The sequence below is a fragment of the Nitrospira sp. genome (genome assembly GCA_030653545.1).
Classification (GTDB): Bacteria; Nitrospirota; Nitrospiria; order Nitrospirales; family Nitrospiraceae; genus Nitrospira_D.
Genome location: JAURZE010000016.1, coordinates 1 through 56,912 on the forward strand (window position 1 = coordinate 1; position 56,912 = coordinate 56,912).

Sequence of the window (56,912 nt, forward strand, 5' to 3'; positions counted from 1 at the left end):
GCGCCCACTGCGCCAGTTGCTGGCGTTCGGGATCAGTCAGCTGCAGGGACGGGGCAATGCGCATAGGCCAGTCCTCCTCTTGGGGAGGAGTATACCCGTACGGTATAATAAGTAAAGCTATTTATGTATCACTACACTAGCCTATCTCAAGCGCTTCCCCATCGACACCATCAAGATCGACCGGGCCTTCGTCAAGGACCTCGCGTCAGAATCCGAACAGGCTGCGATCGCCATTGCCATCATCGCCATGGCCCATGGGTTGAAGCTTCGCGTGCTGGCCGAAGGGGTCGAAACACAGCCGCAGCTCGACATCCTGCGCGACCAGGGATGCGACGCCATTCAAGGCTACTTCTTCAGCCATCCCCTGCCGGCCGACCGTGTCGAGCAGCTGATCCGCGACCTCCGCGCGAAGAGCGACCACGAGCGGCGCGCCGCCTAGAGCCACGCCGCGCGTGACGTTCTCACGCCTGGCATAAGCCGGCTTGTATTTGAATGCGGCGCGCGATACCCTCGCACCATCGTCTTTCCTTTTCTACACGATGGCCACCTACGCAATCGGCGACATCCAAGGCTGCGCGCGCTCCCTGGAGCGCTTGCTCGAACTCATCCGGTTTGATCCTTCCGTAGACCGCCTCTGGTGCGTCGGCGATCTGGTCAATCGCGGCCCGGGTTCTCTTCGCGCCCTGCGCTACCTCAAACAGCTTGGCCCCTCCGTCCAGGTCGTCCTGGGCAATCACGATTTGTTCCTGCTGGCCGTATCGGAAGGGATCGTCGCCTTGCGGCCGAAAGACACAATCCAAGACATCCTGGCCGCCGACGATCGCGCCGAGCTCATCGATTGGCTCAAGCGACAACCGTTGCACCATCACGAAGGCGCCTATGTCATGGTTCATGCCGGCCTCCTGCCGCAATGGTCGGTCGACGATGCCGGGAGCCTGGCCCGGGAAGTCGAACGCACCCTGGGCGGACCGGAATCGCGATCATTCCTTGAGGCGCTCTTTCACGGACCTACTCCACAGTGGAAGGCGTCATTGACCGGCTATGAACGCTTGGCAGCCATCACACGGGCCCTCACCCGGCTGCGCACCTGCACCCCGGAAGGCGCCTTGTCCGGATTCTCCGGCCCTCCAAGCGATGCCCCTCACGGACACCTTCCCTGGTTCCGCATTCCGAACCGGCGGAGCAGCGATCACACCATTCTCTTCGGCCACTGGGCCGCGCTCGGCTTGCACATTGAGACAAATCTTTTGGGGTTGGACAGCGGCTGTGTGTGGGGCCGGCAATTGACGGCGATTCGACTGGAAGACCGGCAGGTGTTCCAGGTGGAGTATGCAGATGATCGCGGCCGGAGTTGAGCCCTCCCCCGCCAACCCGGATTGGCCGCGCTACTCATCCAGCCCCTTCCCCGCCTATCGATTCGTTCCAGGGACCAATCCCCATCCGCGACGGAGTCCGCAGGGCCATTCGTTTGGCTGTCCCGAGCCGAGGCCAACGCCCTGCAGACCAGACGACTGGTCCCAGTCCAAGGACTATCGCTTTGGAATCGATTTATACAATTTCGCGTACTGGTGGGAATGCCATGAGATCTTTGAAGGGTTCTGGCATGCGGTGGGACGAACGACCGAACAGGGACGGTTCTTCCAAGCGCTGATTCACCTGGCAGCGGCGAATCTGAAACATTTCACCAAGCATGAGGCTGCTGCGAGTCGCCTTCGGGAAAAGAGCCTTCGCCTCATTGCGGGATTACCTGATCGCTATATGGGAATCGACCTCGCAGAGTTCCGAACCAGACTTAAGGATGCAGAGATTCCCGGTTCATCTGATGCGTTGTTGGTCACGTTAGAGTCCGTCCGCGATCGTCCGACCCGGGCGTAGCACACTCGTCATCTTGTGCGCGAACCAATACCCTTGTCACACACCTGCCACAAGCCGGATGAGCGGGACCTCTTCTCCGATTCCAAACGAGACGGGCTTCTTGACCTCCTCCGGATTCACATACGTACAGAACAATCGATCCCACACTGAAAACGTCACGCCGAAATTGGCATGCTGGAGGGCCGGGTCATCGCTATGGTGTATGTGATGATAGCGGGGCGTGACGAAGATCCATTCCATCCAATTCGATCGCCAGGACACATTCATGTGCATCCAGTCGTTGAGCAACATGTGAGAGGACAGCACGACCAACCAGATCCACCAGGGCGCCAGTCCAAACACTGAATACGCAAAGATCCACGGAAGGTTGAACAAGATCTGCTGAGGGAATGACACTCGATACCCCGCCAGCCAGTACATCGTGATCGGCGAATGGTGCCATTTATGGATGCGCCAAACCGCCGTCAGATGCATGAACCGATGCATCCAATACGCGCCGAAGTCGCCGACAAGATAGTAGAGGGAAAAGGTCGCTGCTACCGGTAGCGCCATGATGGCTTCAGGAACAGGCACTCGAAGCGCGGCCCGGGCACTGAGAAACTCGGCAGCGGGCACGAGGATGAACCCGACGAGCGTACAGCCGATGAGGTCGTACGCCATCACTGAACGGTACGAAATCGCCCGGGCCGACGCGATCAGTTCGATCGCCGTCACCCCGACAAGCCTCGCCAAGAAAAGGACGGGTACAAATAGTCCGTGATCAAGAACGAATTGACAAAATTCCCGGCTGAGCAACCACTCGACCCATTCCATCCGGACAGCCCCCTCCAGTCATGAGGGGCCACTGTATCAGACTGACTTCAGCCCGTCCTCCCCCTCTTTCAAGAGAGCACCGCTTCCATCAAACGCCCTGGCCGCTCCACCGGCAGGGTCTCCGCTGTCGGATGTGTGAGGGGAAACGAGTAGACCGTCTTATTCCGCGACGCGCTGAACCACACGAAGCTGCCCGCGATCGTGCCACAGCTCTATCCACGGCGGAGAGTTTTGCCAGGTCCAGAGGAGCAACTGGCGATCGGGGCGCTCGTCCCAGTCTCCGACTCGCCAGGGCATGGGCCAGCCGCCCAGTACCGCATCGATCGCGCGACCCTTTAAATCCAATTGCTCCTGATATGTCGAGGCGCACAACGCCGTGATCGGATGGTCTCTGAACTGCGGACTATAGCCCCATTCCGGCTGCCATTGATTCGCACGCAGCCAGGCTTGAACCGCGGCAGACCCATACCGAAAGATCGCGTCCAGCGGGGGGAAGCATGTGGCCGGTTGCGCATACAGCTTGATCCCGTCCGGGATCGGCGGGAGCGTGGCCTGCCGATTGACGAGGACCAACCCTGTCGCCCGGTCTTCCTGATTGGTATAGACGCTGATACAGCCGGTCAATCCATGCTCTCCGGGCACGGCCAGACAGGCTACCGAAAGCCAGTGGCGGAATCGTGCGTCCCGCAGGGGAACGACTCCCATCCCACCCCAGACCCCGCAGTAGTCGCTTCCGTGACGAGTCAGATGGACGCAGGGCCTTGCGAGTGCGTGCCCTTCTTTCAGGAGTTCGTCAGGAGTCATGCCTCACTCCAATCGAATCGGTCAGCCGCCCTGCCCCCGCACGGGTCAGCAGAATCCGACGACAACGATTCGGCCTCGCGTGGACTGATCGAACGACAGGACTGGCCAGTAATCGGGAGAACTGTATGACCACACTCCGAACAGAAGACTCAGTGATAGGACTCGGCGTCGCTGGGGAACTTCCCGAGTTCGACTTCTTCCTTGAACCGCCGTAGTGCCTGCAGCGCATCGGTCTTCAGATGGGCATACGGCTTGACGAATTTAGGGACGAAATCATCGAAGAGACCAAGCAGATCGTAGAGCACCAGTACTTGCCCGTCACAATGCGGACCGGCTCCGATCCCGATCGTGGGGATCGACAGCTCCGCCGTGATGCTTTTCGCCAGCGGCGCCGGAATGGCTTCCAGGACAATTCCGAATGCGCCGGCCGCTTCCAACGCCTTCGCATCGGCCAACAACTCCTTGGCCCGATCCTTGGCCTTTCCCTGCACCTTATAGCCGCCGTATTGGTTCACCGACTGCGGGGTCATGCCGATATGCCCCATCACGGGAATGCCCACCGCGGTCATCGCCTCGACCCGGCCGGCCATCGCCTGGCCCCCTTCGAGCTTCACCGCATGCGCACCCGCCTGAATCAAACGTCCGGCATTCCGCAACGCATCTTCTTTACTCGTTTGATAGGACATGAAGGGAAGGTCGCCGATCACCAGGGCCTGTTGCGCCGCGCGGGCCACCAGCTTGGTGTGGTACAGCATGTCCTCCATGGTGACGGACAGCGTATTGGCCTGCCCCTGTACGACCACGCCCAGCGAATCTCCGACTAGAATGGCACTGATGCCGGCCTGCTCCACAATACGGGTGAAGAGCGCATCGTACGCGGTCACGACGATGAGCTTCTTCTCCTGGCGCTTGTGTTGTTGAAATTCGGGGATCGTCATCAGCCGAGCTGGGCCTTGGTGATGATGTCTGCGAGGCGGTGGGTCCCCTTGATCGCCATGATATGGACCCCGTCGCAATGTGCGCGCACCGCATTGATGGTGCGCACCGCGATCTCCACGCCCACATCTTCCGCCTTGTCGCCGGCGGCCTTCAATTCATCGATCATCTCCTGCGGGACCGACACGCCGGGAATGTTGGCGTTCATGAATTCGGCCATCTTGTGGTTCCGCAACAACAAAATACCCGCCAGGACTTTCACCTTATAGGGCCGCACGGCTGTCATGAAGCTCGCGAAAAGATCGGGGTTATAGATCGCCTGGGTTTGAAAGAACTGAGCTCCGGCTTTGACCTTCACTTCGAACTTCGCCAGCATCGGCCCGACCGGATCAGCCTCCGGCGTCACGGCTGCGCCGATGGTGAACGCCGTCGAGCCGTCTAACTTATTGCCGGCCATGTCGCGGCCGCTATTGAGGCCCTGCACCAGCTGCATGACTTGCACGGAATCGAGATCGTAGACCGGCTTGGCTTCTTTGTGGTCGCCGACGGTCGGATAGTCGCCGGTCAGACAAAGGATGTTGCGGATGCCGAGCATATGGGCGCCCATGAGGTCGGACTGCATGGCAATCCGGTTCCGGTCGCGACAAGTCAACTGCATGACCGGATCGTGGCCCAATTCATAGAGCAACCGGCAGACCGGCAGCGACCCGGCGCGCACGACGGCCGCCGTATTGTCGGTCACATTGACGCCGTGCACACGCCCGACCAGTTCTTTGGCACTCTCCAGCACCTTCGAGATGTTGGTGCCCTTCGGCGGGTTGTACTCGATCGTCACGGCAAACTGCCCGCTACTCAGGACCTCGCTCAACCGCCGCGGTTCTTTACTCATGCATCTCCCTCACCCTTATCCACTCCCCTACTTCATCCCTTACCTTGTTGTAGGAGAACTGGAGGCTCTTCACTGCGCGCATGCACCAATCTTATCTCCACTCTTCTAGAGATCGAGCGGGGCGCTCCACATTGCGCGCATCCAACGAGGGTCTTCTGAGACCGCGCGTTGGGCGAGCACTGGAGCGTTCCGCTCAGATGTCTTCTCCCCCACCTTTACTCCGGTGTAAGAGGATTGGGGTCTTCTACTGCGCGCATTGAACGAGCACGGCTTTTTGTGCGCGTTCAGCGAGCACAGAAGACTCCAGGCCTCCTACACCATCCCCGCCATTCGCTTCGCTGACTCCACCGTATTCGCAAGCAACATGGCGATCGTCATGGGACCGACGCCACCGGGCACGGGACTGATCCAGCCGGCCTTTTGGCTCACCGGTTCGAAATCGACATCGCCGCAGAGCTTTCCGTCCGTCCACCGATTGGTCCCGACGTCGATCACGACCGCGCCTTCTTTCACCATGTCGGCCGTCACGAATTTGGCTTTCCCGATCGCGACCAGCAAGAGGTCCGCCTCACGGCAGACTGCGGGCAAATCCTTGGTCTTGGAATGGCAAATCGTCACGGTCGCGTTACGCTGCAACAGCATGAGCGCCAACGGCTTTCCCACGATGTTGCTGCGACCCAATACCACCGCGCGCTTGCCTTCAATGCCGACACCGGTAGACTCGAGCATCTTGATCACGCCTTTGGGAGTGCAGGCTTCAAAGACCGGATTCCCTTCAACCAACCGACCGAAGTTATACGGGTGGAATCCATCGGCATCCTTGTCCGGCGAGACCGCTTCAAGCACGACCCGGCTGTCGATGTGCTTGGGAAGCGGGAGCTGCACTAAGATTCCGTGAATCCTGGAATCTGCGTTCATCTTCTCAATCAAAGACAACAGCTCTGCTTGGGTCGTGCTGGCCGGTAACTTGTGGTCGTCGATATAGATGCCTGCCGCATCGCAGGCTTTCTGCTTGCTCTTCACATACTGATGCGACGCGGGGTCATCACCGACCAAAATGGTAGCGAGACCCGGCTTGGTCCCGGTCTTTGCCAGGACTGCCGCGGATTCAATTGTTAGCTGGTCGCGAACTTGCTGCGCCAGTGCCTTCCCGTCAATGAGTCGTGCTCCCACCATTCCCTCCCTGAATTCAAGCGGTTGGCCTTCAAAACCGTAGGCACCTTAGCAGGGCATTTTTATCCAAGTCAACGCTCCAAACCGGTCAGGGGTGAGGCGTGAGGGGGCCGGCGAGACTCCGATGCCCCCTGACCCCTGACTCGTGACCCTTCACTGACGTTCCTTGACAGTCTCTTCGCCCGTTCGCTACGATGCACCTCTGTCTTCACACTGATTAATCAAGCTTGAACATCCGATCATCCACCGACAATTTTCGCGGCCCCCTCTTGAGGGCGACACTGGCATCGTGTGTCCTCCTAGGATCGTCGAATCTCCTCCACGCGGCCCAGATTACCGGATTGGAAGGGCCGAATAGCTTCGTCGGCGACCAACAGGGCAAAGAATTCTTCATCTCCAATGTGCATGGGGAGCCGGACGCGCGGGATAATAACGGCTTCATCACGAAGGTGGATGCTGAGGGGAAAGTCCTCAACCTCAAGTTCATCCAAGGCGGCATCGTCGATGTCATGCTGCATGCCCCCAAAGGCCTGGCCATCGTCGATCAGACTCTGTACGTGGCCGATCTCGATCAGTTGAAGGGATTCGACAAGTCGACTGGCAAGTCCCTCGTCGTCGTCAGCTTTCCCCCGCTGCCCGCAAAGGGCATCGTCTCCTTGACCGATGTGACGGCCGGCCCCAACGGCATGCTCTACGTATCCGACCAATCCAACAACACGATCTACCGGATCGAGCAAGCGGCCGGTCATCGTGTGAGTCTGCTCCTTCACGACGAGCGCCTCGCGGGTCCATCCGGGATTGCCGTCCATCCGCGAACCGGCCATCTCATCGCCGTGAGTTGGGAGAAAGGCAAGATTTTCGACATTACGCCGGACGGCCAGCTCTCCGAACTGGAGTCGAATGGATTTTTCACCGGCCGCTTTCAAAATTTGAGCGGGGTCGATTTCGACCGGTGGGGCAATATGTACGTCTCGGATTTTTCCAGGGGAAAGATTTGGCGCATGACCCGGGACCAACGCTTCCAGGTGATTGCCGAGTATCTCCTCTCCCCGGCCGATATCAGCATCGACCGGGCCAATAATTTGATTCTGGTCCCCTATCACTATGCCCACGCGGCGGAGATCAACGGGCTGGAGGCTCCCTCGGACGGCAAGAGCCGTGACAACCGTCGTACCCTCGCTGACTATGGGTTTGGCGCAGCAGGGCCCCCGCAGCCCTCCAAGGAAGGAGCCGCAACTAAATGAGCCAATGCGCCTACTGCAAGCAACGCAAGGGCAAACGCGTCTGCCCGGGCCTCAGCGGACTCATCTGCAGCCAGTGTTGCGGGGAGCATCGCCTGGTCCGTGTGACCTGTCCTTCCGACTGCGCCTATCTCGATACCGGCAGCGACTACCAGCAAAAGAGGCTCGGCGAGCAATTCATGCCGGTGCGACGGGAATTCTATCGGGAGCTCGGTGAATTCGGCGGGCAACAGGCCATCTCGCTCTTCAATCTCATTGAAGTCATTACGGTGAGTTTCTTCCAGGGACGGCGTGACGGACAGGACGCGGAAGTCGTCGCCGCGATTCAAGGACTGCGCCGGACGCTTAGCCCCCTGCACGTGCCGGCGGCCCCCATGCCCGTCTTTGCCGAACATCTGATTAAAGAATATGACGCGTTTAAGAAGCAAAACCCCAAGCAGATTGCCGACTCATCCAACGCACCGGAAATCCTCGATCGAGCGATCAAATTCGTGTCGGATTTTTCCGGGAGAGATTTTCAATCGCGCCGCTTTCTCGGAGGGCTGATCGGGTATGTCACGGCCTATCATCCCGAGATTGCCTCGAACTTACAAAAGAAACACGAGCCGGGCCACATCGTGCTGCCAGGCCAATCGTTCATGCCTCCGCCGACCGCGGCTGAGTCCCATACCCACGGCCCGGACTGCCAGCATCACCAGCACTAAGCCGTGACCCTGCCGCTTGACTGGAGGCCGCATCGCAGCCGATTGACGATTGCAATGCGCGCGCAATAAATCCTGCAAGCTGGAAGTCCGATCCGTTTGAAATGGACTGGATCTCCACACCGAACTCATTCCCCCGATCCCACCGCACCATCGCTTGATCGATATCGATCGGTTCCGAGAGGCCTGGCAGCCACACGCGAAGCATGACGGCCATGTGCTGAGACAACAGCGCCTCGCCTTCCCGTTTGACTCGAAACCCGCTCAACGAAAGGTCACGCACCGTGCAGCGATGGATGGCGCTGGACGTCAGAATACAGGCATGGCACTCGCGCTCGACTCGCCGGTACATGCGACGTGTTGATGGGTTTTTCACGGAATTCCTCCTCGGTAGACCCCTTCTCGGTTTCGATAGGGTGAGCATACCTTGGACTCACTCCCGGGGAAATCCCACAAAAGGCCCCCACCAAAGGTAGGGTATTAGGCCACATCAACGGCCTTTCTCATATTCTAACGGTGTCGGGAGTCCATGAAGTGGGGCCTGGTGTTGACAGGGAGGAAGTATGAGACTTCGGAATAATGTTTGAGACTCGGTAGTAACGTTTGAGACGGGAACAAGCCTCATCTGGCTATCGGCTGATGAAAGAGGTAGGGGAATATGGAGGGAGAAGACCCGTGTGAAAGTGATCGCGTTGTAAACGCTATATCGGTACAACCTGTTTGCGCACGGGTCGTAGATCCCGCGTAAACTCATGCGTCCTGTCTAGCTCACCTTGTCCGCAAATCAGACGGCAAATGGGCGTTTGCGACCAGCGGGATCCGACCAGTTTGCGACGGTCGCTAAGGCCATCTCCACGCCGGAAAGCGGCCGTTCATGAGAGATGTGCCCGCTTCGCGCTACGCTTGGCTGGAGTGGGTCTGAGTCGTCTTGTATGCGAATCAGCTGTCAGCTTGAGAGGGGGGAGGGTAGGACCTCCTGCAATGCCAACCCAAGTTGATCGAGTGAAAATGCCTTCTGAATAAAGGCCGTGGCGCCCTGGGTCAGCATCTCTTGCTCAACCTCTTCAGTGCTGTGTCCACTAAAAACTACGACCGGTAGGGTGGGGTGCAGTATCCGCAATTGTTGCAGTAAGCTCCGACCGTCTATTCCAGGCATGTTGAGGTCCAACACGACAGCATCAGGAGTTCGCCGGTGACATAACGTCAACCCTGCCCCACCATTATCTGCCAAAATAACTTCATATCCTCTTTCCTCGAGGACGGCAGCTACGAGGCCTTGGTCACGGACATCATCGTCTATGACAAGAATCTTCGTCATACGAGCCTTCATCAGCCGTTTGATTAATCTGGTGTCTCATTGTCTTTCGGGTGCACCCACTCTTCATAGCGCCCCGACCGTCCCAGCTCATCCATACAACCTGGGTCAACTCATCACCGAAGACGGCACGGTCACGACCGAGCAACCCATCTTGTCATTGGAGGAAGCGACGAGCCATCATTTTCTGCTTTCATCATCTGTATCTGCTACTACGCTGCTACCAGGCCAGGTCTTTCTGCGGATATCCACATCGCCGACTTTCAAGATCTGTCAAAGCTGTCTGCCGCCCTTCATAAAGAAGCTGCGGCGATTGATGTTCTCTCTTTTACACCCCGTGGGATCCCGATGATGCCGTCATTCGATTGGAACACCTGATAGCCTTCGGTCGTGGACTTCGGCTAAGAGTCGAGGACTGCCATCGGCTAAGTTCGGAAGTTCGGCGCTGAGATTGCACCGCCGTAAAGCAGTCCTCAGCCCTGTCGCATTAACGGTCAAGCGAGCAAGAAGCCGCCTATCGGCCCGTACGGTTGAGCGTCGGTTAGGCGTCATCGCAGCGACCCTGCCCGTGACCGCCACTACTTCACCAAGGCTTCAAGAAATTTGAATGGCTCCGCAGGCTGGAATTGTGGCGCGGTATTTCCGGTATGGACGGCGCCACTGGTCAGCAAAAGCCGCTTCACCGGCTTGCCGGCGGAAAAATCCATATCGGCCAGCGCCACCCAGAAAACATTGGGACTTCGAGCGGACTCAAAGTAGTACCGCTTGTTCTTGTGGTCCGACACCGTGCGCCATAGTGTCGAAGCGATGTTGGGTTGGCCGGGCGTCGCGATGCCAAGTGGCGTGCTCGTCAAAGAAAGTCGTGAGTGTTTTCATGTCAGCCGCGTTGAAGGCCGCATAACCGCGCCGGATGGTTTCTGATTTTTTCTGCCTGGTTCATGTTCTTGTTCTCCTGGGTTGTGGTTGGTGTGAATGGTTTGGTCGCTGTCATCAAGCGCGTGTGGAGCGACGCCTAACGTTTGAACTAAGCGGCGGCGTTAGCCGTCCGCTTGAGTGATTTGTTATGCATGGCCGTCAGGGCGCTGCGATAAAAACACCCGAGCAAAGAACAACATAAACACTAAATCGTTTAGGCCGTAGATGCTGTAAAAACCCCCGGCGAAAACGTCCGTGGAATAGAGTGGCGCAAGACTATTCTTCGAAAGCCACATAACCCACACAACAACATAGACGAGTTTCTCCACAGCAAAAGCGCCTACCAGCCACTTAATGTTTGAGTTGATGAATGCAGCGCCGAGATAGGCTAGCCCCCACACAACAATCATGAGTAGCCCAAAGTTCGACATTACAACGGGGTCGGCATTGTTAATGGCGACATTGGTGAATGCCCGTGAAAACACAAGAACACCGCCTATATTCATTATCGCGGCCGCGATAAGTCCATTCTTCACCAACTTTCTATTCATACTTTCCCTCCGATGTTGCGCAATGCCTAACAATGTTTAGACAGACTGTATAATCCGGTTAAGGCAGGCTGTTCACTTCTGCTTAAATCGACGGGTAAGCACCGATTGCTCGCCCTAACCCATTGGAGCAGAGCACGTTCTAATCCAATACCGCCTTCAGGTCGTCGCCTTATGCAGTCTGTAGAAAACGGTTCACAGGTCATCGATCGGACTCCTCACCCCATGGCCGCCTTTGTTCAACACGTGCGTGTACATCATGGTGGTGCTGACGTCCTTATGGCCGAGCAGTTCTTGGATTGTCCGGATGTCGTAACCGGTCTCAAGGAGGTGCGTGGCGAACGCATGCCGGATTGTGTGGCACCCGGCATGCTTGACCACACCGTAGCGATCAAAGGTTCCTGGAACCTTGATCGGCTCTTAGATGTAACGATGATCGAAGGACACGCGATTCCGTTCAACATAGAGTCGTCTTGGGTCGACGAACTATGTTTAGGCCGATCCGCATAAGAGCTGGATCTGCTATTATCTGTCCGCATAACACGCCACAACAGTTCGGGAAGAATACTCAATGCCCGTTGTCGTTTCAATGAGTTGCGACAGGGCGACTATGTATCACAGGTTCTTATGCGGATCAGCGTAAGCTCCCCCTCTGATAGCGGTCAGTCGTGTATTTCTGCTTTGGGTCGGAAGCAGCCGTTCAGGACAGCGAGAAAACATCAATCCAGCGCCCGTCATTAACCGAGTCGGGAGGTCTGTCAATATTCAAGAACTCATTTAGGCTTGGGCAGCTCGGTCGGCTGGTTTGGAGCATTTTGAGTGGCTGGTTTCCGTCATAGTTGGTGGCCGCTTTGAGCAGATACGCAGTTGCCACGGGTATGTCTCGGATAGCCAGAGGTCACAACATTATTCCCAAGAGTCTACTGGTCTTCCGTTTTAAGTCTGTGTCCAGTTTCCAACTTTACATGGATCCAAAACGAGTGATGCTCCTCAATTTTCCAGAAAATTGATCCCACCTAGTACACAACATTCCCACCGCTAACACCTGGTCCGGACGAGGCCTCAGCCTCAGGCGAAGCGGAAAAGAACGGGCCCTTCCCGCCTAAAACGGGAAGGGCCCTCTCGATTCATCCGATGATATGGGACGAGGCTTTTTCTATTCGACGATCGTGACGGTCATTTCAATCCGGTCGTTCGGCAGGTCGCGATCGTTTCTCGGCAAGCTCACAATCTTATCGGCCACGCCAATTCCTTTGGTGACTTCACCGAAGACCGTGTACTTGCGATCGAGGAACCGGGAATCCTCGACCACAATGAAAAACTGTGACCCCGCCGTATCAGGGTCGTTCGCGCGCGCCATGGATACAATGCCACGCTTGTGGGGGGTATCGCTGAATTCCTGCTTGACCGTATACCCGGGGCCACCCTGCCCATATGAATCCTTCTTGAGCGAATCCTTGGTATTGGGATCGCCGCCTTGGATCATGAACCCCGGTATGACCCGATGAAAAATTGTGCCGTTATAGAACCCGTCTTTGGCCAGCTTGATAAAATTCTCGACGTGCTTGGGGGCCAGTTCGGGAAACAGTTTCAGCTCAATCTCACCGAATTTCGTTTTGATGATCGCCCGTGGCCCCTTGGGCGCTTCAACTTTTGGAGCCGGCGCTTTATCCACGGCATCACTGACGCCCGTCCCGAATAAGAAGGGAATACACACCGCCAACACGGCACATCCCATCACCCAGCTCAATCTTCTCTGCATCATCGTCCTCCCTTGACCGTAGGGCCCGCTGCGCTGACTATAACGACCATCGCGTCCGGCTTCAAGACTCGATCTGATCAAGCGCGCAACGGGCAGCCATCTGTTCCGCTTCTTTCTTGCTCAGACCCCGTCCGGTACCCGCCACCAGCTCGTTGACCCGCACTTCAACCTCGAAGTGTTTTAAATGATCCGGCCCGGACTCCCGAACAGTCACGTAGTGCGGCAACTGATCGAATTGTTTCTGGCACCATTCCTGGAGTCGCGTTTTGTAATCTTCCTCCCCCGGCGTCGTTTGATGGGCTTCGGCCTGACGCAGCTCGTCTCCCAGCACTCCCAAGGTAAAGACTCGGCTCGCCTCCAACCCCCCGTCAAGGTAGACCGCAGCAATCACGGCCTCCAAGGCATCCGCCAACAGGGACGGCTTTTCTCGTCCCTTCGAAAGTTCTTCTCCTCGCCCCAGCCGCAATATGGCACCGAGATTCATTCGGCGGGCCGCCTGGGCCAGCGATGATTCGCTCACCAAATTCGCCTTCAGTTTAGACAGCGCGCCTTCGCTCAGCTGCGGATAGAGCTGCGCCAGGTGGTCGCTGATGATCAGCGAGAGCACAGCATCGCCGAGAAACTCCAGGCGCTCGTTATGGGTTCGCGTCGCTCCCTTCCGCTCATTGACATGAGACTTGTGCGTCAACGCTTCCGCGAGCACACCGGGATTCTTGAACCGATAGTGGGGGATAGATGGAACTGGATCGGCTGGAGAAGCCGGTGTCATAGGCGCAACCGCGCTAGGCCTCTAGGCGCCTGAAAATCAGACAGGCATTCACACCGCCGAACCCGAACGAGTTCGAGAGCGCCGCCTTGATCGGTACGGCCCTGGCTGTATTGGGCACATAATCGAGATCGCATGCGGGATCGGGGTTTTCCAGATTGATCGTGGGGGGCAACAGGCCGTGATGGAGCGCCAGAATACTGAAGACGGCTTCAATGCCTCCGGCGGCGCCGAGCAAATGTCCCGTCATCGACTTCGTCGAACTGACAGGGATCTTGTAGGCCTGCTGGCCGAAGACCTGCTTGATGGCGCGTGTCTCAATAGCATCGGCCATCGTGGAGGTCCCGTGCGCATTGATATAGCCGATCTGGTCTTTGGCGATTCCGGCATCCTTCAACGCCAGTTCCATGCAGCGCACCGCGCCTTCGCCTTCTTCCGGCGGCGCGGTAATATGGTAGGCATCGCTGTTCATGCCGTACCCGATCACCTCGGCATAGATCCGGACGCCCCGACGACGTGCATGCTCGAGTTCTTCCAGGACAACGACCCCGGCGCCCTCACCCAGCACGAACCCATCGCGGTCTTTGTCGAACGGCCGGCTGGCCCTGGTCGGTTCATCGTTGCGAAACGAGAGCGCCTTCGCGGCGGCAAACCCTGCCACACCCAGCGGCGTGATCGCCGCCTCCGCGCCACCGGCAACCATGACATCGGCATCCCCATGCTGAATCAGGCGGAACGCATCGCCGATGCAATGGTTGCCGGTCGCACAAGCCGTCACCGCGCAGGAATTCGGTCCCTTGGCGCCGATGCGAATCGCCACCTGGCCCGAGGCCAGATTGATAATGGTCATGGGAATGAAGAACGGCGACACCCGGCCGGGACCTTTTTCCCTGAGCACCTCATGATAATGCTCGATCGCACCCAGACCGCCGATACCGGACCCGATATAGACGCCGACTCTCGTGGCTTCTTCGGGAGCTACTTTCAATCCTGCGTCATCCACGGCCAATTGGGCGGCGCCCACGGCATAGTGGATGAACGTATCCATCTTCTTGATTTCTTTTTTTTCGATGAATTGAGCCGGATCGAAATCGCGCACTTCCCCGGCGATCTGGGCGTCATAGGCAGCCGGATCGAATTTGGTGATTCGCCCGATGCCGGACTGCCCGGCACAGAGCGCGGCCCAGGTCTTGTCCACCCCGGTCCCAAGAGGTGTAACCAGTCCCAAACCTGTCACGACGATGCGCCGGGTCGATCGCTCAGCCATACGTCCTGCTTATGACTTTTCCTTGATGTAGTCCAACGCTTTCCCGACCGTGAGGATCTTTTCGGCATCCTCGTCAGGAATTTCGATTTCGAATTCTTCTTCGAGGGCCATCACCAACTCGACGGTGTCGAGCGAGTCGGCGCCTAAGTCTTCGACGAAGGAGGCTTCGGGAACCACTTCATCTTCCTCAACGCCGAGCTGCTCGGCAATAATTTTTTTTACGCGCTCATCAACAGTTGCCATCGATCTGCCTACCTCCTTCCCCAACGTGACTGACCCTGTGCGGCAACATGGGGATATGCTGCCGCTGGTTGTTCCCAGACCTTGGGGACCATCTATACCATTAACATACCGCCATTCACATGCAAAACATGACCGGTAATATACGCCGCTTCATCGGACACAAGAAAGCGGACCGCCGCCGCGATGTCGGCCGGCGTCCCCAGTCGTCCCAACGGAATTTGTTTCTGCAATGTTTCCTTCACGTCGTCCGACAACCCATGTGTCATCGCCGTATCGATGAACCCCGGCGCCACCGCATTGACGGTGACATTGCGCGTGGCATATTCCCGCCCGACCGTCTTGGTGAAGCCGATCACGGCCGCTTTCGACGCGGCATAATTGGCCTGACCGGCGTTGCCCATTACGCCCACGATCGAGGCAATATTCACGATGCGACCATACCGCTGCTTGGTCATCGGCTGCAAGACCGCCTTGGTACAATTGAACGTGCCGTTCAAATTGACTTGGAGCACCAGGTTCCAATCTTCTTCTTTCATCCGAAGCAACAGCCCGTCGCGCGTGATCCCGGCATTGTTGACCAGGATGTCGATCTTGCCCCACGCCTTCATGACCTGCTCGGCCATGGCCTTGGTATCATTCGCATCGGCCACGTTCACTTTGACGTTGAGCACTTTCCGGCCCAACGCCTCGATCGCCTTGACGGTCTCTTGCGACCGGCTGGGATCCAGATCCGCGACGACGATATCCGCCCCCGCGTGCGCCAATGTTTCTGCAATCGCCCGACCGATGCCCTGTGCCGCCCCGGTTACTATCGCCACTCGTCCTTGCAATGACATCGAATTCCTTTCAGCTGACACGTACGCACCCTGACAGGAGGCATGATCCCGTGTAAGCCTGGCTCCTGTAAACCTGTCAGCTTCCTTTCAAGCTTTGCAGTGTCGTATCCAACGATTTCGGATCATGCACGTTCAATAATTTCGCATCCGGAAGAATACGTTTGATCAGGCCCGTCAACACCGTCCCGGGCCCCACTTCAATAAATGTCGTCACACCCATCCTTGCCATCGCCTGCACCGAGTCTTCCCACAATACCGAGGACGGCAGTTGTCGAACGAGCGACGGCTGAATCTCAGCGGCCCGGCTGATGGGCTTGGCTTCGGCGTTATTAATGAGCGGCGTGGCTAGATCAGTCCATTGCACGACCGCCAGATCTGTCGACAACCGGTCAGCCGCCACCTGCATCAACGGCGTATGGACCGGGACGCTCACCGGCAATGGGATCGCCTTTTTGCAACCTTTGGCTTTGGCCAGTTCAATCGCTCGTTCAACGGCGGCTTTTTCTCCGGCAATCACCACCTGCCCAGGCGAATTGAAATTCGCCGCGGCAACCACACCGACTGCAGATGCCTCCCGGCAGACCTCCCGCACGACATCTGGCGTCAATCCAAGTAGCGCGGCCACCTGGCCGGTGCCCGGTGGCACCGCTTCAGACATATACCGCCCGCGTTTCTGCACGAGCCCGACGGCATCGCGAAAGGACACGCCGCCCGCAGCCACCAGCGCCGAATATTCACCCAGACTGTGTCCAGCCACTGCTACCGGCTTCAGACCTGCCGAGTCCAATGTCTTGAGGGCCGCGATGCTGCTCACCAGCAAGGCCGGTTGCGTATACTCCGTGAGATTCAGCCGTTCAGCCGGCCCTTCGAAGCAGAGCGCCGCACTGTCATAGCCGAGCACAGACGACGCCTCGTCATAGACCTGCTTCAGCCTGGGATGGGCATCACATAGCGCTTTGCCCATGCCAACCGACTGCGACCCCTGTCCAGGGAACACCAATCCAATGCCAGAATTCATGGGCGTAGATATCTTAGAAATGACGTGGAATGTCAACGGGAAAAGTTGTGCGGGACGGCTGCGTGTCGACTCACGGCCATTACCATCGGATCAACGCCGAGGCCCAGGTCAACCCGGCTCCAAATGCGCCTAACATAACGAGCGACCCGTCCTGAACCCGCCCTGCTCGAACCGCCTCGTCCAGTGCGATTGGAATCGAGGCCGCCGACGTATTCCCATAGCGTTCAAGATTCACCATCACCTTCTCAAGCGGAAGACCGAGCCGTTCCATCACGGCCTTGAGAATCCGCATATTGGCTTGATGGGGCACGTAGAGATCCAGATCTTCGACCTGCAGCTGGTTTGCTGCCAGCGTCTCCCGGGCGATTTCCTCCAGCGTCCGCACGGCGACTTTGAAGGTCTCATTCCCCTTCATCTTGATGAAGTGGGCCCGTTCGGCGACTACCTGCTCGGAGAGTGGCGTACGCGACCCGCCGGCTGGCACGGTGATCAACTCACAGAGGCTCCCGTCTGACCGCAAATGCGTTGAGAGAATCCCCCGTTCACCATCGCTCGCGCTGACCACCGCGGCGCCCGCCCCATCACCAAACAGGATGCAGGTATTCCGGTCACTCCAATCGGTAATCGCCGACATCACCTCGGAACCGATCACCAAGACATGCCGCATTCCGGTTCGTACATACGCATCCGCCACCGACAAGGCGTAGACAAATCCGCAGCAGGCCGCCGACAGGTCGCAGGCCGCCGCTTTCGTCGCACCCAGTTGATGCTGGACCAGGCAGGCCGTCGCGGGAAGCGGATAGTCGCCCGTGCATGTGGCAACCAGGATCATATCGAGATCGGAGGCCGCAAGACCGGCGGCTTCCAGCGCACGCCGCCCGGCCTGAACCGCGAGATCCGAACAAGCCTCCCCGGACGCCGCAATATGGCGCTCGCGAATTCCCGTTCGTTCGCGAATCCAGTCATCGGACGTCGCCACCATACGCTCGAGCTCCGTATTGGTCATGACTCGAGACGGGGCATACGACCCGGTTCCCGTGATACGGGATTTCATGCAGAGGGCTCCGCAGGCGATGGACTGGCAATACTCTCTTCGATATCCCGTTGAATCAGTTCGTGCACACGCCCTTCGGCCATCCCTTTGCCCCGACGGATGGCATTCTTAATGGCTTTCGCCGAGGAACGGCCGTGGCAAATGATGGTGATCCCGTTCACTCCGAGTAACGGCGCTCCGCCGAACTCCGCATAGTCGATCTTGCGTTTCAGATTGAGGAGCGGCCCCGCGATCAGCGGATAGGCCAGCCGGCCCAGCCACGAACCGGAAATTTCTTTGATCAGGAGCTTCTTGATGGTTTCAGCCACGCCCTCGGAAATTTTCAGCGCGACATTCCCGATAAACCCGTCGCAGACGACGACATCAGCCGTTCCACTATAGACCTCACGCCCCTCGACGTTGCCGATGAAGTTCAACGAGCTGGCCTTCAAAAGCTTGAAGGCTTCCTTGGTCACCTCATTGCCCTTGCTGTCTTCCTCACCGATACTCAGAAGGCCGACGCGAGGATTGGGCTTGCGAAACAAATGCTTCCCGTATTCGTTCCCCATCAGGGCAAATTGTTCGAGATGTTTCGCCGAACAGTCGACGTTGGCGCCGACGTCCAGCATGATGGCCTCGCCCGTCAACGTCGGCAAGCTGGTCGCAATGGCCGGGCGCTCGACACCTTTGGTCAAACCCAACACGAAGAATGACGACACCATGCTCGCACCGGTGTTGCCCGGACTGACCACGGCACTGGCCTCTCCGTGCTTGACCAACTCTGTGGCGATCCAGATCGACGAGTCCCGCTTTTTACGCGCAACGGCGGCCGGCGATTCGTGCATCTCGACGACCTGAGGCGCATGCCGAATGGAGAGACGAGGGTCGGTGACGCCAAGGCGCGCGCATTCGCGCTTCAAGGCCGTCTCGTCCCCGACGAGGATGACCTCGACGTCGAGTTCTTTGGCCGCCTGCATGGCGCCCTCGATACAGGGTGCGGGACCATGGTCCCCCCCCATCGCATCAAGCGCAATCTTCATAGGGAGTCACGTACTCGAAAATGGGTGAACGGACGACGCCAGCTGAGCACTCGCACTAGGCCCTGTTGTGCGATGGGCAGCACCAGAGGCGCGGGGCCATGGTCTCGCACGATCACAGCACGTGCGATCTTCATGCGAAATCATGTGCTCGAGATTGGACTAGGTGACTGAACACGCGTGGCACCCGTGATTGCCCCCGATGAGCCGAGAGCTTAGCGCAGACGCACGAAATGCACAACCGGAACGAGAAGAGCCGAGGCCAAGCGGCCTCGGCGCAGCTGATCTCGGTCCCGCTAGGACTCTTCGACCTGAATAACTGCCTTACCCTTGTATGTTCCACAGTTCAAACAAGTGTAATGCGGCAGCTTCAGCTCGTGACACTGTGGACATACGGACATCCCCGGAGGGGTCATCCGCAGCTTTTGTGTACGTCGCTTGTCGCGGCGCGCACGAGAATGTTTATGTTTCGGATTAGGCATGGCAACTCCTTCCCACGTTCAAGACCGCCGAGAGATCGGTCCCCCGACGTCACTTCTGTTCAGTCTTCAAGCTCTTCAATACTTGAAACGGATTGGTCGGGGCCTCATCCGGACAGGCACACCGCCCCTCGTTCAAATTCTTTCCGCAATGCTGGCACAACCCGGCACAATCTACTTTGCACAACGGATGCATCGGGTTCGACAAAATCACTTGCTCTCGCAGCATCGGCGCGAGCTCCAAGTGATCTCCCGCGTAATGATAAATCTCGTCATCCGTCTCGTCCGGCTCGACAGCTACCGGTTCGACCGCCTTCTTGCGGTGATCGACCCGCTTGGCCACCGGTGACACCGCCTTCGGTTCCGGTTCGTACACCACGCGGAGCGCAAACGCCAACGGCTCAGAGAAATGAGCCAAGCACCGCACACATTCCCGGATGGCCGTCCCTTCCACCACTCCGGTCACACAAATCGTGCGCTCCACCTGAGTCAGATCCAATCCGACAGCCAGCGCGCCTTCGAGCTGCGTGTCTGCTTCGGTCAGTCCCAGCTCCTCAGCGGTCACGTCACCCGTCAGCGACAACCCGTCGGCGGTGATATCTGCAAGATGCGGAGTCAGCAGATCCATCATGATCTCCGGCGACACGCCGGCTCCCCACGCCTGTATCGCGTCACGCTGACTCACGCGCGCTATCGCTCCTCGGCAAAGCTGATGATCGCGATATGCCGGGCGCGCTTGATTGAAATCGTCAATTCACGCTGATGCCGCATGCAGTTCCCGGAGATCCGGCGCGGAACGATTCGTCCACGCTCGGTGAGAAAATTCCTAAGCAACCCGGCATCCTTAAAATCAATCGGGGCCTTTTCCAGGCAAAACCGGCACGGCCGACGCCGTTGAAACAACCGCCCGCCGCCCCCGTTACCGTCACGGCGATCACCACCGCCTGCACCGCCACCCGTTCGTTCCATCACTGCCTCCTCGTTCGTCCTAATCAATGCTGTTCGTCAAACTCATAGCTGGGTTCGTCATGAATCGGCGGTTCACCGCCCGGTCCGCCGCTCGTCCCGGCGCCATCCTGGCGCTTCGGCATGAAGGTCACGCTCTGGGCCACGACCTCGTGCTTGCTGCGCTTCTGCCCGTCTTCCGTTTCCCAGCGGCGTTGCTGGAGCCGCCCTTCAATGATCGCCCCGTTGCCCTTGCTCAAATACTGTCCGCAATGTTCCGCCTGCTTGCCGAACACCACGATGTCTACAAAACAGACTTCCTCTTTCAGCTCCTCACCCTGCTTGAACCGTCGGCTCACCGCCAGTCCGAAGCTCGCGACCGGAGTCCCGCTCGGCGTATACCGCAGCTCGGGATTCCGCGTGAGATTGCCCATGAGGATGACTTTATTAAATCCGGCCACCGTCGGTCTCCTGCGCTGAGGCCTCCAAAGGACGCGGCGGGACTAATTCTTTTTCAAGATGGACGGTCAAGAACTTGAGGATGTTGTCTTCCAAACGGTAGGCCCGCTCAAGCTCGCCGACGGTCGTGTTGGGGGCGCGAAAGTAGAAATAGGCATAGGTGCCTTTCCGCTCATGCCGCACTTCATAGGCAAGCTTTTTCTTGCCCCAATTCTCGGCCTTGATGAATTGCGCGCCGGTCTTATCGGCCACCGCTTTCATCTTATCGATGAGGGTATTGGTCTCCTCGTCGGAGACGGACGGACGAATAATGAACAGAGACTCGTACAGCTCCATGCAGCAATCCTCCTGGACAAAGGCCCCGGATCCGGTCCGGAGCGAGGTGTAGGTGCCTCTATATGAGGCGTAAAGAACGGTGGACGGTATCACAGCGGCAAAGAGGCTGTCAATTGAATGAGTGATGCTCAGGCTCACTCCGGCTGCGCCCTAGCGCGGAGATGACGACCCGCCTAGTCTCGTCGATCAAACCAATAGATCAGCTCGATGAGATGGAGATCGACCCCTCGGCTGTCTTGCCCGTAGAGCGTCGCATCCGAATAATGCTGAAAGTGATAGCCGATTCCGAGCGGTCCGGCCACGCGGCTGGTAATTCCGAATGTCCATACAAACTGAAATGGCCCGCCAAAATTCTGCCGGCCGAACTTATAATCGCTAAGCAAGGCCCCTCCCCCTCCGACGTCGATCGCTATTAGTCCATCCTTGCGCCCGAAGACAATATCAAGCGGCACGATTGTCATGATCCCATTAGTTTCGTTGGCCCCGCGTAACATGCCGATCGATGCAAGCATCCTCGTACCGAGTATCCAGTCTCCGCCAAGCTCCTTCTCCCAAGGAAGTCGAACTGTCGCCGCAAGGTCTGCCTGTTGGAAGTCACTCTGTCGCTCTCGGCCAAGCGGGGAGCCGCCGCTGAACCCGCCTCTGAGTCGGATCGACTCGAAGGCAAAATCTCCGGCTTGAGCCGGCCCGGCAATTCCAACCTGAACAAATATCAGCCCCATCAGCACCAGAACGGTCACGCCCATACATCTACGCATTGAAGAACCCCACACCCATCATGCTGGTTTACTGCTCGAGCACCACTACCTCGCCATGAAGCTCATATCCGCCCGATGCAGTCTATGCCCCTTCTTCGCTTTGCGGGGCCTTCTCACGAACATTGAATTGATTCATGGCCGTGGAAAGACCTCGGTGGATCAGGCACTCCATTGCGTCAACGGCTCGTTCCAGGCATGGCGTAAAAACCTCCGCCTCATCCTGCGTCACCGGCTGAAGCACATAGTCCGCGGCATCCATGCCAGGAGCGGGACGACCGATTCCGATTTTGATCCGGACAAATTGCGGAGTCCCAATCGCCTCTATCACCGATTTAATCCCGTTATGCCCACCGGCCCCGCCGCCCTGCTTGATGCGCAGTCGACCTGGCTCTAAATCGAGATCATCGTGAATGAGAATCAGGTTGTCCGGCTTGATCTTGAACTCGCGCAGCAAACCTTTGAGAGGAGGCCCCGTGAGATTCATCCAGTCCAACAAGCCGGCGAGTTCGATCAACTCCGACCCAAGCCGACCGGATCCTCGTTGAGCAGTACCGCGGAAGGCGAGACGGATAGACCATCGAGCAGCCGCCCGCTCGATGGCCCACATACCGACGTTGTGACGGGTCCGGGCGTAGGCTTTGCCTGGGTTGCCCAGTCCGACGAGGAGATGCACCGCTACTTCTTCTTTTCAGGTTCCTTCTTTTCAGCTTTCGGAGCATCCTTACCGGCGGCTTTCTTGTCGCCACCTTTGGCATCTCCGGCTGCGGCCGCGCCCGCCTTCGCAGGCTCTCCGCCTTCGCCTGCTTCCTTGCCCTTCGCCACGACTTCCGGCTCGGACGCCGCTGCGCCTGCGCCACCAGTCAGCAGTGCTTCCAGCTTGGCATCGGAGATCGGGGCCGCGACACTTACAATCATCAGATCTTCGTCGTCGAGGAATCGGATACCCTCGCGCCGCGCCACATCCTTCAGGTGAATGCCTTGACTGATTCCGAGTGAAGACGCATCCACGTCGATCTGGTCCGGCAGCACCGCCGGCAAACATTCGATATGGAGTTCACGGGCATTATTATGCAACACCCCGCCTTCTTTTACGCCGACGGGAATGCCGCCGGTGACGTGCACCGGAACTTTCACGCGAATCGGCTTGTCCATGGAGATCTCAAACAAATCGGCATGCAACACACTGCCGGTAATGGGATCCACCTGATAATCACGCAACAATGCCGTGCGACTCGCCTTAGTCTTGGCGCCGTCTACGGTCAACGATACCAGCACCGTGCTGCCGGCTTGTGCCTTGAGAATCTTCACCAGTTCATCGGGATTGACCGTGAGAAGCACACATTCTCCCTGCCCATAGAGCACCGCGGGGATCTTGCCGCTCCGTCGCAGCTGGCGCGCGATACCCTTCCCCGATTGCTCCCGTACGGTCACTGCTAAATCAAATTTCATGATGCTCCTCCGTCTCTCCTACGTCGATCTGGTCCCCGCGATTCAAGGACTCAGGCAAATAATGAGCTGACTGATTCGTCTTCGTGGATACGCCGAATGGCCTCGCCCAATAACGGCGCGACCGAAAGTTGATGCAATCTGGGGCAGGCCAGTTCTTTCCCGCGCAACGGAATAGTATTGGTCACCACCACCTGCGACAAACAGGAGTTCGTGATACGGTCCAAAGCCGGCCCTGACAAGACCGCGTGTGTACAGGCGGCCCACACTTCCCGCGCCCCTTTGTCGGCGCACGCCTGGGCACCCTGTACAATAGTTCCGGCCGTGTCGATCATATCGTCCAGGAGCATCACGCTCTTTCCCTGCACATCGCCGATGATATTCATAATTTGCGCTTGATTCGGGCCTTCGCGGCGTTTATCGATAATGGCAAGATTGGCCTGCAGCCGCTTGGCAAAGGCCCGCGCACGCTCGACCCCGCCGGCGTCCGGCGACACCACAACTAAGTCATTGATCTTCTTCTTGGTGATGTAATCCAAGAGCACCGGCAATGCATACAAGTGATCGACCGGCACGTTGAAAAACCCCTGAATCTGCCCCGCGTGGAGGTCCATCGTCAACACACGATCGGCACCAGCGGTACTGATCAAATCGGCCACCAGCTTCGCCGAAATCGGCACGCGCGGTTGATCCTTCCGATCCTGCCGCCCATAGCCAAAGTAAGGAATAACCGCTGTGATCCGGTTCGCCGACGAACGTTTCAGCGCGTCGATGATGATCAACAGCTCCAGAAGTGAATCGTTCACAGGCTGACAAGTCGACTGCACGACAAAGATATCAGCGCCGCGCACATTTTCATCGACTTTGACCCGGATCTCGCCGTCACTAAAGGAAGAGACGGTGGCCGCCCCGAGCTTTTGCCCGAGATAGGTGCAAATCTCATGGGCAAGCGCAGGATTAGCGTTCCCAGAGAATATTTTCAGTTCTCTGTTCATCACCGACTTCTCAAACGATCCAATCTCTTACTATTAAGGAACTGAATTCTTGAAAATACTTGGGTGAATTGACTTACCGGCTGACGTCGGCAGAGTGCAGAGGCTCTGCTACCTTGCTCACGGCTCGCTGCGGAAGAAGCCAACCAAGTGGCGGACTGTATCGGAAAGGCCTCGGATTTGTCAACCGATTGCTGGCAAATCAGAAGGAGCGCACTCAACTCGCAGTTTTCCTGAACTGGTCTGCGCCACAAATGTCTTCAGTTCCGGCCGCCCGTGAAAGTACGCAGCCGCCCGGCGAGCGCCGGCCTCGTCCTGGAATATCCCGAACACCGTCGCACCGCTGCCGGACAACAAGGCCAGCTGTGCACCCCGGCTCAACAATTCCCGCTTGATCTGCTGAAGAACAGGATGCGTCGCGAACACCGGGCCTTCGAAATCGTTTAAAGCCAGGCTGATCACATCCTCCCATGCAATCCGGCTCTCTGACGCAAGCTGGGTGCATCGATCGGAAAGCGGGGCCACCCCCTGCCGCGTTGCAGACAGTTGCTGATAGGCCCATTTCGTTTCCACGGGGAAGCCAGGATTTACAAGCACGGCCCAACGGGCATCGGCCACGTGAATCGCCCTGACCTGCTCGCCTCGACCAACAACGACTGCAGTCGGCGCATGAAAGAAGAACGGGACATCGCTTCCAAGCTCTTGACCGATTTCCGCCATCCGGGCTGCTGACCAGCCGACGTTCAAAAGTCGATCGATTCCAAGAATGGTTGCCGCCGCATCGCTGCTCCCGCCACCAAGGCCAGCGCCCATTGGAATGCGCTTTGCCAGCTGGATATCGAGACCGATCTTTCGCTGCAATTGCACGAGCACCGCTGCCGCAGCACGATAGACGAGATTGGTCTGATCGACACTAAGCGAATGACTGTCGCACTGTAACCGGATCTCCGTGTGCTGCGGAGCCAAGCGAATAGTGACGGCGTCTTCGAGTCCAACCGTCTGCATGAGGCTCCACACATTGTGAAACCCGTCAGGACGACGATCAAGCACCCGCAGAATCAGATTAACCTTGGCTGGAGCGAATACGGTAACGGCGGATCGAGGGGGATTGGGCGAATCTTCGTGCGGTCTAGTCACGGCCTCCCTTTATAGCATACTTCTCGAGCCGGTAGCGGAATGATCGGGTGTTGAGCCGGAGCAATCTGGCCGCTTTCTTTTTTACCCACTGGGTCCGCTCCAACGCCTTCAGCAGGAGGTCTTTCTCAAGGCCATTGATCATTCCCTCAAGGTCTAACCCATCTTCCGGCAGTTCGGTGGGGACCCCGCCCTGTTGTTGGGGCGATACTGTCCGGTGAAGCCATCCACGCATGTCAGCGTCCGTCACTGTGCCCCCGGTTGAGAATGCGACCACTCGCTCAATCAAGTTTTCCAGCTCTCGCACATTGCCACGCCACTCATGCCCTAACAGTACTTGCATCGCCTCAGAGCTGATCGTCGGCATCGGCTTCCCGCTTTCCTTGGAAAACCGCGCAAGGAAATGTGTGACGAGCAACGGAATATCACCGGAGCGCAATCGAAGCGGTGGGAGGCGGATTGGAATGACATCCAAACGATAGTACAGATCTTCACGGAAGGAACCATCCGCCACAGCCTTCTCAAGATCTTTATTTGTCGCAGCCACGATGCGCACATCGACCTTAATATCCTGCGTCCCGCCAACTCGACGAAATTCGCGTTCCTGAATCACCCGCAATAACTTCACCTGGATCGTCGGCGTCGTGTCCCCGATCTCATCCAAGAATATCGTGCCTCCGTTCGCGACTTCGAACAGCCCGGCTTTGTTGGAAATGGCACCCGTGAACGAGCCCTTCATGTGCCCGAACAACTCGCTCTCCAAGAGCGTTTCGGGTACCGCACTGCAATTCACGGCCACAAACGGCAAGGGGCTCCGCGCACTATTGTAGTGGATCGCCCGAGCGACAAGCTCTTTGCCGGTTCCACTTTCTCCGCAAATCAACACATTGCTCTTTGAGTCGGCGACTTTCTTCACCACATCAAACACCTTCTGCATCGCCTCACTCTGTCCCACCAACTGGGCAAAGGACGATTGACTCGCCATCTCGCGCTTCAACAAGATGTTCTCTGTCGTCAACCGCCGCTTCTCCAGAGCATTCCGGATGATCAATTGCACTTCGTCAACCTGGAACGGCTTCGTGAGATAGTCGTACGCGCCCTGTTTCATCGCCTCAACGGCCGAGTCCGCTGTGGCAAAGGCCGTAATGATCAAGACGACAGTTTCTGGCGAGGCGGACTTGACGGCCCGGAGCACTTCCATTCCATCCACTTTGGGCATCCGCAGGTCGGTAATCACGAGATCGAAAATTTCTTTCTGTACCTGTTCAATCGCCTCTTCGCCATCTGATACCGCCGTGACGGCATACCCCGCCCGCTTGAGCATGATGCTCAACACTTCCCGCAAACTCTGTTCATCATCGACGACTAAGATCTTTTCCATGGCTCCCTACCTTCATGCCAGAGTCTCACGCCGACATCGCCCGAGCGGGGCAAGCACACCACAAATCGAGACCCCTCATGCTCTTTGCTCTCAACTTTGATCCACCCCCCATGCAAATCGACAATCCGATGAACCGCCGCAAGCCCCAATCCTGACCCCTGTTTTTTGGTCGTAAAGAACGGAAGAAAGATGTTGTCGAGATTTTTCTTCGAGATCCCTTCGCCGGTATCATGAAAAGAAATCTCGATAACCTCCCCTTTACGCCCGGCAACATCGATAGACCTACAGCCGGTTGAGATCGTCAATTGTCCGCCCTTCGGCATGGCATCGAACGCATTCGTGGCAAGATTCCAGAACACCTGTTTCAACTGATCCTGATCCACCTGCCCGGCCAACGCCTCACGAGACGGCTTGGCCTCAATCCGAATATTCGCTCTCGTCCGAGCTTCATGTTGTACCAGATCAAGGGTCTCGGCAAGGAGTTTGTTCAAATCATGCTCGGCCAGATTCAAAGCCGGCGGCCGGGCATACTGGAGAAACTCTGTGATGATTGTATCGAGTCTTGTCGCCTCCCGAATCGCGATGTCCATCAGCCGCTGGCTTGTCTCATCCGCATGAAGGTCCTTCCGCAACATTTGCATCGCCCCAGCCAACGCGCCGAGCGGGTTGCGGATCTCGTGGGCCATCCCGGCCGACATTTCACCCAGACTGGCAAGCCAATCTTTCCGGCGCATCTCCTCTTCAAGATCCCGAATCTGCGTCAAGTCTTTGAAAACGCCGACCATCCCTGTCGTCTTCCCATGTTCCTGAAGTGGCGACAGCGTCATCCCCAGCACTAAGCGATTCCCGTCCGCGCGCGTACACTCCACTTCGAACCGCATATGTCCAGCCCCTTCGTCCTGCACATCCAGAGATCGATCCGGATGCCAGTTAAACACGTCTCGCCAGGAGCGTCCTTGGACTTGCGCGAGATTATGTCCGGTGGCTTCCTGTGCGGCAGGGTTAAAGGAGGTGATTCGCCCCTCCTCATCAGCAGTAAATACGCCGCTACTGATACTGTGAATAATGTTTTCATGAAAGGCCTGAAGTCGGCTGAGTCCCTGCTCTTTTTCCTTGAGCGAATGATCCGCACGTTGAAGCTGTTCTGTCAGGAGGCCGCTCAAGAACCCCACCACCAGCAATGCCAAACTATGCACTCCGAAAGTCTGAAGCGTTTCCGGCGCACTCAGACGTGTCCTGGGTAACCAACCCCAGGCTTCAGTGAGCCCATATAATTGAAGATTGGTCAGGAGGCCGAAGAGGATGACGCACAGGCTGGCAGTCAGGAGACCGACCTTCCGGCGAGGCACCAGGCTCGCCAACGTAACCGAGATCACATACAGCACCAGAAATGGGCTCTCGATCCCGCCGGTTCTTGCGATCAAGACTGTTTCGAGCAGGAAGTCGATGCCGATTTGTACCCAGGCTAGTTGGACCAACCCCTCAGCGGTGGTCACAAAACGTAGAGCGAGGGCATACCCAATGGTGATCGCGTAGGTGAACACGATCAGGCTATAGAACGTCTCGACCTGCTCCCCTCTCGTGACTTGAAACGTGAGAGAAAGCCCGAGCAGAAGAGTCACAGCGAGGACTCTCAGGCCGATTAGCCATTGGATTCTTGCTTTGATTTCGACCACAGAGACTCCGGCCCTAGGAGAGAAAACCGCTCAGAGAAGCCTTAAGAAAGGGGATGGGAAATCGTTCCACATGGATTATGCACTGACGAGAAGCCGGCATACCAACATGGGCAGATCGGCAGACGTCGGCGAAATAGCGTACCGACGTCTGCTGAATCACCTAGGTCACACGCTCCGTTCGAAAGCACCTTTACCCAATCGCCGAGGCCATCGTGAAGATCGGCAGGTACATCGCGATGACGATGAATCCGACCGTGACGCCGAGAAACACCATCATCATCGGCTCGAGTAACGCCGTCAGATTCGTCACCGCCGCATCGACTTCGTCCTCATAAAAATCGGCGATTTTCCCGAGCATATTGTCGAGCGCACCGGTGGACTCGCCGACGGCAATCATGTGGGTCACCATCTTGGGGAACGCCTCGCTCTTGGCGAGCGGCTCGGAAATCGTCTTTCCTCCGCTGATGCTGACGCGTGCATCCATCAGCACGTTTTCGATGACTTTATTCCCGGCCGTCTTGGCACAAATCGATAAGGCCTCCAGCAGGGGCACTCCGCTCGTAATCAGCGTGCCCAGTGTCCGCGTAAACTTGGCGACCGACGCTTTTCGAATCAGGTCGCCGAACACCGGCAACCTCAGAACAATCTTATCGACCATTAACCTGCCCTGAGGAGTCGCGTAGTACTTTTTGAATGCGATCACGCCGACGACGATCGCACCAAGAATAATGTACCAATTCCCTTGCGCAAAGTTACTCATATCGATGACCAGCTGCGTGGGTCCCGGCAGCGCCATTTTCCCATTCGACATTTCCTTGAACATTTTCTCAAAAACCGGAATGACCCAGATCATCAGCACCGTGATGACAATCGCAGCAATACCGCAAATAGCCGCCGGGTAAACCATGGCGCTCTTAATCTGGGATTTCAGCTTCATCGCCTTTTCGATGTGCTTGGAAAGACGCGCGAGAATGGCATCCAGCAATCCACCGACTTCCCCGGCATTCACCATGTTGCAGTAGAGATCGTCGAAGATTTTCGGATGCCGACGCAACGCATCGGAAAAGGTCGAGCCGCCTTCAACTGACCCCTTGATTTCACCAACGGCTTTTCGAAGCGCCGCATTTTCCGACTGTGTTGAGAGAATCTCCAAGCATTGGATCAAGGGCAAACCCGCGTTGATCATTGTTCCAAACTGTCGGGTGAAAACGACGAGATCCTTTTCCGTCATTCCGTTGCCGAAGCTCAGCTTGAACCCTTCTTTCGACCCCTTCTCCTCAAGGCTGGTCACCACCACGCTTTGCTTCCGGAGCTGGTCGACAGCCTCATCGCGGCTCTTGGCCACAAGCTCGCCCTTCTTGACCGCACCAGACTTGCTTCGTCCAACGTATGCAAACGTAGCCATAGGCGTGTAATCCTGTTGTGGCTCCCTGAGCCGGTTAGGGAACAAACGTGTATCTACGTGGTGAGTCTACTGGGGGGGCAAAAACCTGTCAAAACAAATGCATTATCTATGCGGCCTGAGAGCGATGGGAGCGAGTTGGATGGCCCGCATCAGTGCGTCAGCCGACAGAACCGTTCAAGTGGGTTCGTCGATACCCTCGATACAAGTAGTGCAGCCCGGAGCCTAAGGTAAACGCCACCATGACCAGTAATAACGGGAACAACGCACCGATCTTCATTCCCCGCCAGATCATGGCAATCACCAGCACGACATAGGTCAGCTGGCACAAGGTCGTACCTTTTCCCAAGATCGTCGGCGTGATGTCGATGGCAATATTCGTCACATGGGCGACGACTGTCCCCAACATCAAGATGAGATCCCTGCTCACCACCAGGATCACAACCCATGATGGCACGAGGTGCAGGATGGAGAGCGTGAGAAAGGCCGACGTAAGCAGGAGCTTGTCAGCTAATGGATCGAGAATTTCCCCCAACTTGGTCTGCTGATTGGTCAAGCGCGCGACCAGTCCATCCAATGCGTCGGTGAGACCGGCGCAGAGTAACGCCGCCAGCGCATACCCATACTGCCGATAGGTCATGAACCCCACGAACACGGGGATCAGGAGGATCCGTAAGATCGTCAGACTATTAGGTATGTTCATGCGGCCGCGCAGAACCTCCGTCTGATGGACTACCGGTCGCCATCTTAGTGAGGGGATTTTGGGGTTGTCAACGCGGTTGCAGTGGCGCAGCCAGCCGCCTATAATCTGCCCTCGCTGTCTCAATACGGAATCTGTGGAGGAATTGATGAGCGCGTTGCCCTTGATGATGAAGAAAGAAGGACTGGTTGAGAAACATCAGCTGGAAGGCGTGGATCCAAGCGATCGCTATTTTAGTCGCGCCCTTCTGGTGAGTCGAACCGGCGCCGGGTATTCAGGGAAAATCATGTACGAAGCCCTCATCGTCCAAGGCGGGTCACACTCAACGATCGGGGCCGCCGTGCGCGAGGTGGTTGAGAAGCTTCAGGGAATGGGGTTTGTACGCATGCGCACGAGAGCCAACTTCAGAGGCACCCGCTACCTTGCTGAAAAAGAAACGTGGATCGACTATTCCGACCCCGCCTAATCACACCTTACATATTCCCGATAGACCAGCTCGTGGATCAGCGGTCGAAACGCTTTAATCCGCTCATTCTTCCTAGTCGGGTGCACCCGATTGGACAACAAGACGATCTCCAGCTCATGACGCGGATCAATCCACACCGACGTCCCCGTATATCCTAAGTGGCCAAAAGAAACCTCGGACAGAAGTCTCCCCGCCGACGACGGAAACGACGGAGTATCCCACCCCAACGCCCAACTCGTCCCCGCCACAGCCGTCCGTCGACCGGTAAACTCTTTGACAAGCAGCGCATCAAGAACGGACGACCGCCGATGAAAGGCCTCAAGCCAAGCCCCTGCCACAGCCAACACTGCCTCCGCCGTTCCGAAGAGACCCGCATGCCCGGCAACACCGCCAAGAGACGCCGCATTTTCATCGTGAACTTCGCCGCACAATAGTCGCCCCCTCCAGATATCGTATTCAGTGGGCGCAACCTCACTCCCACGTCGACGGGCGCATTGAAGAAAGTCATCTGCCCATTCTGCTGGCACAAACCCCAGCTGCGAGGTTCCTGCCAGGGAAGCAATCCGGTCACGAAAGAATTCCTGAAGCGGAGCGCCGCTGCACCGCTCCACGACCATTCCCAGAAGCATAAATCCCAGATCACTGTAGAGGCTTCGCGCCCCTCGCTCATAGATCAGGGCTTCGTCTCGGATCAGCTTCATAAGCCCGAGACGCGAGAGACCGCGCTGTTCTTCTGTCGCGGGGATGGAGGCCGTCGGACTCAGTCGCTCGTAATACCCTCGCCAACCAGGAAGCCCCGAACTATGCGTCAACAGATGCCAGAGCGACGCCGTGCCGATCGGACTGCCAGCCAGTTCCGGGAGTATCGATTCAACCCGATCATGCAGCTCACATCGTCCGGCTTGGATGAGCATCACCAAACCCGTTACCGTGGACAACGGCTTCGTGAGCGAGGCTAAATCATAGACCGTCGCCGGCTGAACGGATCGAGCGGCGCCAAGAGTCGACACGAGCCCAGCGGCAAACATATCGGCCTGGCCGCCGCCATAGCGCACAGCCAGCACGGCTCCGGGAAACACTCCGTCCGTGACGGCCTGCTCAAGTGCCGCCTGAATGAGAGGAACATTCGACATGGTGGACGATTGACTCACGAAGATGATGAACCCGCAGTGATTACGTCATCACCGTAGCTGAACAGGCGACCGGAAGCAGAAACGATTCAACGCCACCACGCAGCCGAAGAGATCAGGAACGAGTCGGACTCGACTCCCCTTCCATCTTCTCTTCAGGAACGACACCACTATCCTGATAGGCCTCGGCCGACTCGACATCCAACATGCGCTCAAACGTATGGAGCGTGGCCCGCATCCGCTCGACCATAAGCAGCCGCTGTTTCTGCAATTGGGAGAGATCCCGCTGCGTCTCGCCCAGCTCCACCCGCGCCTGACGAATGACTTCGCCGGCCTTCAGCTCCGCTTCCTTGACGATCAACTCCGCATCGCGGTTGGCGCTGCGCTTGACGTCATCGGCCAGCGATTGCGCCGCCACAAGGGTGTTCGACAGTGTCGTCTCGGTTCGTTTCAATTCTGACACTTGCTGTTCCGTCATGGCCAACCGCTCCCGCAGCATCGCATTGTCGCGATTCAACGATTCCACGGTTTGCGCCAGCTCCTCGAGAAACCGGTTGACCTCCTCACGATCATAGCCACGGAGCTTCGTGCGGAACACCATCTGTTGAATGTCGAGTGGTGTGATCTTCATAAATGCCCCCGTTCGTTGAGTCAGTTCATCCGCAACGCCAGATCTTTTAATGACTGCACCACAGCAAACTGCAGAAACGTCAAAATCAGAATGGCGATAATTGGCGAGAGGTCAATGCCCATGCGCCCTCCCATCCAGCGGCGAATGGGCGCGAGCACCGGTTCAGTGGCACGATCAAGAAATTGGACAATCGGATTCCATGGATCGGGGTTGACCCAGGAGATCAAGGCCCGAGCGATGATGATCCACATATACAGCCACAGCACATAATCCAGCACCGTGGCGGTCCCCAACAGCACATTCCGAAACACAAACATCAGCGTCCGAGCTCCTGAGATCGTTTCGTCGCCGCCTCGATGGCATCGATCAGCGTCGCGCGCATCCCGCCCACTTCCAGACGATGCAGGCCTGCAATCGTCGTTCCGCCAGGAGACGCCACCTTGTCCTTGAGTCGAGCAGGATGCTCCCCGGTCTCAATCACCATCTTTGCCGCACCTAGAACGGTTTGCGCAGCCAGCACCTCCGCCGTCGCACGGGGCAATCCCATCTTCACGCCCCCATCCGCCATCGCTTCGATGGCCAGAAAAACGTAGGCCGGGCCGCTGCCGCTGAGTCCCGTGACGGCATCCATCAACCGCTCTTCAACCGTCACAACTTTCCCGACCGATTCAAATAGTGCGCGCGCCGTTCCGGCGTCCGACTCAGAGACGCCAGGTCCGAGGGCTAGAGCCGTCATCCCTTCCTGCACCATGGCAGGAGTGTTCGGCATGGCTCGCACCACTCTGGTTCCTGTCCCGCCGGCTTTCGTGATCGCCTGGATCGGAATCCCGGCGGCTACTGAGATCGTGAGCGCCCGCTTCAGCTCTCCGGCAATGTCACTCATGACCCCGTCGAGAATCTGCGGCTTGACGGCCAGCACAATCATTCCCGCCCACGCCGCGGCCTCACGATTCGAACCACCCACACGAACACCATGCAGGCGCTTCAGCGTATCACAGCGTTCCGCGACAGGATCGGTGGCCCAGATCTGATCCGGCTCGCAGCAATGGGTCGCGACGAGCCCGGCAATCAGCGCTTCGGCCATCTGGCCACCGCCGATAAAGGCGATCTTTTCATGAATGCGAGTCTTAGACATGGCGCGCTCCAAAAATCGCCGTGCCTACGCGCACCATCGTCGCCCCCTCTTCGATCGCGATCTCAAAGTCATGCGACATGCCCATGGAAAAATCCTGCATCGTCATAGACGAACTATGCTTTGCGGCGATGCGCGCCCCGAGCTCGCGAAGATCTCGGAAATAGGGCCGCGCCGCTTCCGGCCGTTCCGTCGGAGGCGGTATCGTCATCAGCCCTTGAATCCTGAGATGCGGCAAGTCGCCGAGAAGACTCACGTCCTGCATCAGCACCGGCGGCAAAAATCCGGCCTTGCTCGCTTCGCCGGCTATGTTCACTTCCAAAAGCACCGCCTGCTTTACGCCGGCGGCGCCGGCTCGCCGATTGATCTCTTGGGCCAATTCCATGGAATCGACCGAATGAATCAGCTCAAAGATGCCGATCGCGTCGCGCACCTTCCGCCGTTGCAACTGGCCGATAAAATGCCAGCGGGGTGACAGGTCCCGGAGGAGCGCAACCTTTGCAAGCGCCTCCTGCATCCGATTCTCCCCCAAGAGGGCGAGCCCGGCACCAAGTCCCTCTCTGATCCGCTCCGCCGGAACCGTCTTGGTCGCCGCCACCAGCCGGACGGTGTCCGGTGATCTGCCAGCCCGTTCCGCAGCGTTCCGTATACGGTCCAGAATCTGCTGCACGCGTCGGGCGAGGGAATCATCGGCAACCCGCTCCATACATTGCTACGCCGGCAAAAGTCCTGGACTCGAAAAGTCATTGCTGCTGGCGACATTCTAACGGAAGCGCTCGGGAATTGGCAGGGGTTCTCGCGCGCACCGCTTACTGCGTGGCCGACAAGCCAATCGCGCTCACCATGGTTCCGATTACCTTGCCCTCGCGGCGATACGAGAAAAAGAGATCTTCATGACAAATCGTACACACGTTCACGCTCGTGACCTGTCCGCCGCCAATCCCGCAATCCTGCACTTGCCGCCTGATCAACGCCTTTAAGTCGAGGCGCGCTTTGCCCGCACGATGATCACGCAAAACCGTTTCCCACCAAACAAATCGCTCCCGAACCTCGTTCAGCACCGGTTCGTCCACCTCATAGCAGCAGACACCGGCAGAGGGGCCGATACTGACATGCAGCTGGCCGAGCTCTGCTCCGAATCGCGTCTGCATAAGCATCAAGGTCTTAGGCACAATCCCCGCGACGGCCCCGCGCCATCCGGCGTGGATCGCGGCCACCACCCGCCGACGCGCATCGTGCACCAGCACAGGGACGCAGTCAGCGGTGCGCACCGCCACCATTGTCCCGGGCTGATCCGTCACCAGGGCATCCCACCCGCCGTCAAACCGGTCGGCATCGGTCAGCGGCCGATCGACGACGAGCGCGTCTGTCCCATGCACCTGCTTCACCGATAAAATCCAAGGCGCCGGTACACCGGGCGCACGTATCGGGGCCCCGGTCCCCAACCGCAGATGTTCGGCATGCGCCCTTGTGCCAAAGAAGTGCCGGACACCGCTTCTCGCAGAAGCAAATGCCGGCACCGTAATCACCGATGCTCGTCCCATGCGTCTCATCCCCTCGCGGCCGAGAGTGACTCTCGTCTTAATTCACCTGCTTCCGGAGAAACGTGGGGACATCCCATTCATCTTCCGCCACCAACGCCCGGTCGATGGCCTCACGGGCATCGTTCCGTTGGCGAAGGAACGTGGGCCGATCCAGATCCTTCATCGGCCGGTCGGTCATTCCCATCGCAGCGCTCACGCCCACACCGGCCAAGACAGGCTGCACCGGCTTCGCGGCGCGGGCCGACGTCTGTTCGACGCTCGCCGTCATCGAGGCCATCTCCTCTTCACATTCAAAGCCCGTCGCGATCACCGTCACCACCAGATCATCGCCCATGTCGGGATTGATCACTTGGCCGACAATGATATTGGCATCTGAGTCGGCCGTTTGCTGAATGATGGAAGCCGCCTCTTCAATTTCATGCAGCGTCATATTCGGACCACCCGTGATGTTCAGGAGGACGCCACGTGCCCCCTGCACACTGCCTTCTTCGAGCAGCGGGCTGCAGATCGCCCGTTGTGCGGCTTCGATCGCACGATTGGTTCCCCGCGCGATACCCATGCCCATGACGGCGCGGCCTGTATGCGACATGATCGTCCGCACATCGGCAAAGTCGACGTTCACATGACCGGTGGTCGTGATCACATCGGCGATGCCTTGGATCGCCTGGCGCAACACATCGTCGGCGACTTTGAAGGCTTCGAGCAAGGGCGTCGACTTGTCGACAATCCCCAGCAGGCGCTGATTCGGAATCACAAGGAGCGTGTCCACATGGCGGCGAAGATCCCGAATCCCTTCTTCCGCATGTTTGTGGCGACGCTGTCCTTCATATTGAAAGGGCTTGGTCACCACGCCCACGGTGAGAATGCCTTGCTCCCGTGCAATGCTGGCCACGATCGGGGCTGCACCGGTGCCGGTGCCGCCGCCCATCCCAGCGGTAACAAACACCATATCCGCACCTTCGAGACATTCCCGGATATGATCTTTGCTCTCGAGTGCCGCATCCTTCCCGATTTCCGGGCGGGCGCCGGCCCCGAGCCCGCGAGTCCGTTCGGGACCCAATTGAATCTTGTACGGGGCGAGCGACCGGTCGAGCGCTTGCAGATCGGTATTCGCGGCGATGAAATCGACCCGGGCGAGCCCCGACCCGATCATCGTATTCACCGCGTTGCACCCAGCCCCGCCGACTCCGACGACCTTGATCCTGACCGGTAACAGTGCATCTTCCTGAAATGAGAACATTGCGGCACCTCCTCACCTGTGATCGCCGAGCGGCACCATGCCGCGCGCGAAAGTTAGAACACCTCCAACACCCGTTTCGTCCATCCAAACATCTTCGCCCAGGGTCCTCCGTTCCGGAGCCCCGCCGTTTCCAATTCATCCGCGTGCTTTCTCGCATGCAACAAGAGTCCGACGCCGGTCGCATGACCGGGGTTGCTCACAATATCTCTGAGTCCACCGACGCCCGACGGCGTCCCGCGACGCGCCGGCAAATTCAACACCTTTTCCGCCGCATCCGGCATCCCTTCGAGCAACGACGTGCCGCCGGTCAAGACGACCCCGGCACCCAAGATGCCTTCGTACCCGGCCCGTGCGATCTCGCGCCGGACCAGCTCAAACATTTCTTCCACGCGCGGTTCGAGAATCTCGGCAATATCCCGACGGGAGAAGGTCCGGGCCGGACGATCGCCTACCGACGGTACTTCGACCGTCTCGTGCCCAGTCACCAGGTCCGTCCGGGCAATGCCATACCGCATCTTGATTTTCTCGGCCTCGGTTTGAGACGTCAGCAGGCCGATCGCCAGATCCTTCGTCAAATTCTGTCCGCCGATCGGGAGCACCGCCGAATGCCGGATACTGCCGTCGAGGAAAATGGCCAGATCGGTGGTCCCGCCACCGAGATCCACCATGGCCACACCCAGATCGCGCTCTTCCTGACTCAATACCGCTTCGCTGGAAGCCAACGGCTGCAGAATGATGTCCACCACATCAAGCCCGGCGCGATTGACACTCTTGATGATGTTTTGCGCGGAGGTCACCGCACCGGTAATCACGTGCACATTGACCTCGAGCCGGTTTCCGGAGAGCCCGAGCGGCTCGCGGACGCCTTCCTGTCCGTCGACCATGTACTCGCGCGGCAAGACATGCAGAATGCGCCGTTCGTGCGGAATCACCGCCAACGTCCGGGCGCTTTCGATCGCTCGATGAATATCCTCACGCGTCACTTCGGCCTTCTTCAGCGCCACGACGCCTTTGCAGTTCTCCGCTGAAATATGGCTGCCGGCGATGCCGGTGTAGACCGAGTTGATCTGGACCGCCGCCATGAGTTCGGCCTCTTCGACCGCCTTCTTGATCGACTCCACCGTACTCTCGATATCGACCACCACCCCTTTGCGTAAGCCGCGGGAGGGACTGGCCCCGACACCGATGATGTTCAGCATTCCGCCATCCGTGATCTCCGCGACGATCGCGCAGATCTTGGTGGTTCCGATATCCAGGCCGACAAGGATTTGATCTCGTTTTGGCACCGCGATCACCCCCTCTCTCGCACAATCACACGATTCTCGTATCGTAGATCGATTTCATTCCCGCCCCGCCCGTGGCCGTCAAACATCACCGTCTTCAGCGAAGGCTTGATCCGTTGAAATCGCTCCCATTGATCGCTCACCGCATCGTCACCGAATTGAAATTGGACCCCCCGAACGGAGGCCACCAGGTTGGCAGGATTCGCGGCGTTCACCTGCAAACGCCCGTCGATGCTCTGGCCGACTAATCTGGCCAGTTCGACTCCGGACTTCACCGCGTGGCGCACATCCGCATCGCCGCGCAACAGTTCCCGTGAATCCAGACCCGTCACCATCGGAAACATCGCGTTGTCGCCCTGTCCCAATCGCGCCAACACATGTCCATCTTCGTCACTCAAGAAATTCTCCGAACCGGCGTGCACGATGGCAGCCGGTTTGCGCTCCACCACAGAAATGCGCAGTTCGTGAAATGGCACCCGGGTCACCACCGCTTCCTTCACCCATGGATGAGACTCCACCCGTTCCTTCATGGCCGTCGTCACGATGTGGTGGAGCGGGGTTCCGGGCTTGAGTGCCAACCGATCCACCAACTCCTGCTTCCCGATCTGATGCACCCCTTCAACGGTGACCGCCTTGATTTCAAGGAGGCGCTGAAGCACCGGGCCGGAGCGCTGGACCCCGACGACCAAGCCCCACACGGCAAGAACCACTCCGATACCGATTGCGCTCCATCGGATAAGCTGCCGGCCTTTCGCCGCCACCTGCGCGCGACGCACCACGCGATCTTTGGCCTCCACCTGGCTCGAACGAGTGCCTTTCCACTGATTCAGCCGCGGTCCGGCCTGACGTTGCGCGGCGCGTCGAGCGATCGTCCAACGCTTCATGCTGACAATCCTTTTTCGGCGAGCGCCATTCGTTCGGCACGGTCCAACGCCGATTGCAAAATTCGTTCGACCAAACTGTCGTAATCGATTCCGGCTTGGCCCGCCGCCATCGGCAACAGGCTGGTCTCCGTCATGCCCGGCACCGTGTTGATCTCCAACATGTAGGGCTTCCCGCGAGGCGTGATTCTGAAATCCACCCGGGCCGCCCCTTCGCAACCCAACGCCTCGTATGTTCGCCTCGCCAACTCAGTAATCTGCTTGGTGAGCTTTGCGGGAAGGGGAGCTGGACAGAGGTATTGCGTCTTGCCCTTTTGATACTTCGCCGAAAAATCGTAGAACCCTTCGGGCGCCACAATTTCCACCACAGGCAGGACCGTCAGCACACCGGACGCCCCGCCTAAGATAGAGACCGTCGTTTCATGTCCAGGAATGTAGGCCTCGACCATGGCATCCGGATCGTAGCGATGGGCCAGGGCGAGCGCCTCTTTCCATTGCGCGGGCTTCCGGACAATCGACACGCCGATCGTGGATCCCTGCGAGGCCGGCTTCACCACCACCGGCAATTTCAGCTTCGTCGCCTTCAGTACCATGGCCAGCGACGGCTGTTCACCGCGCCGTATCTGCGTCCCGGCCGGAACCGGCACTTTTGCCGACACCGCCAGCGTTTTCGTGGTGACTTTGTGCATACCCATCGCGCTCGCCTGCACGCCGGACCCCGTGTAGGGAATTCCGAGCGTCTCTAGAAATCCCTGAATCGTTCCATCCTCGCCGCCCGGGCCATGCAGAGACAGGAACGCCAGCTCGATCTTGTTCTCCGTCACGTCACGAAACAGATTCGGGCCCACATCGACCGCAATGGCGTGATAGCCCCGGCGGAGAAGCGACTGGTGGACCGCCTGCCCGGTACGCAGCGAGACTTCTCGCTCGGACGATTGTCCGCCCATCAAGACTCCGATCCGCTTATCTGTCAGCACACGTCGGTCTGCCATCACGCTCCTGTCCTAGGCCTGTCCCACGACCTTGAGTTCCAACTCCAACTTCACGCCGGTCCTCCGCGCCACCGCCGCTCGGACCTTCCGAATCAGCGTCAATACATCCTTGGCGCTGGCCTGCCCCTGATTCACGATGAAGTTCGCATGCTTCTCCGATACCTGCGCATCGCCGACCTGGGCGCCTTTGAGCCCGGCCAAGTCGATGACCCGCCCGGCCGAGTCCTTGGGAGGATTCTTGAACACACAGCCGGCACTCGGCAGCGCCAGCGGCTGCGTATCGCGCCGATAGTGCAGATAGTCTTTCACGACCTTTTCGACTTCCGCCCGTACACCCGCCTTCAACTGCACCCACACGGCCACGACAATGCCGACCGGCAACGCGGCCCGGCGATAGGCAAAGGGAATCTCCGATGCCGGGATATCGACAACCTCGCCCTTGCGATTCACGAGCCGTACGGCCTTGACCGAGTCTTTCATTTCGCCCAGCCTGGTTCCGGCATTCATGACGACACACCCGGCCACCGTGCCGGGGATACCGGCGGCCCATTCCAGCCCCGCCAGCGAATGCCGGATGGCGTACCCGATCAGCGTCGGCATCCCCACGCCTCCTTCGGCATACAGGACCGCTCCCGCTTCTTCTCTAATCGTTCGGAGCTTGCCGAGATGAACGACCACGCCTCTGATCCCCTTGTCTCGAATGAGAAGATTCGTCCCGCCCACGACAAACAACGGAAGCTTCTGCGCCTTGGTTTGACGGACCAGACGGGCCACATCATCGACATCAGCCGGTTCGACCAGGACATCAGCCGGCCCCCCGATACGGAACGACGTGTAGTCCTTGAGCGGGGCATTGAACGACACCGCCCCCCGAATACCCTCGACCGCGGCTTCCAATCGACGCTGACTGCTTGTCCGACGACCGGTCTGTGCATCTGTCCGTCCTTGCCGAGCCATTGCCTACGTATTGGGAGCCAATCGTGCGAGCAATCCGGTCCCGGCTTTCCAGATATCACCGGCACCTAACGTCACGACCAGATCGCCCGGCTGCAAATGCGGCAGTACCTGATCGGGCAACGTTTCCTTCTTCTCGACGAAGGTGACGCCCTGGTGGCCGGCGGCCTTGATGCTGTCAGCCAGCACGGCGCCCGACACACCCGGAATCGGCGCTTCCCCAGCCGCATAGATGTCCGTCATGAACAGCAAATCGGCTTGATCGAAGGCATGCGTGAACTCAGTGATTAGATCGCGCGTCCGGCTATACCGATGGGGTTGGAACAGCACCACCAGCCGCCGATCCCATCCCTGTTTCGCCGCTGCCAACGTAGCCTTGACTTCGGTGGGATGGTGACCATAGTCATCCACCACCATGATGCCGTTGGCTTCCCCACGCAGATGAAACCGCCGCTCCACGCCGGTAAACGCCGCCAGCCCCTTGCGGATCAAGTCGACCGGCACCTCCAGCTCGATCCCGATCGCAATCGCCACCAGCGCGTTGGAGACGTTATGCATGCCGGGGACGGCCAGCCGGAAAGGACCAAGGTTTTTCCCGCGGAAATGCGCACGAAACTCGGCGCCCCATTGCTTCAGCACGATATCCGTCGCCTTGAAATCCGGCACCACCCCGGGACGTTCTTGTAGTCCATAGGTGTGATAGCGCTTCACAATGCGGGGAAACAGCGCGTGCAGCCGCTCATCGTCTGAGCACAGCACCGCCAATCCATAGAAGGGAATCTTGTTGATGAACTCCAGAAAGCTGTCGTAAATCTTTTCCATCGACCCGTAGTGATCGAGGTGCTCGCGATCCAGATTGGTCACCGCCACGACCGTCGGGGACAATCGTAGGAACGAACCGTCGCTCTCATCGGCTTCCGCCACCAGCAACTCGCCGCGACCGAGCCGCGCGTGGCTGCCGAGGGCATTCACCTTGCCGCCGATCACCATCGTCGGATCCAATCCGCCGGACGCCAGCACGTTCGCGACCATCGATGTCGTCGTCGTCTTGCCATGCGCCCCGGCAATCGCGACGCCGAATTTCAACCGCATCAGCTCGGCCAGCATTTCAGCCCGTGGAATCACCGGCACTTGTTTGGCCTTGGCCGCCAGTACTTCCGGATTGGTTGCCGCCACAGCGGAGGAAATCACCACCACCTGCGCCTCTCCGATATTGGCTTCGTGATGGCCGATCGCGATCTTGCCTCCGAGTTCTTCCAGCCGCCTGGTGGTTTCCGAGGCTTGCAGATCCGACCCGCTGACTTTGTATCCCATCGTCAGCAAGACCTCTGCGATCCCGCTCATCCCTGACCCGCCGATTCCCACTAGATGAATATGCTGTGTTTTTCGAAACATGGCCGTTCGCCTCAATCCTGGTGATCCTGTTGATGGTCGCTGTGCCTGCTCTCGCGTTGCTGCCGCATTAGACTCCCGTCGCTCCAACAGTCCGGTGGACGTCATGATTCACCCCCATGAGCGCATAGCATTCGTGGACGATCCTCTCGGCCGCATCGATTCGACTCATAGCCCGACTCTTCGCCTGCATCGTGCGGAGGCGTTCCGGTTGCTGCAGCAGCCCGGCGATGGAACCGGCTAACTGTGCCCCCGTCAACTCCGGCTGCGGCAGCACCATCGCGCCCCCCGCCGCCTCCATCGCCCGCGCATTCTTCATCTGGTGATCGTCAATGGCCGTCGGCAGCGGGATCAGAATCGCCGGCTTCCCGCAAGCCGTCACCTCTGCAATCGTCATGGCCCCGGCACGCGCCACCACCAGATCCGCCGCGCGCAACACGGTGGGCATGTCATAGAGAAACGGGACGACCTCGGCCTCAACACCTGCCTGCCGGTAGGCCTCAACGACCCTCGCATGGTCAGCCTCTCCGGTCTGGTGCGTAATGGAGAGCCGCGGAAGCGTCTGCGCCAATGTCGCCAGCCCATCGATGACTGCGCTGTTGATCGCCTTCGCCCCCTGACTGCCGCCAAAAATCAACAACCGCTGCCGGCCTGCTGTGACTGAAGTGGATGTCGTGATCGCATCCAGAAATGATCGCCGAATCGGTGAACCGAACACGCGAACTTTGTCTTTCGCAAATTTCTCGGCAGCGGATTCAAACCCCAAGAACACACGCTGGGCACAGGGGCCCACCGCAATATTGGCCATGCCCGGATAGGCATTCGGCTCCAGAATGACCCGGGCAATCCCTTTCAACGCCGCCGCCACTAACATCGTCGGGCTGGTGTAGCCGCCCACGCCGATGACGAGATCCGCCCGGTACCGGGAGATCAGCCGCATCGACTGCCAGAGTCCGATCGGCACGGACAGCAATCCCCGCAAGGCTTCTCCCAATCCTCTCCCCATCACCGGCTTCGCCGTAATGAGTTCGAGTGGAAGCCCTTCATGCGCCAACACTTTGGTTTCAATCCCTTTCGCCGTGCCGACAAAGACGATCGTGGTCGATGGATCGCGCCGCTGAAACTCCCGGGCCAGCGCCACCGCCGGATACAAGTGCCCGCCCGTCCCTCCTGCGGCGATGAGGATCGTCATCCGTGACCAGACCTGCCGCGCCCGCCCCGCCCGGCACTTTCCTGAGGCCCTGCTTGGCGATCCCTCGAGATATTCAACAAGATCCCGACCGCCAGCAGACTGATGACCAGGGACGATCCGCCGTAGCTCACGAAGGGCAAGGTCAATCCTTTGGTCGGCAGCATCCCCGTCGCTACAGCCGCATTCACCAGCGCCTGCCCACCGATCAACAGCGTGATGCCGATGCCCAAATAACGCCCGAACGGCATCCGCGCTCTGGCGGCAATCTGAAAGCCTCGCACGACAAACAACGCAAAGAGCAGAATGATCGCGCCCGTTCCCACTAATCCCAACTCTTCCCCGACCAGGGCCAACACAAAGTCCGTATGCGCTTCGGGGAGAAAGAACAGCTTCTGTTTCCCCTCGCCCAGCCCCACTCCAAAGGGACCGCCGCTGCCAAAGGCGAGAAACGACTGGGTGATCTGAAACCCGGCGTTCGACGCGTCCTTCCAGGGTGCCAGAAACGTCAGGAGCCGCTGCCGCCGGTAACTCGAGCCGAGGACGAGCACCAAAACGACCGGCACCGCGCACAGTCCCAGCCCCAACAGATGCTTCACTTGCGCGCCGCCGAGAAACAGCAGTCCGATCGTCACGAGACCGATCACGACCACGGTCCCGAGATCCGGCTCCAACAGCACCAGACCGCTCAACAGGCCAATCACGAAGAGCACGGGCAGCAGGCCAGAGGAGAAGCTTGTGATCAGGTCTTCCTTCTTGGTCAGATAGGCCGCCAGATAAATCACCGCTACGAGCTTGACCATCTCGGCCGGCTGAATCGAAATGGGGCCGAGACGCAACCAGCGCCTCGCGCCTTTGGCCGCGACTCCGAGCGATGGGACTAAGACCATCACCAGCAACAACGCCATCAAACCCAGCAACGGCACCGACAGACGCTTCCACCAGACATAGTCGACCCGCGACGCGACGTGGAGCAGCACAAATCCGAATGTCAGCCACGCCAGCTGCCGCTTGAGGAAGTAGCCGGAGTCGTGGAACCGATTCCCCGCCACCACCGCGCTCGCACTGAACACCATCACCAGGCCGACCAAGGCCAGCACCATCGTGACGATCAATAGCGTGTGGTCCATCGGCACCCGCTTCTTCGCGGCGCGGGGGCTCGTGGTCGGCCACGGCAATGCCAGGGTCCCTGCAGCTCTCTGTGACATCGTTCAGCGTCAAATCTCCTCTGACTCGCCGCCCTTAGGCCGGCAAGGATTGCACGAGGGCCTTAAACTGCCGGCCCCGATCCTGATAATCCGCAAACATGTCGAAACTGGCACAGGCCGGCGAAAACAGGACGACCCCGCCGGAGGTGGCGCTGTCGGCCGCCGCCTGCACCGCCTCTTTCAATGACGCCGCCCGGCTGATTGCAGGGAATCCGGCCATGGCCTGGGCGATCAACGGCGCCGCCTCTCCGATCAAGATCAGCCCCTTTACCCGTTGACGAATGGCCGGCGCGAGTCGGGAAAAATCCCCGCCCTTGTCGCGGCCTCCGGCAATCAGCCAAATGGGTTGATCGATGCTTTCAATCGCTTTGAGCGTGGCATCGACGTTCGTACCCTTGGAATCGTTGACGAACCGGACCCCGCGACGATCCCGCACAATTTCTAAGGCATGCTCCAGGCCCGGGAAGGCCTGCAACACTCGCCGGACCGATTCAAGCGAGCCGCCGCTCAGCAGCGCATAGGTGGCGGCCACCATCGCGTTCTCCACGTTGTGATCGCCGATAATCTTGATTTCCTGCCGTCGACAGATCTCCTGCCGCACACCCGTCACTGTCGTGACAAGTCGATCACCCTCCAGATACGTGCCGCCGGTGACATCCGTCGGCAGCGCCGATTGCCTGGTGAATCCCAGCACACGGGCTTTGACGCTGTGGCGAAGCGCCGCGACTCGCGGGTCGTCCAGATTGAAGAGCGCATAGTCGGTCGGCTTCTGGCACTCGAAAATGCGCCGCTTGGCGGCGACATATTCGTCGATCGACGCATAGCGGTCTTGGTGATCCACGGTGATGTTGAGTAACGCCGCAATCCAAGGGTGAAATTGCTCAACCGTTTCCAACTGAAAGCTGGAGACTTCGACCACGAGCACATCGAACGGACTGGGCAGCCCTTGCTGCGATGCCAGGACCGTTTGGATCGCCGCTTCGCTCAATGCCGTGCCAAGATTGCCCCCGACAAAGACTCGCTTTCCGCTGTCCTGCAACATCTTGCCGATCAGTGTCACGGTCGTGCTCTTGCCGTTCGTCCCGGTGAGAGCCAGCATCGGGACTGACACAAACCGCGACGCCAATTCCAATTCGCTGATCACTTTCACGCCTCGTCGCCGCACGCGTTCCAGCGCCTCCATGCGATAGGGCACCCCGGGACTGATGACCACGAGTTCGGTCGACTCCAGCGCCGCTTCATACCCGCTACCGACCGTAATGCCCACGCGAGAGGCATCCAACTGCGCCAGAATCGCACCCAGTTCGCTGCGCTCTTTTCGGTCGGCAACAGTGACGTGGGCCCCGAGGGCCAGGAGGAGCCGCGCAGCGGCCACGCCGCTGCGGGCCAATCCGACCACCGTGACTTTGGTCCCCTTCAATTGCATGACGTCTTCGCTCACCATCTCGCTCTCGCTCGTTATCGCAACTTCAACGTGCTGAGGCTCAATAAGGCCAACAGGATGGCGATGATCCAAAGCCGGACCACGACTTTCGGTTCTTCCCACCCCTTCATCTCAAAATGATGATGAATCGGGGCCATCAAGAAGATCCGTTTCCCGCGCGACTTAAACGACACGACTTGGAAAATGACCGACACCGCTTCGATCACGAACACGCCGCCGACCAGCAGCAGCAACAATTCATGCTTGCTGATGACGGCGACCGTGCCGAGGGCGGCGCCGAGCGGAAGCGACCCCACATCGCCCATGAACACAGAAGCGGGATAGGTGTTGAACCAGAGGAACCCGAGACTCGACCCCAAAATAGCCGCCGTAAACACGGCAATTTCACCGGCGTTTTCGATGTGGGGAATCAGCAGGTAGTCCGACATCAATCGGTGCCCGGCAACGTAGGCCACAATCGTATACGCCAGAGCGGTAATCATCACGGGGCCGATGGCGAGGCCGTCGAGGCCGTCGGTCAGATTCACGGCATTGGAACTTCCCACGATGACGAGCACGGCGAAGACGATGTAGAACCAGCCCAGATCCGGGGTGAAGTTCTTGAAGAACGGCACACTCAGCTTCGTCGTATACCCGGGAAGAAAGTACAGCGTGAGCGCAATCGCCGAAGCGATCGCGACTTGCGCGGCAAACTTCTGCGACGCCGACAGTCCCTTCGATTGCCGCTTGATGAATTTGAGGTAGTCGTCGGCGAACCCGATCGCGCCGAACCCCACCATCGCCGCGAGGACCAGCCACACATACGGTTTCGTAATGTCAGCCCACAGCAGCGTAGAGAGGACCACCGCAAAGAGAATGAGGATCCCGCCCATCGTGGGGGTCCCGCTCTTCACCAGATGACTCTTGGGCCCGTCGTCGCGGATCTGCTGGCCCAACTTGATTTCTTGCAGCTTGCGGATGAGCCACGGGGCCAGAATAAACGCGATGAGAAACGCCGTGACCGCCGCATAAATGATGCGGAAGCTTTGATAGCGAAAAACGTTCAGGAACGAGAATTCGGTGTGGAGTGGATACAGCCAGTTATACAGCATAAGACGACCGTCATACCGACGCCGGGGGCTTGCAGCGCCGAGTCCGTTTCTGCCCCTGAATAGTTACGATGCCTTCTTCGAGACCCGCTTCATGCCTTGCAGCGCGCCGACCACCTGCTCCATCTTCATGCCGCGCGACGCCTTGACCAACACCACATCACCGGAGACTGCCATGGCTTTGACCTCCGCTGCGGCGGCGGTTGCATCGGGCAGTTCGAGAATGTTCGTCGGCTCCATCCCGGCCCGACGCGCGCCTTCCGCCAGGCCGCGCCCCAACGTCCCGCAGGCGATCAACTGCGAGATGCCCTGCTGCGCCACAAATGCCCCGACCTCTTCGTGCATCCGCATCGCGCCCGCGCCGAGTTCCAGCATATCGCCCAATACCGCAATGGTCCTCCGTCCGGCGCCGGACTGAGCCAGCAGTTGCACCGCCGCCTTCATCGACGCGGGATTGGCGTTATAGCAATCGTTGATCACGCGGATCCCGTGGCTCACGACAACCTGCGACCGCATCGCGGCAGGACGGAATCGGGAGAGCCCCTGCGCAATGACGGCGCCGGATACGCCGAGCACCGTTCCAACAGCCGCGGCAGCCAAGGCATTGGTCACATTGTGAGAGCCCTGCACCTTGATTCGCACGATGGTGTGCCGGACCTTCCCCGGCAGGAGCAACCGGAAAATCGTCCCATCCCGTCCGTCCGACTTTTCGTGCAATGCCTGCACATCGGCTTTCGGCGAATAGCCGAACGACACCACACGACACTGAGCCCGCGCCGCCAGGTAGTCGAAATACGGATCATCGGCGTTCAGAATGGCTGTTCCGTCCGGAGGAAGCAGATCGAGCAACTCCGCCTTCGCCTGCGCCGATCCTTCCATACTGCCGAAAAACTCCAGGTGATCAGGCCCGATATTCGTGATAATGCCGATGGTCGGGCGGGCGATTTCACACAGGCGCGTCGTCTGCCCGAGGTTATCGACACCCATTTCGATGACAGCCGCTTCATGCCGGCCCGTCAATCTCAAGAGCGTGTGAGGAACTCCGATCCGGTTATTGAAATTACTTTCGGTCTTCAAGACACGCCAGCGCTGTCCCATCACACTCGCAACCATTTCCTTCGTGGTGGTCTTCCCGTTGCTGCCCGTCACCGCCACCAGCGGAATGTCGAACCGGCTTCGGTGATGCGTCGCCAGCTGCTGATAGGCAAACAACGGATCCCGCACGCCCAAAATGAAGGGGGAAGACGACTTTAAGCCGGCCTTCAGGAGCGCGGAGGGCACCGCATAGTTGTCATGCACGATGGCACCGACCGCCCCGCGGGACAGAGCCTTCGCCACATAGTCATGTCCGTCGAATTTGTCGCCGCGAATGGCGATGAAGAGATCGCCGGCGCGGATCGCCCGCGAATCGAGGCTGAGCCGTCGAATGCGCTGTTTCGCCCAACGGGACGCATCGCCCGAAAGCATTTTTACGCTGATCACTTCTCGAAGTTCTTCGCCGGTTAAGAGCGGCATGGGCATCCCAATCTGTGACAGAGCCCCATTCGAATCAGGCACAATGTGTTAACTCACGGATCGCATCACGAGCGACTTCGCGATCATCGAAGTGAAATTTCTTGGTCCCGATAATCTGATAATCTTCGTGCCCCTTCCCCGCGATGAGGACCATGTCGCCGGGTTGAGCCGCCCGCATGGCTGTCGCGATCGCTTCGCGCCGATCAGCCACTTTCTGATATTGCACATGCGATCGCTGTTGCAGCGCCTCCCGCACACCGACTTCCACTTCATCGAGAATCGACAAGGGATTTTCCGTGCGCGGGTTGTCCGAGGTGAGAATGACCACGTCGCTCTGCTGGACGGCAGCGCGCCCCATCTTGGGTCGCTTCCCGCGATCGCGATCTCCCCCGCATCCAAAAACCGTGATGATCCGGCCTGCCTTCAGTGCCTGCGCTGCCGTCAGCAACCGAACCAGCGCGTCTTCCGTATGGGCATAATCCACCACAACGGTGAACGACTGTCCGGCCATAACCCGCTCGAACCGTCCAGGCACATTGGTGACGCGGGTGACGGCCTGCCGCACTTGGTCGATCGTGGCCCCCTCGTGCAACGCCACGCCGATAGCGGCGAGCATGTTGTAGACGTTGTGCTCCCCGACCAGGTGACTTTCGACCGGAAAATTTCCTGCGGGCGTCGCCGCCCTAAATGTGGTGCCGTTCAGCGAGAGCTGCACCTGTTCTGCTCGGAGATCGGCCTTTCCCTTGATGCCGTACGTCCACACCGGAACCGCGCATAAGGACGCGATGCGGGCGCCGCTGGAATCATCACCGTTGACGATGGCCCGCTTGTTCGGCTTCTTGGTTCCGGTCAGTCCCGTAAAGAGCCGGAGCTTGGCCTGAAAATAGTTCTCCATCGTCTGATGGAAATCGAGGTGATCCTGGGTCAGGTTCGAAAACACGGCCACGTCGTACTCACACCCGCTCACTCGATCCTGCGCCAGCGCATGCGACGACACTTCCATCACCGCCGCAGAGCATCCGCCCTCTACCATCCGCTTCAAGAGCTGCTGTAGCTCCAACGCACCCGGCGTGGTGTGGGACGCCGGAATAAGTTCGCTCCCGATTTGATAGGCGACCGTTCCAATTAAACCGACCCGTCCACCAATCGCTTCCAACAATGACTTGCAAACGTACGATGTCGTCGTTTTCCCATTCGTTCCGGTGATGCCGATCATCCGCAGCCGTCCGGACGGATCTCCATAGAACCGGCTGCCCAAATGCCCCAGCGCCTTCCGCGAATCGGCCACCCGAAGGTACGGGCGGTCAATCCCTGGAATCGTCTCTTGGATAACCACGGCCCCCGCTCCGTTCGTGAGAGCGGAAGAGATATACCGGTGACCATCGACCTGCTCGCCCTTTACGGCAACAAACAGACTTCCCGCCTGCACGGCTCTGGAATCATCCGTGATCGCGGTCAGTGGTACACGAACGTCCCCTGCCTGATCGAGGACATCGACCTGCCCGCGGAGTGACTGCGCTAATTCTTCGAACGTCATCATCCTGTTATTCGACCTACCGACGGTTTGACGCCATCGCCAGCTTGACCGGTTCGTCCGACGAAACTCCGAGATAGTTCAACACCTGTTCGCCTACTCGTCGAAAGACGGGCGCGGCCACGGCGCCGCCCCAGGACTCCCCCTGCGGTTCATCGATCACCACGATCATCGCCAATCGGGGATTGTCCGCAGGAACAAATCCGACAAAAGATCCGACAAACAATGTCGACGAATAGGCGCCGGTACGCGGATCGATCTTCTGCGCCGTACCCGTCTTCCCGGCCACTCTGAACCCCGGAATCGCGGCCTTGGCGCCGGTCCCATCCGTTACAACACCCTCAAGAATCGACGTCACAGTCCGGGCTGTTTCAGGAGACACCACCCGGCGCTTCACTTGCGGAAGTATCTGCCGAAGGGGTTTCCCCTGCGCATCGCGGACTTCAGACACGACATAGGGCTTCATCAAGACCCCGCCGTTCGCCAAGGCCGCCACGGCGGATACCATTTGAATCGGCGTGACTCCGATTTCCTGTCCCATAGAAATGGACGCCAATGACCGGCGCCCCCACTCTCTGGGATGCTTGACCATACCGCCGACTTCTCCAGGGAGATCGATCTCCGTTTTCTGCCCGAATCCGAACGCCTGTAGATACCGGTAGAGACGCTGATCCCCCAGCGCCATCCCGGTTTTTGCCGCACCGATATTGCTCGACTTCTGAATCACCTGCGCAAACGTCATCCAGCCAAGCTTTTCGTGGTCATGGATGACCGTATTCGCAATCGTCATCCGCCCATTTTCGCCGTAGAGCATCGTGCTCGGCTTCATCACTTTCTCTTCAAGCGCCGCAGCCGCCACAAGGGCTTTCATCGTCGAACCGGGCTCGTAGGTATCCGTCAACGCCCGATTTCTCCAGCGATCCGCGGTCAGGGAAGCCACGGCATTCGGATCAAACCGCGGACTGATCGCCAGCGCGAGCACGGCGCCGGTCTGAGGGTCGAGCACAATGACGGTACCCGATTTGGCATGCGCCTTCGTGACTGCCTCTTCCACTTCCTTCTCAGCGATGTACTGAATGACTTCGTCGACCGTAATGACCAAACTATGCCCGGCGGCGGGGACTTGCTCGGCCTGGCCTTTCGGGAACACCGTCCGGCCCATGGCGTCTCGTTGCAGAATCACGACTCGCTTCTCGCCATGGAGCTGCGACTCATACCGCCGCTCAATTCCCTCAAGCCCCTCCCCGTCCATCCCGGCGAATCCCAACACATGTGCCAGCAGCGGCCCCTTGGGATAGAATCGCCGGCCTTCCATCACCAGCCCAATTCCCTCCATCGGCATATGCTCGAGACGGTGCCCCTGCTCGGGATCCAGCTTCCTAGCCAGCCACACAAAACTGCGATCCTGCCGCAGCTTCTTTTCCAATTCATCGGTTCGAACATGCAGCACCGGCGAGAGAGACCGGGCTGTTTTAGCGGGACTTTCAAGCGCAGTGGGGATGCCGAACACGGAGGGCACTTCCATATTCATGGCGAGCACCTTGCCATGACGATCCACAACGGTCCCTCGAGCCCCCTCCAAGGACACAGTCTTCTGATGTTGCCGGTCAGCTTTGGCCGTGAGCTCAGCAGCCTGCAATACCTGCAGGCTCACCAACCGAAACAGCACCACCGCAAATCCGCAGAGCATCACCAGCAGCAATACATAGCGTCGGGCCCGTGACGGCGCACCAGTCACTATCGCCTCCCGTTCAACACATCGTTCCTGGCAATCCGCAGTTCCACCGCGGATGCAGGCGAGTCCTTCGCCTTAAATTGAACCATCACAACTTGGCCAGGCTGAGGTAAGCTCATCCCGAATTTTTCCGTGGCGACTTTTGCAATCCGGTCGGGCGAACTCAGCGCTGAGAATTTCACCTTCAATTCATCACGCTCGCGCTCCAACACCACCTTCTCGTGCTTCAGCCGTTCAACCTGGTAGCCCAGGCGCACCATATCCACCCGCTCCCACACAAAGACGAACACGAGGCACAGCCCGGCCGTCACTGCCAGCATTTTCATTGGGCATACTCCTTTGACAGGCGCTCAGCGACCCGCAACTTGGCGCTTCGCGCGCGCGGATTCGCCTGGCATTCCGCTTCGGAAGGAACTTGCGGCCTCTTTGTTAACACCGCCACTTGCGGGTGAGGCCGCTCCGCCAAGGCACGAAACGTATGCTTCACGATCCGATCTTCTAGCGAATGAAACGAGATGACGGCGATACGGCCGCCGGGCCTCAACATATCGACCGCATCGCGGATGGCCGGCTCAAGCACATCCAGCTCGCGATTGACCGCGATACGAAGCGCTTGAAACGTTCTCGTCGCACAGTGGATGCGCCCGTGCCGATACGCAGCAGGAACGGATTCCTTAATGACTGTCGTCAGCTCTTGCGTCGACGCCAGCGCGTTCCGTTCACGCGCGCGAACAATCGCACGCGCAATACGCCGGGAGAATCGCTCCTCGCCATACTGAAAAATGAGATCCGCCAATTCAGACTCGGGCAACGAGTTCACTAACTCTCCAGCTGTCGTACCCGCCGATTGATCCATGCGCATATCGAGGGGCCCGTCTCCTTGAAAGCTGAACCCTCGATTCGGATCGTCGAGCTGAGGCGAAGAAACTCCGAGATCGAAAAGAACTCCGTCAACCGCTGGGACGCCGACAGTTCGCAGTAACTGCTTCATGTCAACAAAATCCCCCTTGAGTAACTGCGCGCGACCAGCAAACCCGGCAAGTCGAGATCGGGAATATGCGAGCGCCTCTTCATCTCGATCGACTCCGATGAGAACGGCATCATCTCCAGCCTTTTCAAGAAGCCGCTCACTATGCCCACCATATCCCACCGTACCGTCAAAAAAAGTCTTCGCACGGTCCGTAACAAGCCAAGCCGTTACTTCATCAGGAAAAACAGGAGCATGCCTTGACCTTTTCGATATTTCAGACTCACCACTTGTATCCACTTTCCCCCACTTGGGGGCCGAGTATACTCCCGTTGAACTCCTTGTCAATAGCAAATTCATGGACTTAGATGATCGAGAGTGCTTGCGGAAATTCGCTCTATTTTTCAGAGAGGACGGTCACTTTGGAGGGTACTCATCAAGGCTGTCACACCCCCGGTATCTTCATATTTCCGAGGCCCAAAGCGCCTCGCCCCCTGATCCAAGAGATTTCTTACTGTAGATTCGCAAACCACGTTCTTACACGAACACACAATGGCTCAGGGGATGGAGCATTCTAATGGCGCAGATTCGTTGACTTTGTCGGATCTTGAGGTGAAAATCCTCTTATGACCCTTACCACCCGCAACAACTTCCTAACCAGCACCCTTACACTGCTTTTTCTCGCAGGTCCCCTTGCTTCGGCTCCTTCTGCCGACGCGGCGCCGCTTCTTGAATTTTGCGAACACAGCTCTGCCGATCAGCAGTTAAGAGCCTCAAAAGACACCGCTGGCTGCGTTCCATTGACAGAGAAGAAAGATCCGCCGGCATCGGACACCCGCCCGCCTCAAGAATCGGCGCGTCAGCTGAAGATCGAGAACCTGCAACAGGAAGTCACCATCTTCCTACAGAAGTACAATCAGTTTCTTGAGTGCTGCCGGACCGATTTAGCGGAACTCCAATCAGTCGAAGAACTTGGCAACGACGTCAATGAATTGCTGAGCATGGCCCAATCAGGCCTCTTCAGTGAACACATGAAACTCAGGGGGTGGACCATCGCGGAACTGCTTCCGCCCGTCGCCAAGGCGCGCGCAGATCTCAAGCGATTGCACGCCAAACTGGAGACGATCGGAAATGCACGAAACCAACTCGGCCAGCTCGACTACGAATCAGCGGCCAAGGAGTCGCGCCGAATTCAAGAAATGGAAGATTCCATTCAGAAGGACTTCCAGGCCCGCTCCCTGCCGGCCGGACCTAAAACTGGAACCGGCATCGGATCCAGCTCATCAGTAGGTACGAGCATCGGGAAAACGCCGAAATCCGGCGCAGACATCGGGGCAGGAGGATCGCAAGGAGCGGACATCGGCGCAACTCCTCGAAGCGGAGCGAATATCGGCGCCAGCGGACCGACCGGCTTTGACATCGGCGCGACAGGCCGCGCAGGAGCGGATATCGGAGAGTCTCGTTTGAATTCAGAGCAATCTGCGGTCGGATCGAGCCTACAGCAGTCCACGGTAGGATCGAGCATCGGCGACACAACCGTCGGATCGAGCCTGGGACAATCTACAATTGGGTCGAGCTTGACCGACACATCTATCGGTTCATCACTCAGCGGGTCCTCAGTCGGATCGAGCCTGCAGAATCGCAGCACTACTCGCTGACCTTCCCACTCACTCAATCACGGACGCATCTCATTCCCGGCATAGAGCGGCGGCATCGACTCCCACGTTTCTCCCGCGTCCTTACTCCGATACAAGCCGCTCCCATTCGTCCCCGCATAAAACAGCTTTGAATCTGACGGACTCTGGGCGATCGTCCTGATGTTAGTTGTGGCAAGTCCGTTGTTGATTGCGCTCCATGTCGCGCCACCATCCTCACTTCGATGCACACCATCACGCCCTGTAATATAGATCGCGCCTTTGCGTGTTCGATCGAGCACCATTGCAATGATCATCTGATCCGCCAGCGATTCCCCGATTCGTTTCCACGAAGCAGCCGCATCAGTTGATTTATAGAGCCCCGCGAGCGTTGCCGCATAGATGGTGTCCGGCTCGTAGGGATCGACCAGCACCGACGTCACATTCAGCGCCCGCGACGTCTTCACCATGTCCGCCGGCACCAACCCATTATTCACTTTTTCCCAATGCCCCGCTTGATCGATCGATTTGTACACACCCCCGCTTGTCCCCGCGTAGAGAATGGCTGGACGCGTTGGATCCATACCTAACGTCACCACCATCAGGACTTCTTTCATCCCCTCCATCTTCTTTGACCAGCTCTCGCCGCCGTTCTTAGTCTCAAACACACCCATCGTAGTGGCGATGAAAATATGCTGATCGTCGACCGGATCGAAGACGAACTGGTTCACCACCGACGTAATCGTAGCGTCATCCAGCCCGGAGCGCATCGGTACCCATCGCTGCCCGCCATCGTGGCTCTTGAAGACCGCATCGCCTTTCGTCCCCGCATACACCGTCGCAGGATAGGCCGGATCGATCGCCATCGCGATCACGCGAGAGTGGCTCATCCCCTTCGACAGGTTCGTCCAGGTCTGCCCGGCGTCGCGGCTCTTGTAGATGTAGTCATTCGTTGCAACGTAGATGATGTCAGGATTCTTAGGATGAAGCTGCAGCACGACAATGGGATCGCTGCGATTGCAGCCGATGAGAGAACCGAGGAGCAGGAGCAAAGAGAGCAGGCGCTTCATGAGACGGAGGCGATCGCCATCTCCTTATCGATAATTCGTAAACTGCAGATCGATCCCAAAGTCCTTGCCTTTCAAAAATGTCATCGTCGCCTGCAAATCGTCCTTGCTCTTGCTGAGCACCCGCACCTGCTCGCCTTGAATCTGGGCCTGCACTTTCAACTTCGAGTCCTTGACCGCCTTCGTAATTTCCTTCGCCTTCTCGGTCGCGATCCCGCTTTGAATCTTGGCCGTCTGCCGCACCGTCCCGCTGAGCGCCGGCTCGATGGCGCCGTAATCGAATGCCTTCAGCGACACGCCGCGCTTCGTGCACTTCGTCTTGATAATGTCGATCACCGCATTCAGCTTGTAGTCGTCATCCGACAGAATAACGAGTTCCTTCTCTTTCTCCTTCAGCGTGATTTCCGTCTTGGAATCCTTGAAATCGAACCGCTGCTTCACTTCCTTCGTCGCCTGATCGACCACGTTCCGCAACTCCTGCATGTTCACTTCAGAGACCACATCAAACGAAAATTGATCCGCCACAATCCCCTCCTTCTTCTACCTTAAATAGACGGGGCAGCCTGGGTAAGCTCCCACTGCGCGCATGCACCGAGCACCGCCCATAATTTCATGTTTCGATCGATCTTGCGTGCGGGGTGCGCGAGCAAGGGAGCTTGCCCAGGCTGCCCCTAACAGCATCCGCCACCGTGCGGCAGCCGGAAACATTTATCCTTTTCACCATCAGTAATTGCCGTCTGCACCCGTCCTACCGATCCGCCACCGGCCATAACGATGACTTCACTACTCGTGAACGGCTTCTTCAAGATCACATAGCCATACCACTGTCGCAGGCTGTCGCTCAAGACGATCAATCCCAGAACGGCCACCACGGCGACCAGCGCAGCGTCGAGATACAACGCGAACGCCTGCCCCGCCGCCAGCGTCGCGGCCTTCTTTATAAACATCCCGAACATCTCATAGGACCCGGCCAGCGTCACCACGCCGACAAACACCATCGGCACCG

63 protein-coding genes (1 of these 63 running past the window's edge) are annotated in these 56,912 nt (G+C 58.4%); 6 read left to right on the plus strand and 57 right to left on the minus strand.

Annotation, left to right across the window (positions count from 1 at the left end):
- Window positions 1-205: 205 nt before the first annotated feature.
- Window positions 206-445 carry a hypothetical protein gene (locus Q7U39_06065; GenBank protein MDO9117501.1) on the minus strand — a complete coding sequence of 80 codons (240 nt, stop codon included), beginning with the start codon at window positions 443-445 and terminating at the stop codon, window positions 206-208.
- A gap of 94 nt (window positions 446-539) precedes the next feature.
- Here Q7U39_06065 and Q7U39_06070 point away from each other — a divergent pair, with 94 nt between their 5' ends.
- Both Q7U39_06070 and Q7U39_06075 read left to right on the plus strand, forming a co-directional pair.
- The gene (locus tag Q7U39_06070; GenBank protein ID MDO9117502.1) at window positions 540-1,355 is read left to right on the plus strand and encodes a symmetrical bis(5'-nucleosyl)-tetraphosphatase; all 816 of its coding nucleotides are present in this window, start codon (window positions 540-542) and stop codon (window positions 1,353-1,355) included.
- Entirely contained in the window at window positions 1,330-1,875 is a 546-nt protein-coding gene (locus Q7U39_06075) for a DUF309 domain-containing protein (protein MDO9117503.1), read from the plus strand. The genes Q7U39_06070 and Q7U39_06075 overlap by 26 nt, the downstream gene beginning before the upstream one ends.
- A 36-nt stretch (window positions 1,876-1,911) precedes the next feature.
- Here Q7U39_06075 and Q7U39_06080 read toward each other — a convergent pair whose 3' ends face one another.
- The 5 genes from Q7U39_06080 to folD form a co-directional block, all read right to left on the minus strand.
- Window positions 1,912-2,688, minus strand: coding sequence for a sterol desaturase family protein (locus Q7U39_06080; GenBank protein MDO9117504.1), 777 nt, complete (start codon window positions 2,686-2,688; stop codon window positions 1,912-1,914).
- Window positions 2,689-2,847: 159 nt separating this feature from the next.
- Entirely contained in the window at window positions 2,848-3,492 is a 645-nt protein-coding gene (locus Q7U39_06085) for a hypothetical protein (protein ID MDO9117505.1), read from the minus strand.
- Window positions 3,493-3,641: 149 nt separating this feature from the next.
- The gene (gene panB, locus Q7U39_06090; GenBank protein ID MDO9117506.1) at window positions 3,642-4,430 is read right to left on the minus strand and encodes a 3-methyl-2-oxobutanoate hydroxymethyltransferase; all 789 of its coding nucleotides are present in this window, start codon (window positions 4,428-4,430) and stop codon (window positions 3,642-3,644) included.
- Window positions 4,430-5,317 (minus strand): methylenetetrahydrofolate reductase, encoded by an 888-nt coding sequence (locus Q7U39_06095; GenBank protein MDO9117507.1) that lies wholly within the window; start codon window positions 5,315-5,317, stop codon window positions 4,430-4,432. The genes panB and Q7U39_06095 overlap by 1 nt, the downstream gene beginning before the upstream one ends.
- Before the next feature lie 312 nt (window positions 5,318-5,629).
- Window positions 5,630-6,493, minus strand: coding sequence for a bifunctional methylenetetrahydrofolate dehydrogenase/methenyltetrahydrofolate cyclohydrolase FolD (gene folD, locus Q7U39_06100; GenBank protein ID MDO9117508.1), 864 nt, complete (start codon window positions 6,491-6,493; stop codon window positions 5,630-5,632).
- Between the two features lie 224 nt (window positions 6,494-6,717).
- Between folD and Q7U39_06105 the strand changes: the two genes are divergently transcribed.
- Complete coding sequence (locus Q7U39_06105) at window positions 6,718-7,734, plus strand: hypothetical protein (protein MDO9117509.1); 1,017 nt, start codon at window positions 6,718-6,720, stop codon at window positions 7,732-7,734.
- On the plus strand, window positions 7,731-8,435 hold the full coding sequence (locus Q7U39_06110) for a hypothetical protein (protein MDO9117510.1): 705 nt from the start codon (window positions 7,731-7,733) through the stop codon (window positions 8,433-8,435). The genes Q7U39_06105 and Q7U39_06110 overlap by 4 nt, the downstream gene beginning before the upstream one ends.
- Here Q7U39_06110 and Q7U39_06115 read toward each other — a convergent pair.
- From Q7U39_06115 to Q7U39_06245, 27 genes are all read right to left on the minus strand, one after another.
- On the minus strand, window positions 8,368-8,808 hold the full coding sequence (locus Q7U39_06115; protein ID MDO9117511.1) for a PilZ domain-containing protein: 441 nt from the start codon (window positions 8,806-8,808) through the stop codon (window positions 8,368-8,370). The two genes, Q7U39_06110 and Q7U39_06115, sit on opposite strands and share 68 nt — an antisense overlap.
- Window positions 8,809-9,378: 570 nt before the next feature.
- Window positions 9,379-9,750, minus strand: coding sequence for a response regulator (locus Q7U39_06120; protein MDO9117512.1), 372 nt, complete (start codon window positions 9,748-9,750; stop codon window positions 9,379-9,381).
- A 575-nt stretch (window positions 9,751-10,325) separates the two neighbouring features.
- Entirely contained in the window at window positions 10,326-10,601 is a 276-nt protein-coding gene (locus Q7U39_06125; protein MDO9117513.1) for a hypothetical protein, read from the minus strand.
- Between the two features lie 207 nt (window positions 10,602-10,808).
- A complete protein-coding gene (locus Q7U39_06130; GenBank protein MDO9117514.1) occupies window positions 10,809-11,213 on the minus strand; it encodes a hypothetical protein in 405 nt (134 codons plus the stop codon).
- Window positions 11,214-11,405: 192 nt separating this feature from the next.
- A complete protein-coding gene (locus Q7U39_06135; GenBank protein ID MDO9117515.1) occupies window positions 11,406-11,591 on the minus strand; it encodes a tyrosine-type recombinase/integrase in 186 nt (61 codons plus the stop codon).
- A 775-nt stretch (window positions 11,592-12,366) separates the two neighbouring features.
- Window positions 12,367-12,975, minus strand: coding sequence for a peptidylprolyl isomerase (locus Q7U39_06140; GenBank protein ID MDO9117516.1), 609 nt, complete (start codon window positions 12,973-12,975; stop codon window positions 12,367-12,369).
- 58 nt (window positions 12,976-13,033) lie between these two features.
- A complete protein-coding gene (rnc, locus tag Q7U39_06145; GenBank protein ID MDO9117517.1) occupies window positions 13,034-13,741 on the minus strand; it encodes a ribonuclease III in 708 nt (235 codons plus the stop codon).
- Between the two features lie 13 nt (window positions 13,742-13,754).
- Window positions 13,755-15,005 carry a beta-ketoacyl-ACP synthase II gene (gene fabF / locus Q7U39_06150; protein MDO9117518.1) on the minus strand — a complete coding sequence of 417 codons (1,251 nt, stop codon included), beginning with the start codon at window positions 15,003-15,005 and terminating at the stop codon, window positions 13,755-13,757.
- A 9-nt stretch (window positions 15,006-15,014) separates the two neighbouring features.
- On the minus strand, window positions 15,015-15,248 hold the full coding sequence (acpP, locus tag Q7U39_06155; GenBank protein MDO9117519.1) for an acyl carrier protein: 234 nt from the start codon (window positions 15,246-15,248) through the stop codon (window positions 15,015-15,017).
- Between the two features lie 92 nt (window positions 15,249-15,340).
- Window positions 15,341-16,084, minus strand: a complete 744-nt coding sequence (fabG, locus tag Q7U39_06160; protein ID MDO9117520.1) for a 3-oxoacyl-[acyl-carrier-protein] reductase — start codon at window positions 16,082-16,084, stop codon at window positions 15,341-15,343.
- Window positions 16,085-16,160: 76 nt separating this feature from the next.
- On the minus strand, window positions 16,161-17,102 hold the full coding sequence (gene fabD, locus Q7U39_06165) for an ACP S-malonyltransferase (protein ID MDO9117521.1): 942 nt from the start codon (window positions 17,100-17,102) through the stop codon (window positions 16,161-16,163).
- Window positions 17,103-17,181: 79 nt separating this feature from the next.
- A complete protein-coding gene (locus Q7U39_06170; GenBank protein MDO9117522.1) occupies window positions 17,182-18,156 on the minus strand; it encodes a beta-ketoacyl-ACP synthase III in 975 nt (324 codons plus the stop codon).
- Window positions 18,153-19,175 carry a phosphate acyltransferase PlsX gene (plsX, locus tag Q7U39_06175; GenBank protein MDO9117523.1) on the minus strand — a complete coding sequence of 341 codons (1,023 nt, stop codon included), beginning with the start codon at window positions 19,173-19,175 and terminating at the stop codon, window positions 18,153-18,155. Before plsX ends, Q7U39_06170 begins: the two co-directional genes overlap by 4 nt.
- Before the next feature lie 293 nt (window positions 19,176-19,468).
- Window positions 19,469-19,654, minus strand: a complete 186-nt coding sequence (gene rpmF / locus Q7U39_06180; GenBank protein ID MDO9117524.1) for a 50S ribosomal protein L32 — start codon at window positions 19,652-19,654, stop codon at window positions 19,469-19,471.
- Window positions 19,655-19,703: 49 nt separating this feature from the next.
- Window positions 19,704-20,336: a DUF177 domain-containing protein gene (locus tag Q7U39_06185; protein MDO9117525.1), complete on the minus strand. Its 633-nt coding sequence runs from the start codon at window positions 20,334-20,336 to the stop codon at window positions 19,704-19,706.
- 5 nt (window positions 20,337-20,341) lie between these two features.
- Window positions 20,342-20,620 (minus strand): 30S ribosomal protein S18, encoded by a 279-nt coding sequence (rpsR, locus tag Q7U39_06190; GenBank protein MDO9117526.1) that lies wholly within the window; start codon window positions 20,618-20,620, stop codon window positions 20,342-20,344.
- A gap of 23 nt (window positions 20,621-20,643) precedes the next feature.
- Window positions 20,644-21,057 (minus strand): single-stranded DNA-binding protein, encoded by a 414-nt coding sequence (locus Q7U39_06195; protein ID MDO9117527.1) that lies wholly within the window; start codon window positions 21,055-21,057, stop codon window positions 20,644-20,646.
- Complete coding sequence (rpsF, locus tag Q7U39_06200; protein ID MDO9117528.1) at window positions 21,044-21,391, minus strand: 30S ribosomal protein S6; 348 nt, start codon at window positions 21,389-21,391, stop codon at window positions 21,044-21,046. The genes Q7U39_06195 and rpsF overlap by 14 nt, the downstream gene beginning before the upstream one ends.
- 173 nt (window positions 21,392-21,564) lie before the next feature.
- Window positions 21,565-22,137: an acyloxyacyl hydrolase gene (locus Q7U39_06205; protein MDO9117529.1), complete on the minus strand. Its 573-nt coding sequence runs from the start codon at window positions 22,135-22,137 to the stop codon at window positions 21,565-21,567.
- Between the two features lie 94 nt (window positions 22,138-22,231).
- Complete coding sequence (pth, locus tag Q7U39_06210) at window positions 22,232-22,822, minus strand: aminoacyl-tRNA hydrolase (protein MDO9117530.1); 591 nt, start codon at window positions 22,820-22,822, stop codon at window positions 22,232-22,234.
- A gap of 2 nt (window positions 22,823-22,824) precedes the next feature.
- Window positions 22,825-23,598, minus strand: a complete 774-nt coding sequence (locus Q7U39_06215; GenBank protein ID MDO9117531.1) for a 50S ribosomal protein L25 — start codon at window positions 23,596-23,598, stop codon at window positions 22,825-22,827.
- A gap of 50 nt (window positions 23,599-23,648) precedes the next feature.
- Complete coding sequence (locus Q7U39_06220; protein ID MDO9117532.1) at window positions 23,649-24,590, minus strand: ribose-phosphate pyrophosphokinase; 942 nt, start codon at window positions 24,588-24,590, stop codon at window positions 23,649-23,651.
- A 180-nt stretch (window positions 24,591-24,770) separates the two neighbouring features.
- Window positions 24,771-25,724 carry a 4-(cytidine 5'-diphospho)-2-C-methyl-D-erythritol kinase gene (gene ispE / locus Q7U39_06225; protein ID MDO9117533.1) on the minus strand — a complete coding sequence of 318 codons (954 nt, stop codon included), beginning with the start codon at window positions 25,722-25,724 and terminating at the stop codon, window positions 24,771-24,773.
- On the minus strand, window positions 25,717-27,102 hold the full coding sequence (locus tag Q7U39_06230; GenBank protein MDO9117534.1) for a sigma-54 dependent transcriptional regulator: 1,386 nt from the start codon (window positions 27,100-27,102) through the stop codon (window positions 25,717-25,719). The genes ispE and Q7U39_06230 overlap by 8 nt, the downstream gene beginning before the upstream one ends.
- Entirely contained in the window at window positions 27,087-28,724 is a 1,638-nt protein-coding gene (locus Q7U39_06235) for an ATP-binding protein (protein MDO9117535.1), read from the minus strand. The genes Q7U39_06230 and Q7U39_06235 overlap by 16 nt, the downstream gene beginning before the upstream one ends.
- Before the next feature lie 244 nt (window positions 28,725-28,968).
- The gene (locus Q7U39_06240) at window positions 28,969-30,183 is read right to left on the minus strand and encodes a type II secretion system F family protein (GenBank protein ID MDO9117536.1); all 1,215 of its coding nucleotides are present in this window, start codon (window positions 30,181-30,183) and stop codon (window positions 28,969-28,971) included.
- A gap of 157 nt (window positions 30,184-30,340) precedes the next feature.
- The gene (locus Q7U39_06245) at window positions 30,341-30,883 is read right to left on the minus strand and encodes a CDP-alcohol phosphatidyltransferase family protein (GenBank protein MDO9117537.1); all 543 of its coding nucleotides are present in this window, start codon (window positions 30,881-30,883) and stop codon (window positions 30,341-30,343) included.
- Window positions 30,884-31,028: 145 nt separating this feature from the next.
- Here Q7U39_06245 and Q7U39_06250 point away from each other — a divergent pair, with 145 nt between their 5' ends.
- Complete coding sequence (locus Q7U39_06250) at window positions 31,029-31,346, plus strand: hypothetical protein (GenBank protein ID MDO9117538.1); 318 nt, start codon at window positions 31,029-31,031, stop codon at window positions 31,344-31,346.
- Here Q7U39_06250 and Q7U39_06255 read toward each other — a convergent pair.
- From Q7U39_06255 to rsmH, 21 genes are all read right to left on the minus strand, one after another.
- Complete coding sequence (locus Q7U39_06255) at window positions 31,343-32,479, minus strand: serine hydrolase domain-containing protein (GenBank protein MDO9117539.1); 1,137 nt, start codon at window positions 32,477-32,479, stop codon at window positions 31,343-31,345. The genes Q7U39_06250 and Q7U39_06255 overlap by 4 nt on opposite strands.
- 112 nt (window positions 32,480-32,591) lie before the next feature.
- A complete protein-coding gene (locus Q7U39_06260) occupies window positions 32,592-33,107 on the minus strand; it encodes a DivIVA domain-containing protein (protein MDO9117540.1) in 516 nt (171 codons plus the stop codon).
- Between the two features lie 20 nt (window positions 33,108-33,127).
- Window positions 33,128-33,424 carry a YggT family protein gene (locus Q7U39_06265; protein MDO9117541.1) on the minus strand — a complete coding sequence of 99 codons (297 nt, stop codon included), beginning with the start codon at window positions 33,422-33,424 and terminating at the stop codon, window positions 33,128-33,130.
- Window positions 33,424-34,242 carry a pyrroline-5-carboxylate reductase gene (proC, locus tag Q7U39_06270; protein ID MDO9117542.1) on the minus strand — a complete coding sequence of 273 codons (819 nt, stop codon included), beginning with the start codon at window positions 34,240-34,242 and terminating at the stop codon, window positions 33,424-33,426. Before proC ends, Q7U39_06265 begins: the two co-directional genes overlap by 1 nt.
- Complete coding sequence (locus tag Q7U39_06275) at window positions 34,235-34,945, minus strand: YggS family pyridoxal phosphate-dependent enzyme (protein ID MDO9117543.1); 711 nt, start codon at window positions 34,943-34,945, stop codon at window positions 34,235-34,237. Before Q7U39_06275 ends, proC begins: the two co-directional genes overlap by 8 nt.
- A gap of 103 nt (window positions 34,946-35,048) precedes the next feature.
- Window positions 35,049-35,783 (minus strand): peptidoglycan editing factor PgeF, encoded by a 735-nt coding sequence (gene pgeF, locus Q7U39_06280; protein MDO9117544.1) that lies wholly within the window; start codon window positions 35,781-35,783, stop codon window positions 35,049-35,051.
- Between the two features lie 37 nt (window positions 35,784-35,820).
- Window positions 35,821-37,023, minus strand: a complete 1,203-nt coding sequence (gene ftsZ, locus Q7U39_06285) for a cell division protein FtsZ (protein MDO9117545.1) — start codon at window positions 37,021-37,023, stop codon at window positions 35,821-35,823.
- 53 nt (window positions 37,024-37,076) lie between these two features.
- A complete protein-coding gene (ftsA, locus tag Q7U39_06290) occupies window positions 37,077-38,309 on the minus strand; it encodes a cell division protein FtsA (protein ID MDO9117546.1) in 1,233 nt (410 codons plus the stop codon).
- 5 nt (window positions 38,310-38,314) lie between these two features.
- On the minus strand, window positions 38,315-39,190 hold the full coding sequence (locus tag Q7U39_06295; protein MDO9117547.1) for an FtsQ-type POTRA domain-containing protein: 876 nt from the start codon (window positions 39,188-39,190) through the stop codon (window positions 38,315-38,317).
- Window positions 39,187-40,179, minus strand: a complete 993-nt coding sequence (locus Q7U39_06300; GenBank protein MDO9117548.1) for a D-alanine--D-alanine ligase — start codon at window positions 40,177-40,179, stop codon at window positions 39,187-39,189. The genes Q7U39_06295 and Q7U39_06300 overlap by 4 nt, the downstream gene beginning before the upstream one ends.
- Window positions 40,180-40,191: 12 nt before the next feature.
- On the minus strand, window positions 40,192-41,136 hold the full coding sequence (murB, locus tag Q7U39_06305; GenBank protein MDO9117549.1) for a UDP-N-acetylmuramate dehydrogenase: 945 nt from the start codon (window positions 41,134-41,136) through the stop codon (window positions 40,192-40,194).
- A gap of 3 nt (window positions 41,137-41,139) precedes the next feature.
- Window positions 41,140-42,528, minus strand: a complete 1,389-nt coding sequence (gene murC / locus Q7U39_06310; GenBank protein ID MDO9117550.1) for a UDP-N-acetylmuramate--L-alanine ligase — start codon at window positions 42,526-42,528, stop codon at window positions 41,140-41,142.
- 67 nt (window positions 42,529-42,595) lie between these two features.
- Window positions 42,596-43,717 (minus strand): undecaprenyldiphospho-muramoylpentapeptide beta-N-acetylglucosaminyltransferase, encoded by a 1,122-nt coding sequence (murG, locus tag Q7U39_06315; protein MDO9117551.1) that lies wholly within the window; start codon window positions 43,715-43,717, stop codon window positions 42,596-42,598.
- Entirely contained in the window at window positions 43,714-44,922 is a 1,209-nt protein-coding gene (gene ftsW / locus Q7U39_06320; GenBank protein ID MDO9117552.1) for a putative lipid II flippase FtsW, read from the minus strand. The genes murG and ftsW overlap by 4 nt, the downstream gene beginning before the upstream one ends.
- A 34-nt stretch (window positions 44,923-44,956) precedes the next feature.
- A complete protein-coding gene (gene murD, locus Q7U39_06325) occupies window positions 44,957-46,366 on the minus strand; it encodes a UDP-N-acetylmuramoyl-L-alanine--D-glutamate ligase (GenBank protein ID MDO9117553.1) in 1,410 nt (469 codons plus the stop codon).
- 14 nt (window positions 46,367-46,380) lie between these two features.
- Window positions 46,381-47,457: a phospho-N-acetylmuramoyl-pentapeptide-transferase gene (gene mraY, locus Q7U39_06330; GenBank protein ID MDO9117554.1), complete on the minus strand. Its 1,077-nt coding sequence runs from the start codon at window positions 47,455-47,457 to the stop codon at window positions 46,381-46,383.
- 63 nt (window positions 47,458-47,520) lie between these two features.
- The gene (gene murF, locus Q7U39_06335) at window positions 47,521-48,969 is read right to left on the minus strand and encodes a UDP-N-acetylmuramoyl-tripeptide--D-alanyl-D-alanine ligase (protein ID MDO9117555.1); all 1,449 of its coding nucleotides are present in this window, start codon (window positions 48,967-48,969) and stop codon (window positions 47,521-47,523) included.
- A gap of 34 nt (window positions 48,970-49,003) precedes the next feature.
- Entirely contained in the window at window positions 49,004-50,509 is a 1,506-nt protein-coding gene (locus tag Q7U39_06340; protein ID MDO9117556.1) for a UDP-N-acetylmuramoyl-L-alanyl-D-glutamate--2,6-diaminopimelate ligase, read from the minus strand.
- A 13-nt stretch (window positions 50,510-50,522) separates the two neighbouring features.
- On the minus strand, window positions 50,523-52,241 hold the full coding sequence (locus Q7U39_06345; GenBank protein MDO9117557.1) for a penicillin-binding protein 2: 1,719 nt from the start codon (window positions 52,239-52,241) through the stop codon (window positions 50,523-50,525).
- Window positions 52,241-52,564 (minus strand): cell division protein FtsL, encoded by a 324-nt coding sequence (gene ftsL / locus Q7U39_06350; GenBank protein ID MDO9117558.1) that lies wholly within the window; start codon window positions 52,562-52,564, stop codon window positions 52,241-52,243. Before ftsL ends, Q7U39_06345 begins: the two co-directional genes overlap by 1 nt.
- The gene (rsmH, locus tag Q7U39_06355) at window positions 52,561-53,565 is read right to left on the minus strand and encodes a 16S rRNA (cytosine(1402)-N(4))-methyltransferase RsmH (protein MDO9117559.1); all 1,005 of its coding nucleotides are present in this window, start codon (window positions 53,563-53,565) and stop codon (window positions 52,561-52,563) included. Before rsmH ends, ftsL begins: the two co-directional genes overlap by 4 nt.
- Window positions 53,566-53,831: 266 nt before the next feature.
- On the opposite strand from rsmH, the gene Q7U39_06360 reads away from it, so the two are divergent.
- Window positions 53,832-54,863: a hypothetical protein gene (locus Q7U39_06360; GenBank protein ID MDO9117560.1), complete on the plus strand. Its 1,032-nt coding sequence runs from the start codon at window positions 53,832-53,834 to the stop codon at window positions 54,861-54,863.
- A gap of 17 nt (window positions 54,864-54,880) precedes the next feature.
- Here Q7U39_06360 and Q7U39_06365 read toward each other — a convergent pair whose 3' ends face one another.
- The 3 genes from Q7U39_06365 to Q7U39_06375 all read right to left on the minus strand — a co-directional run.
- A complete protein-coding gene (locus Q7U39_06365) occupies window positions 54,881-55,909 on the minus strand; it encodes a hypothetical protein (GenBank protein MDO9117561.1) in 1,029 nt (342 codons plus the stop codon).
- Window positions 55,910-55,933: 24 nt separating this feature from the next.
- Complete coding sequence (locus Q7U39_06370) at window positions 55,934-56,431, minus strand: YajQ family cyclic di-GMP-binding protein (protein MDO9117562.1); 498 nt, start codon at window positions 56,429-56,431, stop codon at window positions 55,934-55,936.
- Window positions 56,432-56,577: 146 nt separating this feature from the next.
- Window positions 56,578-56,912, minus strand: partial view of a carbon starvation CstA family protein gene (locus Q7U39_06375; protein ID MDO9117563.1) — the 3' portion only. Its footprint extends 1,675 nt past the window's final position; the window shows 335 of its 2,010 coding nt (coding positions 1,676-2,010); its start codon lies off the right edge, out of view; the stop codon is at window positions 56,578-56,580.

Coding starts and splice junctions, on each gene's coding strand:
- Q7U39_06340 (MDO9117556.1), bottom strand. CDS start 50,509: ATGATGACGTTCGAAGAATTAGCGCAGTCACTCCGCGGGCAGGTCGAT.
- fabD (MDO9117521.1), bottom strand. CDS start 17,102: ATGAATTCTGGCATTGGATTGGTGTTCCCTGGACAGGGGTCGCAGTCG.
- fabG (MDO9117520.1), bottom strand. CDS start 16,084: ATGTCATTGCAAGGACGAGTGGCGATAGTAACCGGGGCGGCACAGGGC.
- Q7U39_06240 (MDO9117536.1), bottom strand. CDS start 30,183: ATGGCTACGTTTGCATACGTTGGACGAAGCAAGTCTGGTGCGGTCAAG.
- Q7U39_06075 (MDO9117503.1), top strand. CDS start 1,330: ATGCAGATGATCGCGGCCGGAGTTGAGCCCTCCCCCGCCAACCCGGAT.
- Q7U39_06275 (MDO9117543.1), bottom strand. CDS start 34,945: ATGGAGCGGGTTGCCGATGATTCCCTCGCCCGACGCGTGCAGCAGATT.
- pgeF (MDO9117544.1), bottom strand. CDS start 35,783: ATGGGACGAGCATCGGTGATTACGGTGCCGGCATTTGCTTCTGCGAGA.
- rpsF (MDO9117528.1), bottom strand. CDS start 21,391: ATGGAGCTGTACGAGTCTCTGTTCATTATTCGTCCGTCCGTCTCCGAC.
- acpP (MDO9117519.1), bottom strand. CDS start 15,248: ATGGCAACTGTTGATGAGCGCGTAAAAAAAATTATTGCCGAGCAGCTC.
- murC (MDO9117550.1), bottom strand. CDS start 42,528: ATGTTTCGAAAAACACAGCATATTCATCTAGTGGGAATCGGCGGGTCA.
- folD (MDO9117508.1), bottom strand. CDS start 6,493: ATGGTGGGAGCACGACTCATTGACGGGAAGGCACTGGCGCAGCAAGTT.
- proC (MDO9117542.1), bottom strand. CDS start 34,242: ATGTCTAAGACTCGCATTCATGAAAAGATCGCCTTTATCGGCGGTGGC.
- Q7U39_06365 (MDO9117561.1), bottom strand. CDS start 55,909: ATGAAGCGCCTGCTCTCTTTGCTCCTGCTCCTCGGTTCTCTCATCGGC.
- Q7U39_06230 (MDO9117534.1), bottom strand. CDS start 27,102: ATGGAAAAGATCTTAGTCGTCGATGATGAACAGAGTTTGCGGGAAGTG.
- rpsR (MDO9117526.1), bottom strand. CDS start 20,620: ATGGAACGAACGGGTGGCGGTGCAGGCGGTGGTGATCGCCGTGACGGT.
- ftsL (MDO9117558.1), bottom strand. CDS start 52,564: ATGAAAATGCTGGCAGTGACGGCCGGGCTGTGCCTCGTGTTCGTCTTT.
- murF (MDO9117555.1), bottom strand. CDS start 48,969: ATGCCGCTCTTAACCGGCGAAGAACTTCGAGAAGTGATCAGCGTAAAA.
- fabF (MDO9117518.1), bottom strand. CDS start 15,005: ATGGCTGAGCGATCGACCCGGCGCATCGTCGTGACAGGTTTGGGACTG.
- Q7U39_06215 (MDO9117531.1), bottom strand. CDS start 23,598: ATGAAATTTGATTTAGCAGTGACCGTACGGGAGCAATCGGGGAAGGGT.
- Q7U39_06265 (MDO9117541.1), bottom strand. CDS start 33,424: ATGTTTGTGTTTCGGAATGTGCTGTTGGGGACCGCCACGGTGCTGGAT.
- Q7U39_06300 (MDO9117548.1), bottom strand. CDS start 40,179: ATGGCAGACCGACGTGTGCTGACAGATAAGCGGATCGGAGTCTTGATG.
- murB (MDO9117549.1), bottom strand. CDS start 41,136: ATGGCTCGGCAAGGACGGACAGATGCACAGACCGGTCGTCGGACAAGC.
- rpmF (MDO9117524.1), bottom strand. CDS start 19,654: ATGCCTAATCCGAAACATAAACATTCTCGTGCGCGCCGCGACAAGCGA.
- ftsW (MDO9117552.1), bottom strand. CDS start 44,922: ATGTCACAGAGAGCTGCAGGGACCCTGGCATTGCCGTGGCCGACCACG.
- Q7U39_06255 (MDO9117539.1), bottom strand. CDS start 32,479: ATGTCGAATGTTCCTCTCATTCAGGCGGCACTTGAGCAGGCCGTCACG.
- murD (MDO9117553.1), bottom strand. CDS start 46,366: ATGGTGAGCGAAGACGTCATGCAATTGAAGGGGACCAAAGTCACGGTG.
- Q7U39_06295 (MDO9117547.1), bottom strand. CDS start 39,190: ATGAAGCGTTGGACGATCGCTCGACGCGCCGCGCAACGTCAGGCCGGA.
- panB (MDO9117506.1), bottom strand. CDS start 4,430: ATGACGATCCCCGAATTTCAACAACACAAGCGCCAGGAGAAGAAGCTC.
- Q7U39_06070 (MDO9117502.1), top strand. CDS start 540: ATGGCCACCTACGCAATCGGCGACATCCAAGGCTGCGCGCGCTCCCTG.
- Q7U39_06110 (MDO9117510.1), top strand. CDS start 7,731: ATGAGCCAATGCGCCTACTGCAAGCAACGCAAGGGCAAACGCGTCTGC.
- Q7U39_06140 (MDO9117516.1), bottom strand. CDS start 12,975: ATGATGCAGAGAAGATTGAGCTGGGTGATGGGATGTGCCGTGTTGGCG.
- rsmH (MDO9117559.1), bottom strand. CDS start 53,565: ATGAATTTGCTATTGACAAGGAGTTCAACGGGAGTATACTCGGCCCCC.
- Q7U39_06095 (MDO9117507.1), bottom strand. CDS start 5,317: ATGAGTAAAGAACCGCGGCGGTTGAGCGAGGTCCTGAGTAGCGGGCAG.
- Q7U39_06120 (MDO9117512.1), bottom strand. CDS start 9,750: ATGACGAAGATTCTTGTCATAGACGATGATGTCCGTGACCAAGGCCTC.
- Q7U39_06130 (MDO9117514.1), bottom strand. CDS start 11,213: ATGAATAGAAAGTTGGTGAAGAATGGACTTATCGCGGCCGCGATAATG.
- Q7U39_06085 (MDO9117505.1), bottom strand. CDS start 3,492: ATGACTCCTGACGAACTCCTGAAAGAAGGGCACGCACTCGCAAGGCCC.
- Q7U39_06250 (MDO9117538.1), top strand. CDS start 31,029: ATGAGCGCGTTGCCCTTGATGATGAAGAAAGAAGGACTGGTTGAGAAA.
- Q7U39_06260 (MDO9117540.1), bottom strand. CDS start 33,107: ATGAAGATCACACCACTCGACATTCAACAGATGGTGTTCCGCACGAAG.
- murG (MDO9117551.1), bottom strand. CDS start 43,717: ATGACGATCCTCATCGCCGCAGGAGGGACGGGCGGGCACTTGTATCCG.
- plsX (MDO9117523.1), bottom strand. CDS start 19,175: ATGAAGATTGCGCTTGATGCGATGGGGGGGGACCATGGTCCCGCACCC.
- Q7U39_06360 (MDO9117560.1), top strand. CDS start 53,832: ATGACCCTTACCACCCGCAACAACTTCCTAACCAGCACCCTTACACTG.
- ftsZ (MDO9117545.1), bottom strand. CDS start 37,023: ATGTTCTCATTTCAGGAAGATGCACTGTTACCGGTCAGGATCAAGGTC.
- Q7U39_06220 (MDO9117532.1), bottom strand. CDS start 24,590: ATGAACAGAGAACTGAAAATATTCTCTGGGAACGCTAATCCTGCGCTT.
- rnc (MDO9117517.1), bottom strand. CDS start 13,741: ATGACACCGGCTTCTCCAGCCGATCCAGTTCCATCTATCCCCCACTAT.
- mraY (MDO9117554.1), bottom strand. CDS start 47,457: ATGCTGTATAACTGGCTGTATCCACTCCACACCGAATTCTCGTTCCTG.
- Q7U39_06170 (MDO9117522.1), bottom strand. CDS start 18,156: ATGAAATCCCGTATCACGGGAACCGGGTCGTATGCCCCGTCTCGAGTC.
- Q7U39_06080 (MDO9117504.1), bottom strand. CDS start 2,688: ATGGAATGGGTCGAGTGGTTGCTCAGCCGGGAATTTTGTCAATTCGTT.
- Q7U39_06205 (MDO9117529.1), bottom strand. CDS start 22,137: ATGGGCGTGACCGTTCTGGTGCTGATGGGGCTGATATTTGTTCAGGTT.
- Q7U39_06245 (MDO9117537.1), bottom strand. CDS start 30,883: ATGAACATACCTAATAGTCTGACGATCTTACGGATCCTCCTGATCCCC.